34 protein-coding genes and 3 pseudogenes (1 of these 37 cut by a window edge) are annotated in these 57,671 nt (G+C 72.3%); 22 read left to right on the forward strand and 15 right to left on the reverse strand.

Going from position 1 to position 57,671, the window contains the following annotated elements; translation table 11 throughout:
* Positions 1-664: hypothetical protein (locus ACWDBE_RS11300; RefSeq protein WP_449807803.1), on the reverse strand; the 664-nt coding region annotated here is incomplete at its 3' end.
* A 177-nt stretch (positions 665-841) separates the two neighbouring features.
* On the opposite strand from ACWDBE_RS11300, the gene ACWDBE_RS11305 reads away from it, so the two are divergent.
* From ACWDBE_RS11305 to ACWDBE_RS11315, 3 genes are all read left to right on the forward strand, one after another.
* Positions 842-2,536, forward strand: a complete 1,695-nt coding sequence (locus ACWDBE_RS11305) for an immunity 49 family protein (RefSeq protein ID WP_449807804.1) — start codon at positions 842-844, stop codon at positions 2,534-2,536.
* 245 nt (positions 2,537-2,781) lie between these two features.
* Positions 2,782-4,269 carry a hypothetical protein gene (locus tag ACWDBE_RS11310; RefSeq protein WP_449807805.1) on the forward strand — a complete coding sequence of 496 codons (1,488 nt, stop codon included), beginning with the start codon at positions 2,782-2,784 and terminating at the stop codon, positions 4,267-4,269.
* A gap of 10 nt (positions 4,270-4,279) precedes the next feature.
* Positions 4,280-4,708 carry a hypothetical protein gene (locus ACWDBE_RS11315; RefSeq protein WP_449807806.1) on the forward strand — a complete coding sequence of 143 codons (429 nt, stop codon included), beginning with the start codon at positions 4,280-4,282 and terminating at the stop codon, positions 4,706-4,708.
* Between the two features lie 101 nt (positions 4,709-4,809).
* Here the strand turns inward: ACWDBE_RS11315 and ACWDBE_RS11320 are convergent, their stop codons facing one another.
* The 5 genes from ACWDBE_RS11320 to ACWDBE_RS11340 all read right to left on the reverse strand — a co-directional run bounded on the left by ACWDBE_RS11320 (position 4,810) and on the right by ACWDBE_RS11340 (position 9,656).
* Positions 4,810-5,637 carry an ABC transporter permease gene (locus ACWDBE_RS11320; protein WP_449791543.1) on the reverse strand — a complete coding sequence of 276 codons (828 nt, stop codon included), beginning with the start codon at positions 5,635-5,637 and terminating at the stop codon, positions 4,810-4,812.
* 15 nt (positions 5,638-5,652) lie between these two features.
* Positions 5,653-6,549, reverse strand: coding sequence for an ABC transporter permease (locus tag ACWDBE_RS11325; RefSeq protein WP_449791544.1), 897 nt, complete (start codon positions 6,547-6,549; stop codon positions 5,653-5,655).
* A 3-nt stretch (positions 6,550-6,552) separates the two neighbouring features.
* A complete protein-coding gene (locus tag ACWDBE_RS11330) occupies positions 6,553-7,758 on the reverse strand; it encodes an ABC transporter substrate-binding protein (RefSeq protein WP_449791545.1) in 1,206 nt (401 codons plus the stop codon).
* Positions 7,759-7,810: 52 nt separating this feature from the next.
* Complete coding sequence (locus ACWDBE_RS11335; protein ID WP_449807807.1) at positions 7,811-8,878, reverse strand: ABC transporter ATP-binding protein; 1,068 nt, start codon at positions 8,876-8,878, stop codon at positions 7,811-7,813.
* Between the two features lie 550 nt (positions 8,879-9,428).
* Positions 9,429-9,656 (reverse strand): hypothetical protein, encoded by a 228-nt coding sequence (locus tag ACWDBE_RS11340; RefSeq protein ID WP_449807808.1) that lies wholly within the window; start codon positions 9,654-9,656, stop codon positions 9,429-9,431.
* Between the two features lie 371 nt (positions 9,657-10,027).
* Here ACWDBE_RS11340 and ACWDBE_RS11345 point away from each other — a divergent pair, with 371 nt between their 5' ends.
* Positions 10,028-10,525: a DUF6232 family protein gene (locus ACWDBE_RS11345; RefSeq protein ID WP_449791547.1), complete on the forward strand. Its 498-nt coding sequence runs from the start codon at positions 10,028-10,030 to the stop codon at positions 10,523-10,525.
* Positions 10,522-10,854 carry a hypothetical protein gene (locus ACWDBE_RS11350; RefSeq protein ID WP_449807809.1) on the forward strand — a complete coding sequence of 111 codons (333 nt, stop codon included), beginning with the start codon at positions 10,522-10,524 and terminating at the stop codon, positions 10,852-10,854. Before ACWDBE_RS11345 ends, ACWDBE_RS11350 begins: the two co-directional genes overlap by 4 nt.
* Before the next feature lie 480 nt (positions 10,855-11,334).
* Here ACWDBE_RS11350 and ACWDBE_RS11355 read toward each other — a convergent pair whose 3' ends face one another.
* From ACWDBE_RS11355 to ACWDBE_RS11365, 3 genes are all read right to left on the reverse strand, one after another.
* Complete coding sequence (locus tag ACWDBE_RS11355; RefSeq protein ID WP_449791549.1) at positions 11,335-13,719, reverse strand: phosphoketolase family protein; 2,385 nt, start codon at positions 13,717-13,719, stop codon at positions 11,335-11,337.
* 622 nt (positions 13,720-14,341) lie between these two features.
* Entirely contained in the window at positions 14,342-16,153 is a 1,812-nt protein-coding gene (locus ACWDBE_RS11360) for an alkaline phosphatase family protein (RefSeq protein WP_449807810.1), read from the reverse strand.
* Between the two features lie 216 nt (positions 16,154-16,369).
* Entirely contained in the window at positions 16,370-18,343 is a 1,974-nt protein-coding gene (locus tag ACWDBE_RS11365) for an Ig domain-containing protein (protein ID WP_449807811.1), read from the reverse strand.
* 693 nt (positions 18,344-19,036) lie between these two features.
* Here ACWDBE_RS11365 and ACWDBE_RS11370 point away from each other — a divergent pair.
* From ACWDBE_RS11370 to ACWDBE_RS11390, 5 genes and pseudogenes are all read left to right on the forward strand, one after another.
* A complete protein-coding gene (locus ACWDBE_RS11370; RefSeq protein WP_449791707.1) occupies positions 19,037-19,240 on the forward strand; it encodes a hypothetical protein in 204 nt (67 codons plus the stop codon).
* A gap of 109 nt (positions 19,241-19,349) precedes the next feature.
* Positions 19,350-21,200, forward strand: a complete 1,851-nt coding sequence (locus ACWDBE_RS11375; protein ID WP_449807812.1) for an ABC transporter ATP-binding protein — start codon at positions 19,350-19,352, stop codon at positions 21,198-21,200.
* 416 nt (positions 21,201-21,616) lie between these two features.
* Positions 21,617-22,432 (forward strand): annotated as a pseudogene (locus tag ACWDBE_RS11380) (FAD binding domain-containing protein); the annotation flags it as partial.
* Between the two features lie 7 nt (positions 22,433-22,439).
* On the forward strand, positions 22,440-25,178 hold the full coding sequence (locus ACWDBE_RS11385) for a molybdopterin-dependent oxidoreductase (protein WP_449807813.1): 2,739 nt from the start codon (positions 22,440-22,442) through the stop codon (positions 25,176-25,178).
* Positions 25,175-26,143 carry an antibiotic biosynthesis monooxygenase gene (locus ACWDBE_RS11390; protein ID WP_449791703.1) on the forward strand — a complete coding sequence of 323 codons (969 nt, stop codon included), beginning with the start codon at positions 25,175-25,177 and terminating at the stop codon, positions 26,141-26,143. The genes ACWDBE_RS11385 and ACWDBE_RS11390 overlap by 4 nt, the downstream gene beginning before the upstream one ends.
* A gap of 229 nt (positions 26,144-26,372) precedes the next feature.
* Here the strand turns inward: ACWDBE_RS11390 and ACWDBE_RS11395 are convergent, their stop codons facing one another.
* The 5 genes from ACWDBE_RS11395 to ACWDBE_RS11415 all read right to left on the reverse strand — a co-directional run bounded on the left by ACWDBE_RS11395 (position 26,373) and on the right by ACWDBE_RS11415 (position 37,722).
* Positions 26,373-29,081, reverse strand: a complete 2,709-nt coding sequence (locus ACWDBE_RS11395; RefSeq protein WP_449807814.1) for a WD40 repeat domain-containing protein — start codon at positions 29,079-29,081, stop codon at positions 26,373-26,375.
* The gene (locus ACWDBE_RS11400; RefSeq protein ID WP_449807815.1) at positions 29,047-30,657 is read right to left on the reverse strand and encodes an AAA family ATPase; all 1,611 of its coding nucleotides are present in this window, start codon (positions 30,655-30,657) and stop codon (positions 29,047-29,049) included. Before ACWDBE_RS11400 ends, ACWDBE_RS11395 begins: the two co-directional genes overlap by 35 nt.
* A gap of 8 nt (positions 30,658-30,665) precedes the next feature.
* Positions 30,666-32,174, reverse strand: coding sequence for an esterase/lipase family protein (locus tag ACWDBE_RS11405; protein ID WP_449807816.1), 1,509 nt, complete (start codon positions 32,172-32,174; stop codon positions 30,666-30,668).
* Positions 32,175-32,324: 150 nt separating this feature from the next.
* The gene (locus tag ACWDBE_RS11410; RefSeq protein WP_449807817.1) at positions 32,325-34,742 is read right to left on the reverse strand and encodes a sodium-translocating pyrophosphatase; all 2,418 of its coding nucleotides are present in this window, start codon (positions 34,740-34,742) and stop codon (positions 32,325-32,327) included.
* Between the two features lie 190 nt (positions 34,743-34,932).
* On the reverse strand, positions 34,933-37,722 hold the full coding sequence (locus tag ACWDBE_RS11415; protein WP_449791699.1) for a SpoIIE family protein phosphatase: 2,790 nt from the start codon (positions 37,720-37,722) through the stop codon (positions 34,933-34,935).
* Between the two features lie 541 nt (positions 37,723-38,263).
* Between ACWDBE_RS11415 and ACWDBE_RS11420 the strand changes: the two are divergent.
* Together ACWDBE_RS11420 and ACWDBE_RS11425 are read left to right on the forward strand one after the other, a co-directional pair.
* Positions 38,264-38,759 (forward strand): annotated as a pseudogene (locus tag ACWDBE_RS11420) (maleylpyruvate isomerase N-terminal domain-containing protein); the annotation flags it as partial.
* Positions 38,741-38,878: pseudogene (locus ACWDBE_RS11425) on the forward strand (TetR family transcriptional regulator); the annotation flags it as partial. The pseudogenes ACWDBE_RS11420 and ACWDBE_RS11425, both read left to right, overlap by 19 nt.
* A gap of 16 nt (positions 38,879-38,894) precedes the next feature.
* On the opposite strand, the gene ACWDBE_RS11430 reads toward ACWDBE_RS11425, so the two are convergent.
* Positions 38,895-40,601, reverse strand: a complete 1,707-nt coding sequence (locus tag ACWDBE_RS11430) for an amidohydrolase (RefSeq protein ID WP_449807818.1) — start codon at positions 40,599-40,601, stop codon at positions 38,895-38,897.
* A 921-nt stretch (positions 40,602-41,522) separates the two neighbouring features.
* Between ACWDBE_RS11430 and ACWDBE_RS11435 the strand changes: the two genes are divergently transcribed.
* The 10 genes from ACWDBE_RS11435 to ACWDBE_RS11480 form a co-directional block, all read left to right on the forward strand.
* Complete coding sequence (locus ACWDBE_RS11435) at positions 41,523-43,256, forward strand: peptidoglycan-binding protein (RefSeq protein ID WP_449791697.1); 1,734 nt, start codon at positions 41,523-41,525, stop codon at positions 43,254-43,256.
* A 19-nt stretch (positions 43,257-43,275) separates the two neighbouring features.
* Positions 43,276-43,746, forward strand: a complete 471-nt coding sequence (locus ACWDBE_RS11440; protein WP_449807819.1) for a hypothetical protein — start codon at positions 43,276-43,278, stop codon at positions 43,744-43,746.
* Positions 43,747-43,972: 226 nt separating this feature from the next.
* On the forward strand, positions 43,973-45,820 hold the full coding sequence (locus ACWDBE_RS11445; protein WP_449791695.1) for a phage tail sheath family protein: 1,848 nt from the start codon (positions 43,973-43,975) through the stop codon (positions 45,818-45,820).
* 7 nt (positions 45,821-45,827) lie between these two features.
* Complete coding sequence (locus ACWDBE_RS11450) at positions 45,828-46,352, forward strand: phage tail protein (RefSeq protein ID WP_392870870.1); 525 nt, start codon at positions 45,828-45,830, stop codon at positions 46,350-46,352.
* A gap of 10 nt (positions 46,353-46,362) precedes the next feature.
* Entirely contained in the window at positions 46,363-47,187 is an 825-nt protein-coding gene (locus tag ACWDBE_RS11455; protein ID WP_449807820.1) for a hypothetical protein, read from the forward strand.
* The gene (locus ACWDBE_RS11460) at positions 47,180-47,911 is read left to right on the forward strand and encodes a hypothetical protein (RefSeq protein WP_449807821.1); all 732 of its coding nucleotides are present in this window, start codon (positions 47,180-47,182) and stop codon (positions 47,909-47,911) included. The genes ACWDBE_RS11455 and ACWDBE_RS11460 overlap by 8 nt, the downstream gene beginning before the upstream one ends.
* A gap of 34 nt (positions 47,912-47,945) precedes the next feature.
* Positions 47,946-49,214 (forward strand): DUF4255 domain-containing protein, encoded by a 1,269-nt coding sequence (locus ACWDBE_RS11465; RefSeq protein WP_449791692.1) that lies wholly within the window; start codon positions 47,946-47,948, stop codon positions 49,212-49,214.
* An 18-nt stretch (positions 49,215-49,232) separates the two neighbouring features.
* The gene (locus tag ACWDBE_RS11470) at positions 49,233-51,263 is read left to right on the forward strand and encodes an ATP-binding protein (RefSeq protein WP_449807822.1); all 2,031 of its coding nucleotides are present in this window, start codon (positions 49,233-49,235) and stop codon (positions 51,261-51,263) included.
* A complete protein-coding gene (locus ACWDBE_RS11475) occupies positions 51,254-51,676 on the forward strand; it encodes a hypothetical protein (protein WP_449807823.1) in 423 nt (140 codons plus the stop codon). Before ACWDBE_RS11470 ends, ACWDBE_RS11475 begins: the two co-directional genes overlap by 10 nt.
* Positions 51,673-57,671: the 5' portion of an eCIS core domain-containing protein gene (locus tag ACWDBE_RS11480; protein ID WP_449807824.1), read on the forward strand. Its footprint extends 364 nt past the window's final position; 5,999 of the gene's 6,363 nt are visible here — the first part of the coding sequence; its start codon is at positions 51,673-51,675; its stop codon lies beyond the right edge, outside the window. The genes ACWDBE_RS11475 and ACWDBE_RS11480 overlap by 4 nt, the downstream gene beginning before the upstream one ends.

The raw sequence follows: 57,671 nt of genomic DNA on the forward strand, positions 1-57,671 counted from the left end.
GGGTGGTCTGGGTGGTGACCTTCAGCAACGAGTACAGCGGGTAGCTCCCGCAGCCCGCTCCGTTCTGCATCGCCGTGATCACCCAGCCCGCCGGAACCGGCCAGTTGCCGCAGGCCTGGACGGAGGTCCGGTCGCCCAGCGGCACGAGGGTGTAGGTGCCGTAGGTGCCGCAGGCCGGGGAGACGGTCTGGATCGCCGTGATCACCCAGCCCGGCGGGATCGGGGACTGCCCGCAGTCCTGGAGGACGGTCTGGTCGGTGACCTTCAGCAGCGAGTACAGCGGGTAGCTCCCGCAGGTGCCGGCGCCGCTCTGCATCGCCGTGATCACCCAGCCGGCGGGTATCGGCCCGTTCGAGCAGGCCTGTACCGAGGTCAGGGCCGAGGCGTCGGCGATGGTGAAGAGCCCGTAGCCGCTGCAGCCGGACCACTGCTCGCTGACGATCACCCAGCCGGTGGGCACCGGGGTGTAGCCACAGATCGTCGTCGTCCCGCCGGCCTGCGGCGCGGTCCGCACGGCCTTCACCGTCCCGGCCGTCCGCGCGACCTGCGCACCGGCCGTCTGCGCGGCCGCCTGCGCGACCGGCGCACCGGCCAGGGTCAGACCTCCCAGCAGCAGCGCGGCCACCGCCAGTCGGCGGGACAGAAACCGTCTCAGTCCGGGCATGCGCATCCTTGATCCTCCCGATCGTTCCCGCACGTTGGCGCCTGAGAGCTTGTCAGGCCCACGCCCCCGTGACCAGACCTGCGGGAACGGGGACGGTCTGCCGCGGGACCCGGCGGACCGTGATGTCCGACCCGCTGCCTACTCTGGGTCCAAGTCGACGATCAAGGGGGCAGGACCGTGCGGATCGAACGTCACCAGGTGGACGGGGAGCGGGTGGCGCAGGCCGGCGAGGACTTCGTGAACCGGATCGGCAGGCAGGTCCACTCCTACTCCCGCGCCGGCCTGATGACCACGACGGAGTGGCAGCTGATCGCCGACTCCTTCCTCGACTACCTCGGAGCGCTCTCCACCACCCGGCCCGGCCTGGACTCCGCCGAGGCCAGGGCCGTCCTCGCGGACGCCGCAGAGGCCGCCGCCGGCGCCGTCTCCTTCGCCGCCTACTACCCGCACGACCGCTTCAGCGTCTTCCTCGACTACCCGAACTTCGGGATGGGGTACGACCCGGAGTACGGGCAGGAGCGCGACCCCCGCCACCGGGTCACCGCCCGGGAGTGGCTCGACGCCTTCTGCCTGGCGATCGTCGCCGACAAGGTCTCCGTCCACGGCGAGGCCTTCAGCTGGGCACGGCAGTTGATGCCGGACGAGCCGGTCACCCCCGACCTCGAGCTCGTCGACGGCTTCGTCGCGCACTTCTTCGAGGAGGCCGGCCTCCCCGCCGCGTCCACCGAACCACAGCCCGGTCTGCGCGCGCTGCGCGCCCTGACCGACGGGGACCGCGACGCCTTCGACGCCGCCCTCCTCACGCTCGTCCAGAACGGCCCGCACGGCACCGGGCCCGCGAGCCTCCTGCCGCTCGTCCCGATCGCCCTCGCCGCCCTCGCGTACCGCACCCACGGCTGGACCCCGGCGGTCGACACCGACTACCTCCCCCACGCCCTGGTCACCGGCTTCGAGACCCCCGGCCCGCGCGTCCGCGCCCTGGGCCGCGACCCGCGCCCCGACGCCGTGGCCCGGCTCGCCGCCGGGCCCGTCGTCCTCGACCGGCCGTTCCCGGCCCGGCCGCTCAGCCCGGACGGCGCGGCGCGGTTCGAGCGACGCACCCTGGAGGCCATCACGCCGAAGGAGGGCGAGCCGCTGGACGCGTGGGAGCTCACGGGTGCCCTGCGCTACCAGAGCCGCCTCCTGTCGGCGCGCGCCTCGGAGTCCGCCGACGCCACCGATGCCCTGCTCGCCAACCTGCGGCTCGGCTCCCAGCTGGGGGCCGCCGTGTTCCGGGTCGCCCTCGCCGAACCGGGCACCGAGGCCGAGGTGACGATCGAAGGGCGGATGCTGCGCTTCCCCGCCCGCCGGGACAGGGACTTCGGGCCGACCTTCTGGGAGACGGCCCTGTCCTTCATCCTGATCACCGGCAGCTCCGAGGACCTCGAACCCCTCGTGCTGGCCGGTCCGGCGATCGCCGCCGAGGACAGCTACCCGTTCGCCTCGTACCGCACCGCCCTGCACGACCACCTGCGCGGAGCCGACCCGCTCCCGGCCACCGAACGGGCCCTGGAGGAGCTGGAACGAACCCGGGGCCACGGCTTCCTCCCGCCTCCGGTCGTCCTCTTCTCACAGCTGGTCCGGGGCGACGAGACCAGCTTCAACCTCGCCCTGCTGGACGCCCTGGAAGCCCACCGCGACCACCACTCCGTCGCCGACCGTGCCACCCACACGGGTGCCGCGCTCAGCCTCGACGTCCTCGGCCTCGCCTGCCACGCCCGCCGCAGCCGCGGCTGGGCCGTCCACGTCCGGTCGCCCTACCTCCCGCCGCGCCTGCTCCGGGCGGCCGGGCGCGCCGGAGGGGATGTTCGGGAGCCGAAGGCCGCACTCTGACCGCCCGACGGTCCGACAGGTGTCGACCGCACCCGGCCGTCGGCCGCGAGGAACGCCGTCGGCCGTGAGGAACGGGAGAGCGGGGTGGTCGGCCGGGCGGTTCCGGCTGGTGGCCCCGGAGCGCCGGTCACGCCCCTGGCAGCCCGGCCGCACGGCCGCACGGCCGCACGGCCGCACGGCCGCACGGCTGTCAGGGGTGAGCGCTATGTTCACGAACGTCGATCAGACCTGGTGGAGGGGGCATCGTGACGGATCCCGAGAGCGGGACGATCAGCTGGGAGGAGATGCGCGCACTCATCGCCGCACGGGTTCCGCAGGGGGTGATCGAACGGCTCTCCCCCGTGCCCGCCGCCGAGCTGGGCCATCTGCGCGCTCCGCTGCGCAGGCTCCGCGCCGAGCTCTCGCGCGAGCTCTCCTCGGGCGACACGACCCGGTACTCCGCCGCCTACGATCAGCTCGCCGCGCTCCAGTTCGCCGGGATCCACTCCTCCGCCACTGCCGCCCAGGCCCTCGACTGGCTGACGGCCCGCCCGCTCCTCGACATCACCTGGCCCCTGCCCGGCGGCGGTTCCACCAACCCGGACCACCACGTCCTGCTGACGGCCCTGCTCTCACCGCACCGGGACCAGGCGTTCCACCGTGAACTCGCGGTCCGGCTCGCCGAGTGGCTGCCCGCGCGGGGCCGCCACGACCGGTGGCTGATCGCCCACGGCCTCGCCGTCTGGTCGGGCGCCGAAGTCCCCGTCACCGACGGCTATGTGATCGGCTGGTTGCGCGAGGGTGACTCGATCCACTACCCGTACCACCGCGAGATCGGCGAGTGGTTCGCCATGCGGGGCCTGCGCGAGCCGGTGCCGCACCACGACACCCTGCTCTCCTGGCTGCGTGCCCAGCCCAGGCTGGCCGAGTTCGTCCGCCGTCTGTTCGAAGTCCCGGACGTGGGAACCGTGTTCACCGATCCCCACGCCGCCCGCTTCGGGCCGGACAACGAGTGGCCCAAGGTGCTCACCGCCCTGGCGGGCGAGGGCGTGCTCGACCGCGCCGAGCTGATCGACCTCTGCCTCGGAAAGCTCCTGCGCGGCGACCGGCCCGGCAACCTGCGAGGTTTCCTCCGGCTGTACGCCGCGCTGGCGCTCGACCCCGAGGAGGTCCTCGCCCGGGCCGGCGATCACGTCCGGCTGGCCGCCGACGGCGCACCGACCGCCGCCAAGGCCGCCCAGGCGGCGCTGGTGCCCGTGGACGACCGGCTCTCCGCCGAGGTGTTCACCGAGTTGACGGCCGCCGTCCTGGCCCGCCCGGAGAAGACCCTCGCCACCACCCAGCTGAGCCGCGCCGCCGCCGCCCTGCGCCGCGACCCCGCCGCGGCGGACGGCCTGCTGCCCGCCGTCGGCGTGGCCTTCGCCCACCCGGCTCATGCCGTTCAGGAGCGCGCCCTGCATCTCGTCGCCCAACACCTGCCCGGCGTCGCCCCGGCCACCGCCGAGGCCGTGCGCAGCGCCGCCGCCGCCCTCGGCCCGGCCCTCCGGCCCGAGTCCCACCGTCTGCTGGCCGTCCAGGCCCCGGGGGTGGCGAGAGCCGCCGAACCGCACGCCGCCGAACCGTTGGTGGGCCAGGTCGCGCTGCCCGCCGCACCCGCCGGCCCGCTCGACCTCGCCGAGCGGCTGGCGGGCCTGATGGCCGACCGGGTGCCGGACCCGGGCCTGGCTGCCCCGGCTCGCCGAGGTCGCGGGTGAGCCCGCGGCGGTGTACCACCTGGCGCTCGGGTACGGGCTGACGGCCGCCCGTGCGGAGAACCGCACCGTGGCGCTGGACGCCCTGCTGGTCCTGAACGCGCGCGGGCGGTTGCGTCCCGAGGTGCTCGGTGGGTGGATCGCGGCGCTGTGGCGGCTGACGGCGGCCAAGCCGAACCGGTTCCTGCCCGTCCTGGCCGACGCCGCGCGCAGCGGTGCGGGCCGGCCGGTCTGGGAGGTGCTCGCTGCCCTGATCTCCGTGCTCGCCGCCGAGGAACCGGGCGTGCGCGGACTGGCGGACGCCCTCGCGCTGGCCGCCGAATGCGCGGCGGCGGACGGCATCCGGACCGCTCTGCCCGCCCTCGACGCCCTCACGGTCTCGACCGCACCCCGCCGCGTGCGGGCGGAGGCCTCCCGGCTGGCCCGAACACTCGCCTCGTGACGCGCCGCCCGTGGCCCCGGGCGGAAGGTCGGCGGGTGGGCGCCGGGGAGCGTGTGCGGCCCCGTGGTGACGCGGTGCCCTGCTCGGTGTGTCGCCGGCGGTCACGGGGACTGCGGGGAAGGCGCAGCGGTGGGTCCGTCGGCGGACAGCCGCTGGGCCAGGTGGATCGGGACGACGGAGATCAGCACCAGGACGGCGGCCACGACGTTGACGACCGGGGCCTGGTTGGGCCGGGCCAGGTTCGCGGAGATCCAGACAGGCAGGGTCTGGAGGCTTGGTCCGGCGGTGAACGTGGTCACCACGATCTCGTCGAAGGAGAGCGCGAAGGCCAGGAGTCCGCCCGCCAGGAGTGCGGGCCGCAGGGCCGGGAAGGTGACGTGACGGAAGGTCTGGAAGGGGTGCGCACCCAGGTCGGCCGAGGCCTCCTCGGCCGAGGGCGAGGTCCGGCGCAGCCTGGCGACGACGTTGTTGAAGACGACGACGATGCAGAAGGTGGCGTGCCCGATGACGACGGTGAGCATGCCGAACCCGATGCCGGCCGGACCGAGCACCGTACGGAAGGCGGCGTTGAGGGCGATGCCGGTGACGATGCCGGGCAGCGCGATCGGGAGGATCACGAGGAAGGAGACCGCTCGCCGGCCGAAGAACCGGTACCGCTGGACGGCGAGGGCGGTCATGGTTCCCAGGACCAGTGCCACCAGGGTGGCCCCGGCTCCCGCCTGCAGTGAGGCGACGAGTGCGTCTCGGACGCCGTCGGACTGCCAGGCGCGCACCCACCACTCGGTGGTGATTCCGGTCGGGGGCCAGGCGAAGGAGCGGTCTCGGTTGAGCGAGTTGAGGAGGACCAGCAGCAGCGGCAGGTAGATGACGGCGAGGCCGCCGATCATGGCCGCGCGCAGCACGATCCGGGTGCGGCGGGAGAGGTTCACGGCCGTCCGGTTCCCTCACAGCGAGTCCAGGGCGCCCGAGCGGCGCACGGCGAGCAGGTAGCCGACGATGACCGCCACCGGTAAGAAGGACAGGGCGGCGGCCAGCGGCAGGTTGAGCGTGACGTTGTCGGCGATCGTCGTGCCCAGCATCTGGGTCCTGCCGCCGACGATCCGCACGGCGATGTAGTCCCCCAGGCTCAGGGAGAAGGTGAGGGCGGATCCGGCGAGCACCGAGGGCTTGACCAGTGGGAGGACCACCGAGCGGAAGGTCCTCCCGGCGGAGGCGCCGAGGTCGGCCGAGGCGTCGAGGAGGCCGGGAGGCAGGTTCTCCAGGCCGGCGAGGATCGGAAGGATCATGTAGGGCAGCCACAGGTAGGCGAGGACGACGACGATCGCCGCCGTGCCGTATCCCGGGCTGGTCAGACCGAAGGGGCTGCCGAGCCAGTCGAGGATGCCGCCCCGGCTGAAGACGACCCGCCAGGCGTACGCCTTGACCAGGTAGCCGGCCCAGAGCGGGGTCAGCACGGCCACCACCAGGAGCCTGCGGGTGCGCGGCCGGACGACCAGGGCCATGGCGAAGGCCATGGGGAACGCCACCGCGGTGTCGATCACCGTGACCGCGGCGGCGATGGCGAGCGTGCGCAGTGCGATGGTGCGGTAGACCGGGTCGGTGAGGACGGTGGTGAAGTTGGTGGTGTCCCAGACCCGGACGACGTTGTAGGTGAAGCCGTCGACCGTCCAGAAGGCCGAGAGGAGCAGGACGGCCATCGAGCCGAGGTAGGCGAGCACCAGCCAGGCCATCGGCGCCGCCAGCAGCAGTGTCAGGCGCAGCCCGGCGTGCCGGTGCAGGACGGAGGCCGTCCGCCGCAGGCCGCTCCGCCGCGGTGGCGGGGCGGTCACGTCGTTCGCCACCGGTCAGCCCTTGATCTCGGTCCAGGCGGCGGTCCAGGCCGCGTAGTCGGTGCAGGACGCCCCGCGGCCGTCCAGGCAGTTCTTGACGGGTGTGGTCCAGGAGTGGACGTTCTTCCAGTACGCGTCGTCGGTGGCGTGGAAGACGGTGCAGAAGGCCTTGTCGGACGTGTGGTCGCAGGCCTTGGCATTGGCGGGGGCCTCACCGAACCATTCGGCGACCTGGGCGTTGGCCTTCGGCGAGACGATCCAGTCCATCCACCGGTAGGCGCAGTTGGGGTGTGCGGCCTTCGCCGACACCATCCACGTGTCGGACCAGCCGGTCGCGCCTTCCTTGGGGAGCACCGCCCGGACGGGTGCCTGGTCGGCCTGTGCCATGTTGGCGATCACCTGCCAGGTGGTTCCGATCACCGTGTCGCCGGTCTTGAAGGAGTTCTCGGCCTTCTGGTAGTCGCTCCAGTACTCGCCGACCGACTTGTGCTGGGCCTTCAACAGGTCGACGGCGGCCTTGAGTTGGGCGTCGTCCAGGGCGTAGGGGTTCTTGATGCCCAGGTCCGGTTCGGTCGCCATGAGGTACAGCGCCGCGTCGGCGATGGAGATCGGGGAGTCGTAGGCGGTGACGTGCCCGGCGTGGGCCGGGGCGTCCTCGAAGACCGCGCGCCACGAGTCCGGTGCCGGTGAGACCTTGTCGGTCCGGTACATCAGCAGGTTGGCGCCGCGGCCGTGCGGGATGCCGTACATCCGGCCGTTCACGGAGTTCCACGGCTGGTTCTTCAGGCCCTCGAAGACGTCCGCGTAGTTGGGCACCAGGCTGGTGTTGACGGGCGCGACGTCGCCGGCCGCGATCAGCCGGAGCGTCGCGTCGCCGGACGCCGAGACGGTGTCGTACTGGCCGGTCTTCATCAGGGAGACCATCTCGTCCGAGGTACCGGCGATCTTCGTGTGGACCTTGCAGCCGGTCTGCTGCTCGAAGGGGTGGACCCAGTCGACGTCGTGGTCGTCCGAACCGTCTTCGGCGTAACCGGCCCAGGCGATCAGGTTCACCTGGCCCTCGCCGGCGCCGAGGGATCGCAGCGCGGGCAGTTCGGGTGGGTTCGGGCCCTGGGCGGAGGTCGTTCCGGTGGTGCCGGCGCATCCTGCGATCAGGAGGAGAGCGGCTGCGACCGCGGTCACCGTGTGGGCGAAGGCGCGTTTCGGGGCGGGGAGGGGCATGCGCGAGGTCCGATCTTCGGGGGGGGAGGGTGGGGAAGCGGTTCTCGGCGGGCTACTCGCCGACGCGGACCAGGTGCTTGCGCTGCCAGGCCACTACGACGTCGGTGCCGCTGTGACGCAGGACGTCGGCCGCGCCGTCCTCGGCGTTCTGCCGTACGGCGGTCAGCCGGCCGCCGGCCTCCAGGTCGATCAGGAATCTGGTGTGGCCGCCCGCGTAGACGACCTCGGCCACGCGCCCGCTCGTCGACAGCTCGTCGGGGGCGGCGGGGTCGTCCGGGTGCGTCAGGCGGATCTTCTCCGGTCGGATGCTGAAGGGCCCGGACTCCCCCACGAGCTGTTCGGCCACCGGGCCGTCCAGGAGGTTGGAGCTGCCGACGAAGCCGGCGACGAAGGCCGTGGCGGGACGCTCGTACACCTCGGCCGGCGACCCGACCTGCTCGATCCTTCCCGCGTTGACCACCGCGAGGCGGTCGCTCATCGTCAGGGCCTCCTCCTGGTCGTGGGTGACGAGGAGGAAGGTGATCCCGACCTCGCGCTGGAGTTGTTTGAGTTCCAGTTGCACGTCGTGCCGGAGCTGCAGGTCGAGGGCGCCGAGCGGTTCGTCGAGCAGCAGCACCTTCGGGCGGTTGACCAGCGCTCTGGCCAACGCCACCCGCTGGCGCTGCCCGCCGGAGAGCTGGGAGGGCCGGCGCGGCTCGAAGCCTTCGAGCCGGACCCTGGCGAGCGCGGCACGCACCCGCCGGGCCCGCTCGGCCCTGGGCACCCGGCGGACCATCAAGCCGTAGCCCACGTTCTGCGCGACGGTCATGTGCGGGAAGAGCGCGTAGTCCTGGAACACGGTGTTGACGTCCCGGTCGAACGGCGGCAGGCGGGTGACATCGGTTCCACCCAGCAGGATCCGGCCGGAGGTGGGGGCCTCGAAGCCCGCGATCATGCGCAGCACCGTGGTCTTCCCGGACCCCGACGGGCCGAGGACTGCGAAGAACTCGCCCTCGCCGACCTCCAGGTCCACGCCGTCGACCGCACGGACGCCGCCGTCGAAGGTCTTCGTCAGCCTTTCGAGCCGGACCGCCGCAGGGGCGGCGGGCGCCGGTCGCGGCGGTCGGTCGTCGTTCGTCATGTCGTGCGGCCCTCTGCTCGGCGTCGCCTGCCCTGTCCGGAGAGCGGGCCGTGCGGCCCGGGCCTCGGAAACCCGGGAGCGTTCACTCGGTCCGGCCACGAACGCCCGCGGGTCGTACGGCGATCGGGACCGGTCTCCTTCGAGAACTCCGACACGCGCGTAGCACCGGACTCGTGCAGCCCACGGAAGCACCGAAGTTCCAGCCGACGATGCGGGTCCAAGACCACTTCTGCCGCCCTCCGCCCACGAACCGGACATCAGCAGAGTGCCGGGTACCAGCCCTCGACATCTCGGGAACCGGGCACATGTCACCCGTACGTGGCTGGGCGCCGACGACTACCGGGTCCTCCGGAACCGCGCCTCGGCGCGGGGGAGCACTGCCGTGCGCAGGGATCCGGAGACCGACCACGGGGCCGGTGAACACGGGCACGGCGGGCTGTGCGCACCGCGACCGGACGCGGGCACGATCGAGGTCGACCGCGTACTTCCCGGCCTCTCCGGCAGTCCGTCCTTTTGAGTGGGCGGACAGCCGGTTTCCGCCGCCGGTGGTTCAGGGGGCGGGGAGGCGGGTGGTCGGGTTCGTGGGCGTGGGCGACGCGCAGGAGGGTTCGGCGAGCGGGCGGGCGAGGAGCTGGAGGCCGATCGGCAGGCCGGCGGGGGTGTTGAGGCGTGCACAGGCGTCGGAGACCGTCTCGACGGGGATCAGTCCGTAGTACGGAGACGCGCCGCTGCCGCCCATGTTGGTGAGGAAGTCCCGATAGGGCCGCGGAAGTTCCACGTCGCGCTCGGCCTCGAAGGCGTCCGCCTGCCCTGCGGTGAGGCGGGGCCGAGACGGAACTCGTGCCCCTCCTCCCCGAAGGAGTGGCTTCGGGTGGGCGCGTAGGGGATGCGTGCCAGGCAGGCCCGGCCGAACATCTGGCGCTTGAGCATCTTGAGCGCCGGAGCCGGTGGACCGGGCAGCGGGTGCAACACGTGCCCCCGTGACGGTCGATCCTCCTCTTTGCCACTGGATCTCGCTCGAGCTCGGCTTGTCGCCACGACGGTCACTCGAAAGTGACGGGCGGAAAGTGTGATTTCCGCCGCGTGTCCGCCATCGGCTTCGCTATGCTCCACACCTCATCGTCCGGGAGTGGGCAGGAGGGTCCCTTGGTGGCCCAAGTAACAATCAATGAAGGCGTGTTGTGGGTAGGTGGCGAGGCCTATCCGCTGCGCAACATCTCCCATGTCGGCCAGAGACGACTGACCGTCGACAAGGGTGCCGCGTGGAGGAAGTTCATCCTCCAGAGCATCGGCTGGTTCATTCTGGGCGGCATATTCGCCTCTTTCGCCGGCACCGTGGGAACGATCGTCTTCCTCGCCGTCGAGGCACTTCTGGTCTGGAGACTGGTCTCGGCCCTGCAGAAGCCCCCGGTGTACGGACTGGTCCTCAATACCTCCGGCACCCAGCGTGAGGCCGTCTGGTCCACGCGGCAGGAGGAGATCCAGCAGTTGATCTACGAGATCACCAAGGCGATCGGCAATCCCGACGTCGCACAGACAGTCATCAACGTGGCCCACGCGGTGCAGGGGGACGTCATCCACCAGTACGGCGACGGCAGCATCGGCAAGGCCCAGCACAGCGGCAGCGGGAACATCGGAGGATCATGAGCGGCGACCACATCCAGCAGTACGGCTCGGGCAGCATCGGCAAGGCCGAGCACACCGGTTCCGGTGACATCGTGGCCGGCGGCAAGACCGTCGGCGCGACCGCAGGAGGACCCGCAGTGGAGGCCCTCCTGCGGGAGATCGAGAAACTACGCCCGCACCTGGACGAGAACGACCGGGCCGAGGTGGACACGGCGGCCGGCTCGATCGCCGAGGAGACGTCTGCGGAGCGCCGGCGTGGCCTGGTGCAGCGCATCTCCGGAATCGCGGCGCTGGTCGGCGAGGTGGGCGTGCCGGTGATCGCGGCCGCGAAGGCGCTGCTGGCGGGCTGAGGCGGCTGATCGGCGGCTGTGCGAGTTGAAGCGATGGGCGTGTCCCGGGTACGCCTGGGCCACGCCTTGACCGTGCTCGGGGCAGGCACAGGCGTCATGGGCGCGGTGACCGGGTGAGCACTGCACGCCTCGGCGGGCGCGGCGGCAGCACGGGCCCGGCACCGCGGACGGGCGGCGGGGTGCCCCGAGTGAACCCCGTCGGTGCGGGTCTCCGGCTGCGGGTAGCGCACCGCCAGGATGTGGCGGACCTCGTGCAGCAGGTCGCCTGGGCCGGGTCGCCGTCCTGCCGACCGACTGGGGAGCAGATGAGGCATCAGTGGCAGCGCGTGCAGAACGCGCAGCGGGCAGCCGCGCAGCAGCGCCTCGCGGGCGGCCCGGTCGGCAGCGGTCAGGGGCCGGCTTCGGAGCCGTCGATTCCGGCGGCTCCGAACGGGTAGCTCCATGGTGCTGGTCTCTGACGTTCGGCCCCCTGGTTTTGGGTCAGCCCTGCCAGGTCCAGTCGGTGACCTCGGGCAGGTCGGTGCCGTGCTCGCGGATCCAGTCGTGGTGGCGGGTGCGCCGGTCGGCCATCTCCTGGCGCAGGGCGGCGGCGCGCACGGCCAGGCCGGGGGTACGGTCGATGACGTCCATGACGAGGCGGTAGCGGTCGAGGTCGTTGCGGACGACCATGTCGAACGGCGTGGTGGTGGTGCCGGACTCCTTGTAGCCGCGCACGTGCAGGCACGGGTGGACGGCCCGGCGGTAGGCGAGGCGGTGGATCAGCCACGGGTAGCCGTGGTACGCGAAGATCACCGGCCGGTCGCGGGTGAACAGGGCGTCGAACTCGGAGTCCGGCATCCCGTGCGGGTGCTCCTCGGCGGGCATCAGCCGGGCCAGGTCGACCACGTTGACCACCCGGACACGAAGGTCGGGCAGGTGCCGGCGGAGCAGGTCGGCGGCGGCCAGGACCTCCTGGGTGGGCACGTCACCGGCGCAGGCCAGGACGGCGTCGGGCTCGCGGGTGCTGTCGTCGGTGCCGGCCCATTCCCAGATCCCGGCACCGCGGGCGCAGTGGGCGCGGGCCTGGTCGAGGGTGAGCCAGTCGAAGCTGGGCTGCTTTCCGGCGACCACGACGTTGACGTAGTCGCGGCTGCGCAGCACGTGGTCGGCGGTGGCGAGCAGGGTGTTGGCGTCCGGCGGGAAGTAGACCCGCACGGCTTCGGGGCTCTTGTTGAGGACGTGGTCGACGAAGCCGGGGTCCTGGTGGGAGAAGCCGTTGTGGTCCTGGCGCCAGACGTGCGAGGTGAGCAGGTAGTTGAGCGAGGCGATGGGGGCGCGCCAGGGCAGGGCGCGGGTGGTGCGCAGCCACTTGATGTGCTGGTTGACCATGGAGTCGACGATGTGGACGAAGGCCTCGTAGCAGGAGAACAGGCCGTGTCGGCCGGTGAGGAGGTATCCCTCCAGCCAGCCCTGACAGGTGTGTTCGGAGAGGATCTCCATCACCCGGCCGTCGTGGGCGAGGTGTTCGTCGACGGGCAGGGTGTCGGCCTGCCAGGCCTTGCCCGTGGCGGTGTAGACGGCCTGGAGGCGGTTGGAGGCGGTCTCGTCCGGGCCGACCAGGCGGAAGTCACGGCGCTCGGCGGTGTCCGCCATCACTTGGGCCAGCAGGTCGCCCAGGACCCGGGTGGGCTCGTGCAGCGTCGCACCGGGCTTGTCCACGGGTACGGCGTACCGCTCCAGCGGCGGCATCGGCAGTTCACGCAGCAGCAGGCCTCCGTTGGCGTGCGGGTTCGCGCCGAGTCGGCGGCGGCCCGCGGGAACGCGGTCGAGTACCTGCGCGGTCGGCCGACCATGCTCGTCGAACAGTTCCTCCGGACGGTAGGAGCGCAGCCAGTCCTCCAGTTGGGCGAGGTGTGCGGGGTTGTCGCGGACCTGGTCGAGCGGCACCTGGTGGGCGCGCCAGGTGCCTTCCACCGGCACGCCGTCCACCTCGTTCGGCCCGGTCCAGCCCTTGGGGGTGCGCAGCACGATCACCGGCCAGGCCCGGCGCTCGGTGGCCCCGTCGGCACGCGCGGCACGCTGGATGGCGGCGATCCGGTCGAGGGCGGTGTCCATGGCGTCGGCCATGGCGCGGTGGACGGCCATGGGGTCCTCGCCGGTGACGTACAGCGGGTCGTGGCCGTAGCCGCGCAGCAGCGCGTCCAGCTCGGCCTCCGGCAGCCGGGCGAGCACCGTCGGGTTGGCGATCTTGTATCCGTTGAGGTGCAGGACCGGCAGCACGGCGCCGTCGTGGACCGGGTCGAGGAACTTGTTGCCGTGCCAGGAGGCCGCCAGCGGACCGGTCTCCGCCTCGCCGTCGCCGATCACACAGGCGACCAGCAGCCCGGGGTTGTCAAGGGCAGCACCGTAGGCGTGCGAGAGCGCGTAGCCGAGCTCGCCGCCCTCGTGGATGGATCCCGGCGTCTCCGGTGCGACATGGCTCGGCACTCCGCCGGGGAAGGAGAACTGCCGGAACAGCTTCGCCATGCCGTCGGCGTCGCGGGTGACGTCCGGGTAGGTGTCGGTGTAGCTGCCGTCCAGCCAGGAGCCGGCCAGGACGGCGGGGCCGCCGTGACCGGGCCCCCAGACACAGACCGCGTCGAGGTCCCGGGCCTTGATCACCCGGTTGAGGTGGGTGTGGACCAGGTTCAGGCCCGGCGAGGTGCCCCAGTGGCCGAGCAGCCGGGGTTTGATGTGTTCGGGGCGCAGCGGCTCGCGCAGCAACGGGTTCGCCATCAGGTAGATCTGGCCCGCCGCGAGGTAGTTGGCGGCCCGCCAGTGCGCGTCGAGCGCCCGGACCTCCTCGTCGGACGGTCCACCGGGAGCCGAACTGGGGGTGACGGACATGGCTGTGCTCTCCTCGGAGTCTGCCGGCTTCACCGACCGCCGCGGGCGGCCGGCATTCATCGTCGCCCCGCGGCCGGATCCTCCGCAGGGCCGAACAGGCCACATTCTGCGAGGGGGAACGGGCCGGTGGTCCCTGCCCGCCCCGGGCCTCACCCGAACGGCCCCGGCCCGCCACCCGCCACCGGGACGTAAGGCCCGGAAGGGGACTGCCGGCCCAGCGTGGAGGTCCCGCTTCCGCCGCGGGCCGGCGGCTCACTGGACGGAGATCGCCGGAGCAGGCGTGGTCCCGCAGGGAGAAGCGGTCCAGCGGCGTGATCAGGTCCTCGCGGGTGAACGGCGCGTAGGGCTTGGGGAAGTACTCGCGCGAGCCCTCGAAGAAGGGCGTGAACAGCTCGCCCTGCCGGGTGTACGCGGTGACCGGGTCGCTCTCGGCGCGTCTGCCGCGCAGACGCGGCAGGTGGTGGTCATCGCGGGCGCACTGCCGCGATGACCACCACCGGTGCGGTCACCCCGAGCCGGCGCGCTCACGGGATTGCTCCGCGTTGGTGGCGCCGGCGACGAGCAGCGACCCGCGCCGCCGTCCGGTGGGGCGGGGCCGGGCCGCCCCCGCCCCACCGGGCCGTCAGCCGACGGTCAGGCGGAAGGGGCCTGCCAGCACCGAGTAGCCGTCGTTGGCCAGGTAGTAGGCGTCGTACGAGCCGGCGCCGTTCAGCTTGGACGTGGAGAGGGTGACCGCACCGCTCTGGTTCGGCGTGTAGGACCAGGTCAGCGCGGACTGGGAGCCGGGGATCACGCCTGCGGGGTAGAGGCCGACCCAGTTCTTCGGGCCGGCCTGGGAGGCGTTCGGCACGGCGTAGCGGAGGGTGACGTTGCCGCCGTTCGCCACCGCGTTCAGGGTGCCGGTGAGCGTCGGCCCGGTCGCCGTGGACGGTGCGAAGGCGGCGTTGAGGGGCCTCGCGTAGGTGTCGTTGCCGGTCAGGCCCGGCAGGCCGAGGGCGGCTTCTATGGTGCGGCCGACGCTGTAGTGGTCGTAGTGCAGCGGGCTGCTGGTCCCGGCCGGAACGGTGCCCTGCGAGCCGACGACGACGGTGGCGACGTGGTTGTAGGCCTCGTTCTGGCTCTCGTCCCAGGTCAGGAGGAGCAGGGAGCGCTGCTGGGTCCAGGCCGGGGAGGAGAGCACGGGGGCGAGGGTCTGCTTCAGCCAGCCGTCCTGCACCTTCAGGCTGGTGGCGCTGCCGTTGCCGGAGGCCTCGCCGTCGTAGTAGTCGTCGGCGGCGATCCAGGAGAAGTTCGGGGTGGTGGCCGCGGACCGCAGGTCGGTGGTGAGCTGGGAGGTGTCGAAGAGGTGCGCCGCGCAGCGGGCCGGGTTGCCGCTGATGTCGGTGTAGTTGATGAACGGCGCGTCGTCGGGCATGTAGTAGCTGTCGTAGTTCTTGTTCGTGTTGCAGGGCGTGCCCATGCCCTGCTCGTAGGCCTTCCAGGTCTTGCCGGCCTCCTCGATCGTGTCGCCGAGGTTGCGCTGGGGGGAGTTGATGTCCGGCCAGTAGGTGGCGCCCTTGGCGTAGGTGTCTCCGCCGGCGATGGCGAGGTAGTTCTCGTCGCTCGGGTGGTAGACGGCGCGGGAGTCGGTGAGGGTGGCGCCCTGGGACATCAGGCTGTGGATGAACGGCGTGTCCGCCGGGTCGTTCATGATCTGGGAGTAGTCGGTGTTCTCCATCATGACGACGAACACGTGGTCGTAGCCCGGTGCGACGGACGGCGGCGGGGTCAGCGGCGCGGGCGCGGCGACCGAGGTGTCGAGGGTGAGCGAGAGGTTGTCCAGGTAGCCGGTCTCGTTCGAGGTGGAGAGGAACTGCACCTCGACCTGGATCGAGCGGGTCCCGGCCGGGACTGCTCCGGCGGTGCTGCGGGAGAGGAACCGGGTGCTCAGGCCGCGGTCGGTCGCGGAGACGGTCGGAAGCTTGGCGGTGGCGCCGAGCGGGCGGCCGTCGGCGTCCTGGAAGTGCAGGCTGACGGCGGCGTAGCCGCCGTAGGTGGTCCAACCGCCGAGCCAGCCGGATAGGTTGTAGTGCACGCCGCCGCCGTCGATCGCCGTGGCCGCCGAGGAGACGTCGACGGTCTGGGCCATCGCGCCGTCGCCGAAGTTGCCCGGGCCGAAGAAGGCCTTGCCGGGCGTACGGCCGTCGCTCGGCAGGCCGAAGGAGCCCGCGGAGTGGCACATGACGTCGATGCCGCCGGCCTCGACCGTCCAGCCGGGGACGGTGCTGGCGGCGCTCCAGTCGTTGGTGCAGTAGCCGCCGGCCTCCGCGTCGCCGTTGACGATCAGGTTGCCGCTGCCGGCCGCCGCCCGGGCGGTCGCGGGGGCGACGACGAGCGCGCCGACGAGGGGGAGGGTGGCGAGCAGTCCGCCGAGCGTGCTCCATCGCAGTCGCATTAGGGATACCTCGTCCCGTTGGTGAGGGTGGGTGTCATGGCTGTTCGCCATGAGCGGGACATAGGTACCGGTCAATGCTGTCCGGCGGAAGAACGCTGACCGAACTCGACCCGAAGAAGCCGCTCCCGGGCCCGTCCTCGTGGACGGGCCCGGGAGCGTGCCGGTCGGTGCGGAACGGATCGGGTGTCAGGTCGGGTCGGATCAGGTCAGGTCAGGTCAGGTCAACTTGACCGACGCGTCGTCGACCAGGAACGCGGTCTTCCCGCTCGTCGAGTGCGCGACCAGCTTGATGCCGACCGTCGAGCCGAACTCGGCCGCCACGTACGGCGTCAGGTCGAAGGACTGGAGTCGGTAGCCGTTGGTCGCGTCCAGGTTGGTCCACGTCTTCACGGTCGCCAGGTAGTTGCCGCTCCACTGGTCGTACAGCTCCAGCGAGAGCGTGTCCGCCGCCGGGCCTCCGGGTGCGGAGGAGCCCTCGGCGCTGCCGGTGATGTTCAGCCAGAAGGAGAAGTGCTCCCTGGTGTACCCGGGGGTGGTTTCCACCCACTGGGTGATGGAGTCGTCGTCGGCGGTGTTCTGGCCGAGCCACGCGTACGTCGAGCCGCTGTGCGCCTGGTGCGCGGTGGACGGCGTGATGATGTTGTACCCGGACGGGTTCCAGACGCCGTGGTCGGCGGTGTGGTTCTCGAAGCCGGGGTCGTTGAGCTGTTCGATCGGGGTGCAGCCGCTCTGCGGGCCGTGGAAGAAACCGGCCTTGAAGGTCTGGCTCTGGGTGTTGCCCTGGTCGTCGCGGCCGGTCACGGTGATGGTCTTCCAGCCGGTCGCGCGCGTCGTGCCGGTGATGCGGCCGGTCGCCGGGTCGATCCGTAGACCGGCGGGCAGGCCCTTGGCGCCGTACGTGATCGGGCGCCCGGCGCGGTCGGAGGCGAGCACGGGGATGTTGACCGGTTTACCGCTCTCGACGGTCTGCTCGCACGGCCGGGTGACGAGGAGCGGCGCGTTCCCGAAGACCGGGCCGTCGCCCGTGCACAGGTGGTCGTAGTTGGACCAGGTGGTCTGCACCGGGAAGACGCCGGTGGAGAGCGTCAGGTTGAACATCCCGCCGTTGGCGCCGACCGGGATCCAGGAGCACTTGTCGGCGTTCTCCTGGCCGGTGGCGTCGGTCCAGGCGCCCGAGGCGTTCTGGTCGGTGATCGTCTCGGCGTACTCGTGGCCGCCGATGATGCCGTAGCCGTCCAGGCGGCCGCGCGCGCCGGGGTTGATCCAGTTGGTGCCGCAGTTGGGCACGTCAGTCAGGTAGGGCATGAGGGTGTAGGCGAGGGTGCCGGCCGAGCTGCGCATGAAGGTGTGCCAGGCGCAGTAGCCGAGCTCCTTCCACTTGTCGGAGTCCAGTCCCTGGCCGGTGTTGACGACGTACTGGACGTCCCGGTTCTGGTTCGGATCGGTGTTGCCGAAGTGCTGGGCGGCTGCGACGACTTCGGCCGCGATCTCCGGCTCGGTGGCGGCCTTCGGCGCGGGCTTCGTGTTGTCCACCCAAACGCCGGCGAGGGTCTGGCCGGCCACCGGCATGCCGACGTGGTTGGCCTCGGGCGGGCAGTAGGACGAGCCGGGTGCGATGCCTTCGCAGTACTGGGTCATCACCTTGGACCAGGTGTCGGTCGTGCTGCCCAGGCCCTTGAAGAAGTCCTGCTGGTAGGGCGCGGCGCCGTCGGGGTCGCCGGACAGCGTGACGTTGCCGGTGGCCGGGTCGGTGCCCGGGGTGCCCCACTGACTGCCCCAGTAGATCAGGTAGACCTTCGGCTGGCCGGTGGTGACGCCGATGGAGTCCTGGCCTCCCCGGTAGGTCATCTGCAGGTCGTAGTTGTTGCGGGGGGACACGGCGGTGTCGTGGGCCTTCGCGGCCTGCCGTTGGGCGAAGGTGTCGGCGTTGGGCATCACGTGCGGCCGGACGGAGCCGACCTGCACCCAGGTGCCGTTGATCTGGCGCCAGCCCTCGGCCGCGGGGTGCGGGTCCTTGGGGGGCGTGGCCGAGGTCGGTGACTGGGCCGTCTCCGGCCGGTCCTGGGCGAGGGCGGTGCCGGTGCCTCCGGCTGCGGCGAGGCCGAGCGCGAGGGCGCCGAACAGGAGTTTTCCAAGGGTTCCGCGGGGGCTTCTGAAGGTTCCGCCGGGGCGTGAGCGTGCTGCGGGCACAGGTCGGTCCTGACTCTCTGTCGGAAGGCGGGGAAGGTGAAAGCCGCTCCTGCGCTGCCCGTTGACGACGCGCGACGCGGCATGTGAAATGACACATGTCACCGGTCACATGGGTCAAGACCCGGGAGTCGAGGTTCGCGCCCGTCCCTTTCGGGACCGGGAACTTGAACGTTCAAACCCCTGTCCGCCAGGTCGCCGTTCTCGCGCGCGCCACCACCGGCGACCTGGCGGGCGCCCCCGCCCTGCGGGAGGACACCGAGCCCGGCGACCCGTGGGAGTGCGCGGTCGCCGCCGTGCTCACCGTGCCGTGCCACCCAGGAGAAAGTCGGTGGAACCTTCGCGAAGTCCCTGATGGGTCTGGAGCGGTGGCCGTATCCGGTGGTGTGTGAGATGTGCGGATGATGTGCGGATGGGGGCCGGCTGACCGCCGCGGGACGCGAGTGCGGGATCCGCAGGAGCGCGGGCCGGGTCGGCTCGCGCCCAGGGACGTCGGATGCCGGCCTCCAGCAGCCGACGCAGCCGGCTCCGGCTCAGGGCCTCGACCTGGCGTCGAGTGACAACGCCACCTGGACACTGATCCGCCAATTTGGACATTATGGCCAAATCATTCCATATTTCCCCGACTCTGTGCTTGTGGATCCCCGGGTCGAGGATGACGCTGGAAGGAGAAGCACATCGAAAGAGGGTCTGATCATGTCATTCCTCGCAAGTATCCGTTCCTTCGTGCGCGACGATGGAGACTACGGCGGTCGCGGCGGTTACGGCTTCGACAACTTCGAGCGCGACGGTGGAGACTACGGCGGTCGCGGCGGTTACGGCTTCGACGACTTCGGGCGCGGCGGTGGTGACCACGGCGGCTACGGCGACTGGGGCGGCGGAGGCGACTGGGGCGACTAGTTGCCGTTAGCAGCGCACGAACTCCTATCTCAGAGCGGGCCGGGCAAACTGTGCCCGGCCTTGTCGCTGGGCCGGAGGCCGGGTTCGGGGCGAGCGGGAAGACCGTGAGATGACCAGGAAGCGCTACCTGCGGTCCGTGCTGCGACGGTTTCTCACGGTCGCCGAGACCGCCGACCCAGCCGTGGTCCCCACCGCGCCACCGGTTCCACTCCGCGAGGTGTTCCAGCGTTTCTGGCCGTACACCAGGGGCGGCCGCCGCTGGCTGGTGGTGCTGCTGGCGCTGGTCGCGGTGGCCCCGGCGATCGAGGCCGCGGAGATCTGGCTTTTCAAGATCGTGATCGACGACATGCTCATTCCGCACCGGCTGAGCCTGTTCTTCCCGATCGCCCTCGCGTACGCCGTGCTCGCCCTGCTCTCCGGAGTACTGGGATTCGCCGACCGGGTGACCTCCACCTGGGTCAGCGAGCGGTTTCTGCTCATCCTGCGGTCGGACGTCTTCCGGCACCTCCAGGGCCTGTCACTGGGGTTCTTCGAACGGCGGCGGCTCGGCGACGTGCTGTCCCGGGTGACCGGCGACATCGACGCGGTCGAGACCTTCCTGCTCTCCGGGCTCGTCGGCGCGGTCAGCCAGGTGATGCGGCTGGGCATCTACGTCGGCGTACTGCTGGTGCTGCGCTGGGAGCTGACGCTGACCGCACTGGTCGCCGCACCGCTGTTCTTCCTCACCGCCCGCCGCTTCGCGAAGCTGATCCGGGCGGCCTCGCGCGAGCGCCGCAGGCGCGCCGGCTCGATCAGCGCCGTCACCGAGGAGTCACTCGGCAATATCGCACTCGTCCAGGCGTACAACCGCCAGGACTGGGAGCACGCCAGGTTCCAGCGCGAGAGCGTCGGCCGGTACCACGCGGCGATGGCCTCCACCCGGATCGGAGCGCTCTACGGGCCGACGGTCGACTTCATCGAACTGCTTGGTGGCATGGTGGTGATGGGGCTCGGGGCCTGGGAGCTGGTGCACGGACGGCTCACCCTCGGCGGGCTGATGGTCTTCCTCGCCCTGCTGAGCAGGCTCTACGGCCCGATCCAGCGCATGTCCGGACTCGGCACCACCTTCTACGCGGCCTCCGCCGCGGCCGAGCGGATCATCGAACTGCTCGACCAGCGCCCGCAGGTGAGCGAGGCGGCCGCCCCCCGGGCGATCGGCCGCACCCAGGGCGAGATCGAGTTCGACGACGTCACCTTCCGCTATCCGGAGACGGAAGTCCCCGCACTGTCGGGCGTGTCGTTCAGGGTGGCCCCTGGGGAGATGCTGGCCCTGGTCGGCGCCAGCGGCGCGGGCAAGTCCACCGTCGCCAAGTTGCTGCTGCGCTTCTACGACCCGGACGGCGGCGCGGTCCGGCTGGACGGCCTCGACTTGCGCGAACTGGCCCTCACCGAGCTGCGCGAGAACGTCGCGGTGGTGCTCCAGGAGACCCTGGTCTTCCACGGCACCGTCCGGGAGAACATCGCCTACGGACGCCCGGAGGCGAGCGAGGCCGAGATCCGGGCGGCCGCCCGGGCTGCAGACGCCCACGGGTTCATCAGCCTGCTCCCGGACGGCTACGACACCGTGGTGGGCCAACGCGGCCGGCTTCTCTCCGGCGGCCAGCGCCAGCGTCTGGCCATCGCCCGCGCGATGATCCGGGACGCGCCCGTCCTCGTCCTGGACGAGCCGGCCACGGGCCTGGACGCCGAGTCGACCCGGCGGATCATGGGCCCGCTGCGCCTGCTGATGGCCGGCCGCACGACGGTCATCATCTCGCACAACCTGCTCACCGTCCGAGACGCCGACCAGATCGTCCTGCTCGAACAGGGCCGGCTCGCCGCCCACGGAACCCACGACGAACTCATCGCCCGCAGCCCCGCCTACGCCGCCCTCCACCGGCTGCACCACCCGCCGGACGCCCCCCTCAGGTCCGTCTCCTGAGCCCTCCGCGCCGCGGCCTGAAGGCGGCACGCCCCGGTGGCCAGCGCAGAGTCGGTACCGCGCCGCACGCCACCACGCCGACCGCCACGCCGGACAGGTCGCCGAGCCACCCCTCGCGACCTCGGCGAGCCGTGCCGGGACCGGCGGCCCGCGGCCGAGACCGATCGCGAAGCGGCACACCGCCGGGCCGGCCCCGAACCGACCGGCCCCACACCTGCCGTGACCACCGCACCGACCCCGACGGCTCGGTGTCATGCCGAGGTCCTGACTTGGCGGGCCCGGCTCGTCCGGCTATACGCTGGATGTGCGTCCCAGCGCCCGCCAAGGCTCCTCCTCGGGCGTTCGACCGCAGCGGCCCGAGGGCGACTCCGGGGGTGTCCGTCGCGCGGTGGTCGGCATGAGGGAGAACGGTTCCCATGGACCTCAACACCGTCACCGAAGTCGTCCGGCGCCCGCCCGGTCGGCCCGGCCTGGACTGGCGTGAAGGCGACGCCTGGCTCGCGGGTGGCACGTTCCTGTTCTCCGCCGAGCAGCCGGGCCTGCGCCGCCTGATCGACCTGACGTCCCTGGGCTGGGATCCGCTCGTTCCGAGCGACACCGGCCTGGAGATCGGCGCGACCTGCACCATCCGCGACCTGTACGCCTTCGAGCCGCCGCGGGAATGGACCGCGGGTGTCCTCTTCGCCGCGGGCTGCGAGGCGTTCCTGTCCTCGTTCAAGGTGTGGAACTCGGCGACCGTCGGCGGCAACATCTGCCTGTCGTTGCCTGCCGGCCCGATGATCACGCTGACGGTCGCCCTCGAGGCCTGGTACGAGCTGTGGGCTCCCGACGGGTCGACCCGCGTCGTCGATGCCCTCGACTTCGTGACCGGCAACAACCGGAACCTCCTCGTACCGGGCGAACTGCTGCGCCGCGTCAGGATTCCGGCGAGTGCCCTGCGGAAACGCACCGCGCACCGCCGCTTCGCGCTGACCCGGCTCGGCCGCTCGACGGTGTTCGTCATCGGTACCCGGACGCCCGGGACGAACGACCTGACGCTCACCGTCACCGCCGGCACCACGCGGCCGGTGCGGATCGCCTTCAACGGCGTTCCCGACGCGCGAACTCTTCAGCACAGCATCGATGTCATCCCCGCCGACCACTGGTTCGCCGATCCGAACGGGACTCCCGAACACCGTCGCCACCTGACCAAGCACTTCGCTGAGGAGATTCGTCACGAACTCATGGCCGGGGCCCGACATGACCTTCACGGTGAACGGCAGGAGCTTCGACGACGAACCGGAACCCGGCCAGTGCATGCGTACCTTCCTCCGTTCGCTCGGTCACTTCGGTGTCAAGAAGGGGTGCGACGCGGGCGATTGCGGCGCGTGCACGGTGTGGCTGGACGGCGATCCGGTGCACAGTTGCATCACCCCCGCGTTCCGCGCGGACGGTCACGAGGTGACGACGATCGAGGGTCTCGGATCACCGGGTGACCTGCATCCGATGCAGCGACAGTTCCGTGACGCCCCGGGATTCCAGTGCGGCTTCTGCACGGCCGGGATGATCATGACGTCGGCGGCGCTCACCGAGGCCCAGAAGGACGACCTGCCCCGGGCGTTGAAGGGCAACCTCTGTCGCTGCACCGGCTACCGGGCGATCGAGGACGCCGTGCGGGGCGTCACCGGTGTGGAGACGGCGGCCCCGGGGAAGGCGGTGGGGACCAGTGTCGGCGCGCCGGCGGCCGACGACGTGGTGACCGGCCGCGCCGAGTTCACCATGGACACCCGTCTCGAAGGCATGCTGCACCTCAAGGTGCTGCACTCACCGCACGCGCACGCCCGGATCGTCTCGATCGACAAGACCGCCGCACTCGCGGTCCCCGGCGTGCGCCGGGTCTACACCTGGGAGGACGTGCCGCGCAAGCGCTTCACCACGGCGATCCACACCGACCATCTCGTCGATCCGGACGACACCTTCATCCTCGACGACACGGTGCGCTTCGTCGGCCAGCGCGTCGTGGCCGTCCTGGCCGACACCGTCGGGGCGGCGGAGGAGGGCTGCCGGAGGGTCGTCGTCGACTACGACGTCATGCCGGCCGTGTTCGACCCCGAGGAGGCGATGGCCGAGGGGGCGCCGCAACTGCACGGCGCGCAGGACCCCTTCGTCCGGGATCCGGTCCACAACGTCCTGTTGGAGATCCATGCGCACATCGGTGACGTCGATGCCGGGTTCGCCGACGCCGACGTGATCCACGAGGGCACGTACTCCTCCCCGCGCGTGCAGCACGCGCACCTGGAGACCCACGGCTCGATCGCCTGGATGGAGGACGGTCGCCTGAACGTGCGTACCAGTTCGCAGTCGCCGTCGATCGCCAAGGCGAAGCTCGCCCATCTGTTCGCCCTGCGGCCGGACCGGCTGCGGGTGTTCTGCAAGCGGGTCGGCGGCGGCTTCGGCGGCAAACAGGAAGTGATCTCCGAGGACCTGGTCGCGCTCGCCACGCTGGACACCGGGCGGCCGGTCTGCTTCGAGTACACCCGCGAGGAGGAGTTCACCACGGCCTCGCCCCGGCATCCGATGACGCTGACGGTCAAGCTCGGCGCGAAGGCGGACGGGACGCTCACGGCGTTCCAGGTCCGCAACGTGTCGAACACCGGCGCCTACGGCAACCACGGCGGCGAGACGCTGTACGCGGGTGGCGCGGCCGTCATGATCTACCGCTGTCCGAACAAGAAGTACGACGCCTTCGCCGTCTACACCAACACCGTTCCGAGCGGGGCACTGCGCGGATACGGGATGACACAGCCGGCGTTCGCCGTGGAGTCGGCGATGGACGAACTGGCCCGCGCCCTGCACCTCGACCCGCTGGAACTGCGGCGCCGCAACATCGTCCGACCGGGCGATCCGCTCGTCGCGTTGCACGACGGACCCGACGACGTGACGTTCACCGAGGACGGCCTCGCCAAGTGCATCGACCTGGTGGACGCCGCGATGGCCCGAACGGCTCACGAGCCGTCACCGGGGCCCGACTGGCTCGTCGGGGCCGGAGTGGCGAGTTCCCTGCACGAGACCGCGCCCCCGACCGAGCACATCTCGGAGGCCTGGGTCACGCTCGGGGACGACCTGGTGTACGAGCTGGCCGTCGGGACGGTCGAGTTCGGCGAGGGCACCCCGACCGCCCATGTCCAGATCGCGGCCGACCAGTTGGGCACGACGCCGGAGCGGATCCGCCTGGTGCAGTCCGACACCGACCGCACGGGGTTCGACACCGGCGCCTTCGCGAGCGCGGGACTCTTCGTGGCGGGCAACGCCGTCCTCCGTGCGGCCGACGCGGTGCGGGACCGGATCCTGGAGTTCGCCGCCGCCCACACGGGCGTCCACGTCGTGATGTGCTCGATGGACGACGACGGCGTCGTCTGCGGCGAGCAGCGCGTGTCGTTGGCGGACCTCGTCGCCCTGGCCCGCGCGCGCGGAATCCGTTTCACCGCCGCCCGCAAGGCCTACGGCTCGCCGCGAAGCGTCACCTCCAACACGCAGGGGTTCCGGATCGCCGTCCACCGGGTGACGGGCGAGATCCGCATCCTCTACAGCGTGCAGGCCACCGACGCCGGCGAGGTCATCAATCCCGCACAGGTCCGGGGACAGGTGGACGGCGGCGTCGCCCAGGGCATCGGCTTCGCGCTGACCGAGAATCACCGGATCGACGCGAGCGGTGCCGTGGTCAACCCGAACCTCCGCAACTACCGCATCCCCACCTACGCCGACGTTCCCCGAACCGACGTGCTGCTGGTGGCCTCCTCGGACTCGGTCGGGCCGCTGCGCGCGAAGGGCATGGCGGAATGCTGTGTCAACCCGGTGGCCCCCGCCCTGGCGAACGCGCTCCACGACGCCACCGGCGTCCGCTACCGCGCGCTGCCGCTGACCCCGGAACGGATCTTCAGCCGGCTGAACGAAGCCAGTCCGGTGTCGACGGCGGCCGGTTCGAAAGGATCACCGTGAAGCCCCGGAACGGGGACGCTGCGGCGACGGCCATCATCGGTCTGAAGGTCCGACCGGGGCTGGAGCGCGAGTACGAGACGTGGCAGGAGGACGTCAACGCCGCCGCCGCCGACTACCCCGGCTACCTCGGCGCGGAGGTCTCCCCGCCGACGTCCCGGCAGCCCGACTGGATCGTCGTCTACCGGTTCGACTCGATAGCCCACCTGCAGGCATGGATCAACAGCGCGACCAGGCAGCGCCTGCTCGACGCCGGCAGCAGGTACTTCGACGGTCCGGGAACCCAGCAGGTCGTCAGAGGCGGCGTGCGGGCACCGGATCCGCTCGTGACCGTCGCGGTCACCCACCGTGTCCACCCCGACCACGTCGACGAGTTCCTCGACTGGCAGCGGCGGATGAGTCAGGAGGAGCGGACGTTCGAGGGCTTTCGCGGTACGGAGCTCTTCCGCCCGGTCGAGGGGCTCCAGGACGAGTGGACCACCCTGTACCGGTTCGACAGTGCCGAGCACCTCGACGCCTGGCTGACGTCAGGCGCGCGGCGGAAGCTTCTCGCCGAGGGCAGCAGGTTCAACGAGTTCAGACTCCGGACGATCGACAACTCCTTCGGCAGCTGGTTCGCCTTCGAGGAGAACGGCGAGGAGGTGCCGCCGCCGTCGGAAACCAAGACCGCCATCGCGGTGTGGGTCGGCCTGTACCCGACCGTCGTGCTGCTGACGCTCGCCCTTTCGCCGCTGAAGATGCCGCTCTGGATCGGACTGCTGGTGGGCAACCTGCTGTCGAGCTTCACCATGAGCTTCCTGACGATGCCCTTCTACGTGAACCGGCTGCTCAAGCGGTGGCTGCGGCCCCCGCCGGGCGAGCCTGCGGGGAGGAACAACCGCATCGGTCTCGGCATCGTCACCGGGGTGACCGCGTTCTGGGCCGCCGTCTTCTACCTCGTCACGACCCGGTTCTGGACCTTGCCCTGACCTTCAGGGGGCCTGGACCGAAGAGTCCGCGCCGCGTCGGGGCCCCGGCCGGGCCCCGCCCTGGTGCTGGGGCCGGGCGGGGCGGGGCTGCGGACAGCGCCGGCGGCGCCGACAGCACCGACCGCCTTCCCGGTCGCCGCGGACGAGAACCTGCCGGTCAGCCTCTGGCTCTCCGACGGGATCACCACCGCGCCCTACCACCCCTACCCGCTCACCACCTCCTACCCGATCACGGCCGGGCGACCTGTCCCGATACCTGATGAGGAGGCGGTGCGCTTGCGGTGTCGAGTTCGATGGCGAGCAGTCCCGACTCCGATCCCACGCACAGCATCGTGTCGTCGAACGCCGTGAGGGTAGTGACGGTGACCCCGAGTGGCAGGGTCCGCAGCAGTGCCCCGGTGGCCGGGTGCCAGAGGCGCGCGGTGCGGTCATCACCGGCCGTGGCGAGGACGGTGTTCCCGTCGGGGAGGCGTACGACTGCGATCCCGCGAACGGGCAGGGTGTGGCCGGTCAGTGGGTGACTCGCCGGGCGGCCGGTGTAGGGGTTCCACAGGCGTGTGGTGCCGTCGTGGCCGGCGGTGGCGAGGAGGGTGGGTCGATTGGGCCGGGGCACTGCTGTCATTGCGTGTATTGCTCCGGTGTGGCCGGTGAGGCAGTGGAGAAGGTTGCCACTGGATGCGTCCCACAGGCGTACGGTCCGGTCCGCGCCCGCGGTAGCGAGAAGGGTGCGTCCGTTTGGCATGCGTATGGCTGTCACCGTGTGCACCGCGCCCCCGTGGCCGGTGAGCAGCTGATCGAGTAGTCGGCCGGTTTCGGGGTGCCAGAGGCGCATGGTGCGGTCGTCGCCGACGGTGACCAATCGGGCGTGTCCGTCGTGGTCTCGCACCGTGGCGATGGCGCGCACGGGCCCGGTGTGTCCGCGGAGAGGATGGCCGGCGGCGCGGCCGGTGGCGGCATCCCAGAGGCGGATTGTCCTGTCGATGCCGGCGGTGGCTATCAGAGTGCGTCCGTCGACGAGCGGTACGGCGGCAAGGGCGAGTACCGCCTCGGTGTGATTGGTGGGCAGGTCGGCGCGGCCGTGGCCGCTTTGGGCTTCCCACAAACACACTGTGCGTTCGTCGTGGCTGACGGTTGCCAGGAGCGTGGCCTGACCGGGCACCGTCACGGCTGTCACCGCCTGCAGCGCTCTCGTGCGTGCGGTTTTGGATGCGCTGCTTGCGGAAGGCCCCGTGGTCGGTGCCCAGAGGCGCACTGTGTGATCCGCGCTGCCGGTGGCGAGGAGGACGCGTCCGTCGGCGAGCGGTGCTGCGGCTACGGCGTGTACCGGCGCGGCGTGGCCGGTGAGGGGCCGCCCGCCGGAACGGCCGTTGGTCGCGTTCCAGAGGCGCACGGTGTCGTCCGTGCTGCCGGTGGCGAGGAGGACGCGTCCGTCGGCGAGCGGTACGGCTGCTACTGCCCGTCGTCCATTGATGCCACTGCCCACCGGGGCGCCCGTGTTCGGATCCCACAGGCCCTTGGCGCGGCCGCTCCCGATGGTGGCGAGGAGTGTCCGTCCGTCGGCCAACCGCACCGCTGTCAGCGCGTGCACTTCGTTGGGATGCGCGGTGTACGCCTTTCCCACCTGGCGCCTGGTGGTCGGATCCCAGAGCCGCACCATCCGGTCGGCGCCTGCCGTTGCCAGGAGAGTACGGCCGTCTGCCAGCGGTACCGCCACCATGGCGCGCACGGCATTGGTGTGTGCGGCGAATGCCTCTCCCGCTTCCTGTCGGGTGGTCGGATCCCACAGCCGCACCATCCGATCCTCACCGACGGTAGCGAGCAGAGCCGGCCCGTTCGCCGGCCGGATAGCCGTCAGAGCGTGCACCACCCCGGCATGTTTGGTCGACACCTCTCCCACCAGCCGTCCCGGGACGGTGGGATCCCACAGACGCACCACCCGGTCGCGGCCGGTGGTCGCCAGAAGAGTGCGCCCGTCCGCCAGCGGTATCCCCACGAGCGCGTGGACCTCGTGGCGATGTGCGGCGAACGGCTCTCCCACCGGGCGCCCGGTGGCCAGATCCCACAGCCGCACCATCCGGTCGGCACCTGCGCTGGCCAGAAGCGTGCGCCCGTCTGCCAGTTGAAGCGCCACCAGCGCTCGCACGGTGCCGGTGTGCCCGCTGAGCGTGATGTGGAGGTGGGTGGCGGGAAGATGGGTCCAGCGAACGGCCCAAGGCGATCGAGGGGCACGGGGAGGAAGCTCGCCGGTGAGACGCGCCGTTGTCAGCGCCCTGACGGCGGAGCGGTCTTCGGGGAGAACCCGGGCCAGGAGGTGGTGCGCGCCGAGGGTCGCGGCGACGGGTGGCGGAAGGTCGGCGCGGCCGTACGCCGTGCGCAGCGCTTCAGCGGCGACGGCGCTGGGGTCCAGGTGGTCCAGGACTCGGATGTGACGCGCCAACGCCTCCCACGCAGTGGCCCCGCCGAGTGCCGCGTGGGTGGCCAGGTGCTGGACGAGGTAGGCGTTCGGCGCCGACGCGGACAGGTGGGCATCGGCCTGTGCGGCAAGGCGCTTGGTGATGAGGTCGTGGCGGTGGTCGTGGACCGAGGGCCGAGCGAAGTGCTCGGCGAACGTGCGGTGGGCGAGCCGGTAGACGCTTTGGCCCGATTCGGTGTCGAGCATCAGGTAGGGGGCGGCGCTCTTGGTCAGTGCCTCGATGTCGGCGTCGGATATGGGGATGCCGTCGGCTTCGTCGTGGAGGGCGGCGGCGACGGTGGCCCAGACCCCGTCATGCACAGGGAGTCCGCGCCCTTGGGCGAGGCCCAGGGCTTCGAGCAGTGGGCGGTTGGACGGGGTCAACGCGGCGAGTCGCTCGACGGCACGGCGGAAGAGCTGCCGGTGGTCGCTGTCGAGAAGGCTTTCCAGGTCATCCAGGCTGCGGGCCTGGATGATTTCGTGCACGGCGAGGCGAGCGTAGAGGAATTCCCGGTCGAGCGCGCCGATGGCGTGCGCCGCGCGGTCGATCTGCCCCCTGCTCCGCCTGAAGAACTCCGCGGCGTGCGGCGGCGGTCAGGCGTCGACGTACGTATCGGGTCATCGCGTCGCTGTCACGTCCTACGCGCACGACGGTGGCCGTGTCCTCCACGGCGCCCAGAGCGTCCAGGAGATACCGGTCGTCGGGCTGCGACAGGTCAGGGCCTTCACGCAGTGACCGGCGGGTCCCCACGATGACGCGGGTCATCGGCAGTGCGGCAAGCCGGCGCAGGATCCGGTCTGCTGTCGCCAGCGGTGAGTACGCTTCGTCGAGGGCGTCCACCAGCAGCGTGAACGGCTTGCCGCGTCCGCGCATGCCATTGATCAACCAGTCGCTCTGAACGTTCAGTTCCTCACTGGCAGGCGGGGCCTCGAGTCCGGCCGCTCGGGCGATCCGTACCACCAGGTCCTGAGGAGTGGCGCCGGCGAGGTGGACAACGGCGTGGAACGGGTCGCACGGCTGGGGCGAGGCGGCCGGGAGCGGTGTCAACTGGCCGGCCGCCTCAAGGACTCGCCGCAGTTCGGGCTGGGTGTGTACGAGAACGTGTCCGAGCAGTGCGGACTTGCCCGAGCCCGCTGCTCCGGTGATCACGAGCAGGCCCCTGCGCGCGGTGTCGAGCCAGGTGAGAATCTGGTGGCGTTCTTCTTGCCGACCCTCGAAGTACCAGGCTTGTTCGCCGAGTTCGGCACCGCTGGCTTTGGGGACGAAGTGGCGTCGTTCGTCATCGGAAAGCTTGTCCAGGACGGTTTCGATCTCGGCCAGCTGGTCCAGCGACGTCTGAGTGAGCACGGGCACTCTGCGGTGGAGCATGGCGCGGCCCGGAACGGTTCTCACCTCCACCGGACATCCGTCGAGGTTCCGGCGGAGCTCTGTGGCAAGGCGCCACAGGTCGATGCTGTCGTCGGCACGGAAGGTCACGGTGAGGATGGTGGACAGGACCTTGCGGAACGTACCCAGGTTCGCGGTACCTTGCCCGGACGTGGCCACCAGCAGGAAGTTGCGCGCGCCGGCGGGGTCCCGGTTCACGTCCGCACTCATGAGCTCGACGAATCGGGCGGATTTGCAGGCGTCGATGATGACGATCGCCCATCCGTCCTTACCCTGACGATGCGCCTCGCGGGCGGTCAGGTGGCTCACCAGCTGTTGCGGGGTGATGCCGCTCGTGGCGAGGGGGCGGGGGCTGAGCGCATGAGCGAGCAGTGCCCTTTGGTCCCCGTCGCTCTCCCCGTGCCCGGTCCAGTACAGGATGGTGTCCCCGGCGCTCTGCGGCTCGGACCACTCCCTCAGCCGTCCGTCGACCGCGTCCAAGCCCCGGTCGATCTCCTCGACTTCCCAGTCACGGGTCTCGGCGCCGAACGGTGCGAGCAGTTCAGCGATGCCGGCGACCTCGGTCTCGGTGTCGAGCGGGGGGTGATCGCGGTACCGGCCGATGGCGACCGGGAAGAATTGCAGCGGTCTTTCGGCGTTCCCGCCGATGGCGGCATTCAGGCTGCGGTGTTCCACGGTGCGCGTCAGCTGTCGTCCGGTTCGACCGCCAGGACGAGCTGGGTGACCGGGGCATTGCCTCCGCTCTCGATCCGCAGCCGGTACAGCCCCGGCGCGGGCAGGGTCACTCGAGCGCCGACCGTATCGTCCTGCCAGCCGAAACGGGGCGTGGCGATCCGCCGGTCGGTCTCGGCGTCGTGGACGCTACAGGTGACGCCCGCGTGCGTGTCCGTACCCGTGAGCCACACGTTCCAGCCGGCCCCGGCTTCCACGGTATCCGGCACATCGAGTCCGATCTGACGATCGCCCATGGGCGGACCGAGAGGCTCGTCCGGAGAGGTGATCACATTCCGCACGTGACGGATGACGTCACTGTCCCTGGACATCGGACCGTGCTGCAGCGGGAGATGGGTGACCGCGGGGCCGCCGAGGGAACCGGAGTCGCGGTACACGGTCCCGTCCCCCGCCAGGTCGACGCGTTGCGGCACACCAGCGGCGTCACGAACCAATCGACCGTCGGAGTGCGTCCGGAAAGTGACGTACTGTGCGTGGACCACCCCCTCCTTCAACCTCATGCTCTGCACGGTCGGCTGAGCCACGCCGACGACGGCCCGGTGACCGGGCAGTGAGCGTCCGTTGAGGCGCATCCACTGCTGGAACTCCTGTGACCGGGCGGCGAGCTCCCTGTCGCCGCCGAGTGCCTCGATATCGCTCGGGGTGAGACGGCGTACCTCCCGGCCGTCGTCGACGCACCGGAAGCCCGGGAGCAGGTCGTGTACACCGGGCAGCGTGCTTGCCAGTGCCTGCATGCGGCGCCGGAGAAGCGCGCCCGGCCCCCGCGCGGCGCGACCGCCTTCGCCGCGGTGACCGTTGAGTATCACGGCAGCTTTGACCGCGCCGTGGAAGGGAGTGCCGAGGGTGATGACCGCGCGGGTGTCCGGTTCGAGATCAGGGGTGTGAGTCAACGCGGCCCGGGTCACCAGGCCGCCCATGGAGTGCGCGACGAAGACCAGCTGGGCCGGGCGTTCGTCGGCCCGAAGCCGCCGGATCCGGTCGTGGGCCGGATGCGCACGCCACGCGCTGAGGTGGCGGCGGGCGGCCTCGGCGAGGAGCGCCGCGTTGACGCCGACCGGCAGTCTCCAGTCGTAGGCGAACGCCAGTACCGCCTTGGGATGTGCGACGACCTCACCCACACCGCGCACCAGATCGGTATACGGCTCGAAACCCCGCAGAAACGGTGCCCAACCAACCCTCTCCAGCAGCCCGGTAGCCCGCACCCGGCCGAACCGGCCGTCCTGTTCGTCGGGTGTGAGGTGCAGGGGGAGCATCCCATCGGGCCTTAGCCAGGTATCCGCCATCGACTTGACGCCCAAGCCCCAAATCCGCGCACCTGTCACCGTGTCCTGCAGCGTGCTGCCCATGATCCCGGGCACCACGATCACGGCATCCTGGCTCGTGTCGCGGCCGACGGGCGGAACCGCCGCCCACAGCTCGTCGGATGCGCTGCGGGAGCCGCGTGGCAACTGTCGCGTCATGCCCCAAGACAATAGCCAACTACGCAAAGGAAGTTAGCGAGTTGCGCCGGTTGCCCATCGCCACGTCCGGCTCCGGCAGCGCCGCGAACGCCTGGGCCGTGTACGTCGGCTCCGGTTCCAGCCCCGTACGCGTGCGTCGCGGGGGTCTCGTCACCGGACGGGCGCGGGCTCCTCCGGCGCGTGGGTGCCGGTGGGCGTTTCGTCGGTGCCGACGATGGTGCCCCGGCGCTTGGAGATCCACACGGCGAGGACGACGACCGCCAGGGCCAGCAGGCCGATGGCCAGCCGGAGGCCCAGGTTGGCGTGCGCCCCGAAGCTGAGGTTGACGATCGCGGGCGCCACCAGGAGGGAGACCAGGTTCATCACCTTGAGAAGCGGGTTGATGGCTGGTCCGGCGGTGTCCTTGAAGGGGTCTCCCACCGTGTCGCCGATGACGGTGGCCGCGTGCGCGGGACTGCCCTTGCCGCCGTGGTGACCGTCCTCGATCAGCTTCTTGGCGTTGTCCCAGGCGCCGCCCGAGGTCGCCAGGAAGACGGCCATCAGGGTGCCCGCGCCGATCGCTCCGGCCAGGAAGGAGCCCAGCGGACCGACGCCGAGGAGGAAGCCGAGGGCGATCGGGGTCAGCACGGCGAGCAGGCCCGGGGTGACCAGTTCGCGCAGCGCGTCCCGGGTGCAGATGTCCACCACACGGCCGTACTCGGGCCGCTCGGTGCCGTCCATGATGCCGGGCCGGGCCCGGAACTGGCGCCGGACCTCGAAGACGACCGCGCCGGCGGAGCGCGAGACGGCGTTGATCGCCAGGCCGGAGAAGAGGAAGACGACGGCTGCGCCGACCAGCAGACCGACCAGGTTGTCGGGCTGGTCGATGGCCAGGCTCAGGCTCGGTCCGTGGGCGGCCGGGCCGATCTGCGCCTCGGCGGTCGCGATGGTGTCGGTGTAGGAGCCGAACAGCGCGGTGGCGGCGAGCACCGCGGTGGCGATGGCGATGCCCTTGGTGGTCGCCTTGGTGGTGTTGCCGACGGCGTCCAGTTCGGTGAGCACCTGGGCGCCGGCGCCGGTGATGTCTCCGGACATCTCCGCGATGCCCTGGGCGTTGTCGGAGACCGGGCCGAAGGTGTCCATCGCGACGATCACACCGACGGTGGTCAGTAGTCCGGTCCCGGCCAGCGCGACCGCGAACAAGGACAGGATCAACGAGCCGCCGCCCAGCAGGAAGGCGCCGTAGACGGCGGCTCCGATGGCCACCGCGGAGTACACGGCCGATTCCAGGCCGAGCGCGACGCCGGAGAGCACCACGGTGGCCGGCCCGGTCAGCGAGGTCTTGCCCAGGTCCCGTACCGGGCGGCGGGTGGTCTCGGTGAAGTAGCCGGTCAGTTGCTGGATGACGGTGGCCAGCACGATCCCGATGGCCACCGCCACCAGGGCGAACACCCGCGGACTGCCCGCGTGCCGGGTGATCTCGGCAGGCACCCCGTGCAGTCCGGAGAAGCGGGCCGGCAGGAACGCGAACACCGCGCCGGCCACCAGGGCGAGGGACACCGCGGCGGAGACGAGGAAGCCGCGGTTGATGGCGGTCATCCCGCTGCGGTCCGTGCGCCGGGGGGAGACCGTCTCGATGCCCAGGACCGCCGTGAGCACCCCGATGGCGGGCACCACCAGGGGGAAGGTCAGCCCGTCGTCGCCGAAGGCGGACCTGCCCAGGATCAGCGCGGCGACCAGGGTCACGGCGTAGGACTCGAACAGGTCGGCCGCCATCCCCGCGCAGTCGCCCACGTTGTCACCCACGTTGTCGGCGATCGTCGCCGCGTTGCGGGGATCGTCCTCGGGGATCCCCTGCTCGACCTTGCCCACCAGGTCCGCACCCACGTCCGCGGCCTTGGTGAAGATCCCGCCGCCCACCCGCATGAACATCGCCAGCAACGCCGCACCGAAGCCGAAGCCCTCCAGCACCTTCGGCGCGTTCGCCTGGTAGATCAGCACCACCGTGGCCGCCCCCAGGAGACCCAGCCCCACCGTGAACATCCCCACCACTCCACCGGTACGGAAGGCGATCCGCATCGCCCGGTGCGACACCTCCCGCACGATCGATGCCGCCGTCGGTCCCTCCCAGGACTCGACGGCCGGGACGGGCGGCGTCCCCGCCCGGGCCGCCGCCGCCACCCGAACGTTGCTGCGCACCGCGAGCTGCATCCCGACGTACCCCGTCGTCGCCGAGAACGCCGCCCCGACCAGGAAGAACACCGAACGCCCGATCCGCTGCGCCCAGTCGTCCGCCGGCAACAGCAACAGCACGAAGGGCACCACACCGGCGAAGACGCCCAGGGTGCGGAACTGGCGCCTCAGGTAGGCGTCCGCGCCCTCCTGAACTGCCCCGGCGATCCGCCTCATCGTTTCGGTGCCCTCGTCCGCGGCCAGGACCTGGCGCGCAAGCGCCCAGGCCACCACCAGGGCTCCTGCCCCGATCACCGCGACGATCACCAGCAGCGTCCGGCCCGACCCGGTCAACTCGGGCCCGGCCGCAACGGATGCGCCCGCAACGGATGCGACCGCATGAAAGACCCCAGCCATGCCGTCCTCCTTGACGTCGTGCCTGGGCGCCAGGCGCGCGAATCAGCCGCCCGGGAACTTCAGACCGAGGCTAACCCCGGGGCCTGAAGGTCTCCACGGGGGTTAGGGCAATCGCGTACCCGGCGTGCGGCGGCGAATGACCCCCTTGCCCCAGTGACATCCGGAACCCCAGTGACATCCGGAACCCCGGTCACAGCAGCATCGCCTCGAACCGGAACTCGGGTGCGGTCAGTGGCAGCTCCGACCAGATGACCTTGCCGCGTGCCGTGTACCTGGTCCCCCATCGTTCGGCCAGCTGGGCCACCAGGAACAGGCCCCGGCCACCCTCGTCCGTGGTGTCCGCGTAGCGCAGGTGCGGGGCGGTACTGCTGCCGTCCGAGACCTCGCAGACCAGGCTGGTGTCGCGCAGCATGCGCACGCGGATGGGCTCGGTGCCGTAGCGGATGGCGTTGGTGACCAGTTCGCTGAGGATCAGCTCGGTGGTGAAGGTCAGTTCCTCCAGGTCCCAGGCGGCGAGCTGGTCGGTGCACGCGTTGCGGACGCGGGAGACGGCAGCGTAGTCGGCGGGTACGTCCCAGGTGGCCACCTGGTCGGGCGCGAGCAGTTGCGTGCGTGCGACGAGGAGTGCGATGTCGTCGCTCGGACTCGGCGGGGCCACCGCGTCGAACACGGCCCGGCAGATCTCCTCCGGGGACGCGTCCGCGTGGGCGTTCGCCAGGGAACGGCGCAGCGTGGCGAGTCCGGTCCCCAGGTCGCGGTCACGGCTGGTGACGAGTCCGTCGGTGTAGAGGACCAGAACGGCGCCGGGTGCCAGCTGGAGTTCGGTGGCTTCGAAGGGCAGGCCGCCCACGCCCAGTGGCGGCCCTGCGGGCAGGTCGACGAACTCCACGCCGCCGTCGGCGCGGACCAGTGCGGGCGGTGGGTGACCCGCCCGCGCCATGGTGCAGTGTCCGGAGACCGGGTCGTAGATCGCGTACAGGCAGGTGGCGCCCGTGACCGTCCGCTCGCCCTCACCCTCGTCCTGGCCCTCGACGTCGCCTTCTCCCGCCCCCTCCACGTCCGGGTCGAGCCGGGCGACCAGTTCGTCCAGGCGGGCGAGCAACTCGTCCGGGGGCAGGTCGAGGGCGGCGAAGTTGAGAACGGCTGTGCGCAGTCGGCCCATGGTCGCGGCGGCGTGCAGGCCGTGCCCGACGACGTCGCCGACGACCAGTGCCACGCGGAAACCGGGCAGCGGGATGACGTCGAACCAGTCCCCGCCGACCCTGTTCAGCGCCGGCAGGTAGCGGTAGGCCGTCTCCAGGGCGCTCTGCTCGGGCAGTCCCCGGGGCAGCAGACTGCGCTGCAGTGCCTCGGCCATCCGGCGCTCGCGGGTGTAACGGCGGGCGTTGTCGACGCAGATCACCGCGCGGGCGATCAGCTCCTCGGCGAAGGCGACATCCTCCGGCCCGAACGGCTCCGACCGCCCCGCACGCCAGAAGCTGACCGTGCCCAGGGGCTGGCCGCGTGCCTCCAGCGGCGCGGAGATCAGCGAGTGGACCCCGTACGCGAGGATCCGGTCGGCGGTCTGCGGGTCGCGTGCCCGCCACACGTGCGCCTGACGCAGGTCGGCAACCAGCGTGGCGCGCCCGCTCTCCATGGCAGTGGCCTCCGGCGTGCCGGGCAGCGGGCTGATCTGCGAACCCACCGGGTAGAACGGCCGGTCCTCGCGGATGCCGCCCGCGGCCACCCGGCGGATCCGCGGGCCTCCCGCGACGCCCGTGCCGGGGAGCGGCTCGTCACCGTGCAGCACCGCCTCGGCCAGCTCGACGGTGGCGAAGTCCGCGAACCTGGGAACCGTCACATCCGCCAGCTCCTGAGCGGTCCGCACGATGTCCAGGGTCGTGCCCACCCGCAGCCCGACGTCGTAGAGCAGCTGCAGCCGGCTCCGGGCCGCCTCGGCCTGCCCGGCCAGCGCCCGCAGCTCGGTGGTGTCCCGGATCGTCGCGACGCTGCCGGGCCCACCGCCGAACGGCGCCGTGGAGCGGTTGTTGACCGCGAGCAGTCGGTCCCCGGCCGGATGCACCTCATCGGTGGCGACCTGCCCGGACACCAGCAGCTCGGCCAGCCCCGGATCGAGCCCGAGCTCGGTGATCGGCCGCCCCTCCACCTCGGGCGGCAGCTTCAGCAGCCGCCGGGCCTCGTCGTTCGCCAGCAGCGCCCGCCCGTCCCCGCCGACGATCAGCACGCCCTCGCGCACAGCGTGCAGCACCGCGTCGTGGTGCTCGTACATCCGCGTCATCTCGGCCGGGCCCAGGCCGTGGGTCTGGCGGCGCAACCGCCGGCGCACCAGCACCGCCCCGCCCGTGCCCACGGCGAGCGCGGCGGCCGCACCGCCGAACAGCACCGGCAACTGGCTACTCACCGCACTGCTCACGTGCGCGACGGTGTAGCCGACCTGGACCAGGCCGGCGGCCGAGCCGTCCGGCCTGGTGACCGGCGCGCTGCTTTCCACGACCCGTCCGATGGGCGCGATGAAGCTGGTGGTGATCGGCCCGTTGAGGGCCTGCTCGTACGGGCCGATGAGGTGCTTCCCGATCAGCTCGGGCTGGGCGGTCTGCGCGTAGCGCTTCCCGTCGGGGCCGGCGACCGCGACGTAGTCGAAGCCGCCCTTGTTCGCGACGGCCAGGGCCAGCGGCTGCAGCACCGCGGTCGGGTCGGCGCTGTCCAGAGCGGCCGCCACCGTGGGGGCCTGCGCCATGGTGACGGCCGCGGCGCGCGTGCGGTGCACGGCGTCACTCGTGGCGTTGCCGCGGGCCTGCAGGACGAGCGCCGTCAACCCGGCACCTACCAGCAGCACCACGACGACCAACAGCCACAGGAACACCTGCCCGGCGACACTGTGCGTCCCCAGCTTCGAGCGTGACCGCCCCCCGGCGGACCGGTACTCCCCCGGTCCGCCAGGTTCCGTCCCCCCGTTGGCGTGGCTGTCCGCTCTGTGCATGCAGGCCGTCCCCGCGTATCCGGCTCCCTCCTCCACGCTGCCACCCAGCCCGGCGGTGCGCACGCCCGAAGCCGCCGGAGAGCCGAACGAACCGCCGGCGGGTTGGTGCCCCGGAGCCGTCCGCGGTGTTCCGCCAGGTCGTCCGGTAGCGGTGCTCCGGGCGGCCGGTGGTGCCGTACCCAAGCTCCAGGCCGACCGGTCCCCCGGTAGTTGAGTACCGGATCACCTGCGGCAACCAGGGCGATGGCACACTCCAGGCACCACGGTCGCGGAGGATTCACGTCCCGGTCCTCGATGGCCGCCTCCCCTGTGCGGCACTCGGCGCAGAGTGGCATGCCGTCGGCCCTCCTTGCTTGCCCAGGCCCAGGTCGAGCCGCACTGGGTGCAGCCCCACCTGCCGTCCGTGGTCTGGTGGGTGGCTCCCGACCCGCGGACCGGGCACGCCACGGCGGCGGAGCTCGACCCCGGCCGGTTCCCCTGGCGACATGAACTCCTGACCCGACCGGTCCTCACCCGCCGTCGTGACCTCCGCGTCCATCACATCGAGCGACAGCATGAACGGTCGACCGCCTTCCGCGCCGCGGTCGCCGCCGCGCCGGTCTCGACGCGCAGGTGCCGACCTGCCCCGGGTGGACGCTGTTCGATCTGGTGCAGCACCTGGGTGGGGAGACCGTTTCTGGGCCGCCGCCGTCGGCGCGGGACCTGCCGACCCTCCCCCGGCCGAGGCCCCCGCTGCGCGCGCCGCTCTGGAAGTGCCGCGGGAGCGTGAGGCCCTGCCGGCCTGGCCGGCCGCGTCGACGCAGCTTCTGCCGAGCGCCCTGCGCGAGGCGGGACCGGAGAGCGGTTGCTGGACGTGGTGGCCCGCGCCGCAGTCACCGCAGACGTCCGGCGGTGTCGCCCGGCACCGGGCCCAGGAGACCGCGGTGCACACGTACGACGCCCAGCTCAGCGGGGGCGCCCCGCAGCCGCTGCCGGTCGAGGTGGCACTCGACGGTGTGGAGGAGTTCCTGTTCACCGTCTGCGCAACGCCGAGTGCCCGACTGCCGCCGAGCGCCGTCCGCAGCTCATCGAGGCGGCCATCGACCTCATGTCCCGGAAGGGCTTCGCCGCCGGAAGCACGCGGGCGATCGCTGCCGAGCTGGGGGTGTCCCGGAGTGCGACGATCGCGTCCGTCAGTCGCGAAGGGCGTCGTGCACGATCCGCCCGTCCATGACGGTGAGGACGACGGGCATCGCCGGGATGTCACGCGGGTCGGCGCCGAGCAGGTCCCCGTCGAGCACGCACAGGTCGGCGACCTTGCCCGGCTCCAGGGAACCCTTCCAGTCGTCGGCGAAGTCCTGCCAGGCCGCGTCGACCGTGTAGGTGCGCAGCGCCTCGGCGAGGCCGATGCGCTGCTCCGGGCCGCTCACCCGGCGGGCGGCCTTGGACTCGCGCAGCATCATGGTGGCGAGGCCCTGGCGCCAGTCGGGGTGTGTGACGGGGGCGTCGGAACCGCTGGCGACCCGCACACCGGCGTCGATGGCGTCGCGGTAGGGCCACGCGTAGGCGGCCCGTTCGGCGCCGACGAACTCCTCCTCCATGTCGGCGACGGTCCACTTGATGGTGGGGTTCATGTTGACGCCGAAGCCGTGTGCGGCCAGTACCCGCATGCTGTGCGCGGTGAGGAAGTCGCCGTGGATGACGTAGTGGCGGGCGTCGGGCCGCGGGTACTCGGCCACGGCCGCGGCGAAGGCGTCCGCGACGGTGTCGATGGCCCGGTCGCCGGTGACGTGGACGCCCAACTGGTGCCCGGCGCTGTGGGCGAGCCGGATCATGGCCGCGATCCCGGCGGTGCGCTCGGTGTCGGTGTCGCCGCCGACGCACAGCGAACCGCAGCCGCCGCCGACGTACGGCTCGTGCATCCAGGCCGTCTTGTTGGGCACGACGCCGTCGGCGAAGACCTTGACCCCGTGGACCGCGAGGCGGCGCGGATCCGCGTCGCCGGGTCCGCCGCCGAGGTCCGCGAGGCCGCGGGCGAACTCCTCGGTGGTGCTCGCCATCCCGGTCGGCAGGAGCAGGACGCCGACGCGGGCGGTCAGTTCACCGTCGGCCAGCAGTTCGCGGTAGACGTCGAGGGTCTCCGCCCCGAGCGCGCCCCGCATGATGCCCTCGCCGCCCGGGCCGAGCCCCGGCTCGGTGTAGCTGGTCACGCCGAGCCGGGCGAGGGTGGCGAGGGTCGCCCTGATCGCGTCGGTCCGCTCCTGCCGGCTGAGCGGCGGCAGCGCGTTCTGGACGAAGTCCTGCGCCCCCTCGTGCAGCAGCCCGGTCGGCTCCCCCGCCTCGTCCACGACGATGGCTCCGCCGGGCGGCGCGACGGTGTGCCGGTCGATCCCGATGAGCTCCAGGGCCTTGGAGTTGACCCATGTCGCGTGTCCGGAGAAGGAGTACAGCACGACCGGGTGGTCCGGGCTGACGGCGTCGAGGTCGTGCCGCGAGGGCTGCCGCGACGGCTCCAGGAGGCACTCGTCGAGAAAGCCGGTGTCCCAACCGTGCCCGGTGATCCACTGCCCGGCCGGGGCCAGGCCGGCCGCCTCCCGTACCGCCTCGGCCACGTCCCCGAGCGAGGACACCGCGGGGTGGCCGAGGTCGAGGGAGAGCGGCGGCGTCGCCATACCGAAGGCGCACCCGTGCAGGTGGGAATCGTTGATGCCGGGCAGCAGGGTCGCCCCCCGCAGATCGACAACCCGGGTACGGGGCCCGACGAGCGGGGCGACGTCGTCCCGCCGACCGACGGCGCTGATGACCCCGCCGGTCACCGCCAGGGCCTCGGCGACGGAGAAGTCCGCATCGACCGTGACCACCCGTCCGTTGAGAAACACCAGATCCGCGTGCGTGCCCATGGAAAGCCCTTTCAGGAACCGGGCGCACCGCGGCCAACCCACGAACGCCCTCCCGAGGACTATCGCCGCGCACCCGACCACGGCACATCGGTCATCCCACCGATACGGCGGCCCGGGGGGGAGGGCGCGGGCGCTGGCGCTGGGCTCGCGGGGTGGGGTGGGGCGTCCGTCCGGGGCCGCCGGATGCCCACGCAACCTGGGGCGCACCGTCGGGCCCGTCGTGTCGACCCGGCGAGGCGGGTGACGGGAGCTGGGCTTGGGCGGCGTAGGGCAGGAACTATCCCCGCGCGTGCGGGGCCGACGGACTCGATGTCCTGGGACGCGACCGGATCGAGCGTGGAACTATCCCCGCGCGTGCGGGGCCGACTTCCGCATTGGGTCCATAGAGCCGTTCCCATCGGAACTATCCCCGCGCTCGCGGGGGCTGCTCCGGCCTCAAGGACGACCGGTGGGCAATCGGTGGGTCGGCCCCGCGCGCTCGCGGGGTTGCTCGTCGTGCGGCGTGCCCGCGGCGCAGCGGCGCCGCGCGGCTTGGCGGGAAGCCGCTGCCGCCGGTGCTGCGGGATTCCGCCGGCGAGGGGAGGTGCGGCTTCCGGGGCTGAACTGCGGGGCCCCGGTGGTCCGAGGGGCGCGCGGCCGACAGGATGGGGAAGCAGCTCGCATCCGGTTGAGGCCATTCCGGCGGATTCGGATGGCAGTCCTGTGGCGAACCAACACCGTTCCCTCACTCGTCGGTGGAATTGCCAGTGGCACCGCCGCGCGAGGGATTCTCCGGAAATTCAAGATCCTTGTAAAACAAGAGAGTTGACCTTTCTTCGGCTGTACTGTGGAGTGGAACATGACGCTCTGGCCGGTGTCGTGTGCCCCCGCGTGGGGCCGGTCGGCCGTGGCTGCCATCGGCGCGAAGGGGGAAGCTTCCTGATGGCATACGCGAAGGGTTATGACGTCTCCGACTTCCAGTCGGGTATTCCGGGGGATGCGGACTTCGTCTTCATCAAGGCCACCGAGGGCGGGCACACCGAGCAGTCGGGGTACGCCTCCAAGGTCGCGGACGCGCGGGGGCGGGGCCTGGTGGTCGGGCACTACCACTTCCTGCACGTGGAGAATCCGGTCGACGGCGAGGTGGAGCACTTCTGCCGGGTGGTGGGGTGGATCCCCGCGGGTGAGTTGCTGGTGCTGGACTTCGAGCCGTACGGGCAGTCGGTCGGCGACGGGGACGCGACGGCGGCGAAGAACCAGTGGTTGGCGGCGGTCAAGCAGCGCTACCCGGACCACCTGGTCGGGCTCTACACCAACCGGGACTACTGGTTCCGGACCGACGACAACGCGGGCGACTTCCTGTGGATCGCGGACTACGTGTCCGCGGGTTCGCCGCGCATCCAGGCGTCCTGGCGCTTCCACCAGTACACCGACGACCCGCTCGACACCAACGTGTTCAACGGCTCGCTGGACGAGCTGAAGGCGTGGGCCGGGGCCGGCCAGGCCCCGGCGCCCGAGCCGCCCACGCCGGCGCCGGACCCCGTGCCGCAGCAGTCCGACTGGCCGGGGCTGCAGCTGGTGAGCCGCGACCAGTGGGGCGCGCGGGCCTGGCGCGAGCCCAACGGTTCGATCCCGTACGCCGGTCCGCGCGCCGGGGTGAAGGTGCACTACCTGGGCACGGCGTACACCTTCGCCGCCCACGACTCCTGCCCGGCCTACGTCCGGCGCCTCCAGGCGTCGCACATGGACGACGACGGCTGGTCGGACATCGGCTACAGCTTCGTGGTCTGCGAGCACGGCGTCGTGTTCGAGGGCCGGGGCCTGAACCGGCGCAACAGTGCCAACGGGGACGTGCCGCTCAACGAGGCGCACTACGCGGTGTGCGGACTGGTCGGCTCCTCCGGGTCGACCGAGCCGACCCCGGAGCAGCTCAACGGGCTGCGGGACGCCATCGAGTACTGCCAGCGGCAGGGCCCGGCCGGTCCGGAGATCAAGGGGCACCGGGACGGCTACTCGACCGACTGCCCCGGCCCGGCGCTGTACGCCTGGGTGACGTCGGGTGCGCCGCGCCCGTCCGGGACGGTGGTCACCACGCCCCAGCGGCCGGCGCCGCAGCCGGACCCGACCCCGGCCCGGTACCAGAAGAGCGTCGGCGGGCTGGCGTACGGCTACGGCGCGCACGGTCCGCAGGTCACCCTCGTCGGCGAGGCGCTGTCGGCGGCGGGCTTCGGCTCGCACTACAGCCAGGGCCCCGGCCCGGACTGGACCGACGCCGACACCCTCAACTACGCCGACTACCAGCGCAGTCTGGGCTACTCCGGCGGGGACGCGGACGGCGTGCCCGGCGAGGCCTCGCTGCGCCGGCTGCTCGGCGGAGCGGTCCCGCTGGCCCAGGTGTCGAAGTCGAACGTGGTCGCGGCGGCCCGCCAGGACCCGGACGCGCCCCAGGGCGCCACCACCCACGCGGACGACGTGTACACGGTGGAGCGGGCCCTCGTCGCCGAGGGGCTGCTCGACCGGCAGTGGGCCGACGGCTCGTTCGGCACCAGGACCATCGACGCCTACTCCGCCCTCCAGCGCCGGTACGGGTACAGCGGGCAGCAGGCGGACGGCATCCCCGGCATCAACTCGCTGACCCGGCTCGGCCAGGCGCACGGCTTCACGGTCGCCGACTGACGTCGGTCGAGGAGGACCGATGTACCAACTCGCCCTGTCCCTGTGGCGCACGTGCGTGCCCTACGTCGTCGCCTTCCTCGTGGTGCAGGCCGCGCGGCTCGGCATCCACCTGGACAACGCCTCCGCCACCTCCGCCCTGGTCACCGGCTTCGGCACGGCCTACTACGCGGCGTTCCGGTTCCTGGAGCACCGGTTCGGCGCGTCCTGGGGCTGGTTCCTGGGGGCCGCGCGGCCGCCCTCCTACCAGACGACGGCCCCCGGATCGGGCCCAGGGGCGGCCCCCAAGCCGGACCCCGCGCCGGCTCCCGCGCCGACAACCGCGCCGGCGGCGGGCACTCCGCCGGTCGTGCCCGAGCCCACGCCCGCGTCGACACCCGCACCCGTGCAGGCACCCGCGCCGCCCGAACCGGCACCGCCCGCCCCGACACCCGCGCCGACGGATCCCCCGGCGGCCAGACCCGACTACCGGAACCTTCCCGAGGGCGGCTGACCCGCCGCACCGGGCATCGACAGGGGGCGCGAAGTCGCCAATTGTGCGCCCCCTGCCAATTGGTGCAGTAATACAATTTGCCTTTCCTGTTCGGGTCTTGACGCCCAGTCACCCGAATATGAGACTGAGCCTGCCACCAATGCATCGGGACCGTGCGGCGTGCCCGCAATCCGGTTCGAGTCACTTTCCCGGGTCCCTTGATGCACGAAGTGAACGGAGGGGGAATTTGCCGACGACACCGACCTACCCGGGCGTCTACATCGAAGAGCTTCCCAGCGGCGTCCGTACCATCACCGCGGTGAGCACCTCGGTGACCGCCTTCGTCGGGGCGACCCGGCGCGGCCCGCTCGACCAGCCCGTCACCGTCACCAGTTTCGCGGACTTCGAGCGCCGCTTCGGCGGGCTCGCGAGCCAGAGCCCGGTCAGCTACGCCGTCCAGCAGTTCTTCCTCAACGGGGGCTCGGTCGGCGTCGTCGTCCGGGTCGCGGCGGCCGGTACCGGCGCCGCCGCGGGCGTCACGCTCCAGTCGACCCAGACCTCCACCGCCACCCCCGCCCTGGAGGTCACGGCCGTCGAGCCGGGGCTCTGGGGAGCGGGGCTGCGGGTCGCCGTGGACTACCGGACGCCGACCCCGGCCGAGACCTTCAACCTCCAGGTCTTCGACACCTCGGGCGCCGTCCGGGAGTCCTTCACCGACCTGTCGGTCCGGGACACCAGCCCCCGGTTCGCCGAGACGGTGGTGAACGACGGTTCGACGGTCGTCCGGGTGAAGGTCCTGGCGGGGAGCCGGCCGGACCCGGTGGGCACCGTCTCCAAGCCGTTCGCGGCCGCCCTGCCGGACCTCACCCACGAGATCCAGGTCAAGATCGGCGACGTGTCCCGGACGGTCCGGATCCACGACCCGGCCGTGGACGGCGCCGCGCCGACCACCGTCCCCGAACTCGCCCTGCTGCTGGAACGCAAGCTGCGCGCGCTGCCCGACGCCCCGGGCAGCCGGGTCTTCGCGGGCACCCGGGTGACCGTGTTCGGCCGGCAGCTCCAGGTCGTCGCCGGCTCCACCGATCCGGCCGACGTGGTCCGCTTCCTCGGCGAGGCCGCCAACAACCTCGGCTTGGAGGGCTCGGTCAGCCCGCCGGTCCTGGCCCTCGCCGGCGGCCAGGACGGCGGAGCCCCCGGCCTGACCGACCTGATCGGCAGCGAGGCGGCCAAGACCGGCATCCAGGCCCTGCGCGACGTGCAGGACGTCAACCTGCTGGTGCTGCCGGAACTGGCCGGCTACACCGACGTCGACGACGCCGTCACGGTCGTCTCGGCCGCCCAGGCGCTCTGCGCGGAGAAGCGAATGTTCCTGATCGTCGACTCGCCGCAGGCGTGGACCACGCTGGACGCCGCCCGGACGGGCCTGTCCGCCTTCGACTCGGTGCGCAGCGACCACGCGGCGCTCTACTTCCCGCACCTGGAGCTGGTCGACCCGCTCACCGGCCGGCTGCGCAGCTTCCCGCCGTCGGGCACCATCGCCGGCGTGATGGCCCGCACCGACGGCCAGCGGGGCGTGTGGAAGGCGCCCGCGGGCACCGAGGCCGGCCTGCCCGGGGTGCGCGCGCTGACCGTCCCGCTGACGGACCGGGAGAACGGCCTGCTGAACCCGCTCGCGGTGAACTGCCTGCGGACGTTCCCGGTGGTGGGCCCGGTGGTGTGGGGTGCCCGGACGATGGCCGGCGCCGACGTGCTCGGCTCGCAGTGGAAGTACGTCCCGGTGCGACGCCTCGCGCTGATGCTGGAGGAGAGCCTCTACCGCGGTACCAAGTGGGTCGTGTTCGAGCCCAACGACGAGCGGCTGTGGGCGCAGATCCGGCTGAACGTGGGCGCGTTCCTGCACTCGCTGTTCCAGCAGGGCGCGTTCCAGGGCACGTCCGCGCGCTCGGCCTACTTCGTGAAGTGCGACAGGGACACCACCACGCAGGACGACGTCAATCGCGGTGTGGTGAACGTCGTGGTCGGATTCGCGCCCCTCAAGCCGGCGGAATTCGTGATCGTCAAGATCGAGCAGCTCGCCGGACAGTTCGAGGTTTAGGATCTCCATGGTCGAGTTCACCGTCAATCCGCACCGGTTCGACCCCTACAAGAACTTCAAGTTCCTGGTGGTCTGGGACGGCCGGGTCGTCGCCGGGGTCAGCAAGGTCAGCCCGCTCAAGCGCACCACCGAGGTGGTGAAGCACCGCAGCGGGGGCGATCCGAGCGCGCCGCGGAAGTCGCCGGGCCGCACCGACTTCGAGGCGGTCACCCTGGAGCGCGGCGTCACCCACGACCCGGAGTTCGACCGCTGGGCCAACAAGGTCTGGATGGTCGGCGCGGGCCGCGGGGCGGAGGTCTCGCTCCGGGACTTCCGCAAGGACCTGGTGATCCAGGTGCTCAACGAGGCCGGACAGGTGGCGGTCGCCCACAAGCTGTACCGCGCCTGGCCGAGTGAGTACCAGGTGCTCGGCGAACTGGACGCCAACGCCAACGCGGTGGCGATCCAGAGCCTCAAACTGGAGGTGGAGGGCTGGGAGCGGGACGACGAGACGCCCGAACCGGAAGAACCGTCGTTCCAGCAGCCGGCCTGAGCGGGGACCGATGGAACTCGCCGGACAGGCAGCCCTGTTGGCCACCTGGGAGGCCGGGCTGGCGGCGGGCCGCAGCGGGCGGGCCCTGCTGCTGCACACCGTCGCCCGCCCCGGGGCGGGGACGGCGGAGCTGCTGGCCGTACCGCTCGGCGAGCGGGACGCCGAACTGTTCGGCCTGCGTGTGGAGTTGTTCGGCGAGCAGCTGAACGTGCGGGCCGGCTGCCCGGGTTGTGCGGAGGAGATGGAGTTCGCCTTCGACGCCCGGCAGTTGGCCGGTTCGGCGGTGTCGGGCGGTACCGGGAAGTCGGGTGGCGCTGCGGAGTCGGGCGGTATCGCGAAGTCAGGTGGCGCCGCGGAGTCGGGCGACGGCGCCCGGCCGGGCCGAGCCGGGCCGCTGCGGGTGGAACTGGACGGCTGGCGGGTCGGCTTCCGGCTGCCCACCGCCGGTGACGTGGCAGCCGCCGAACAGGCCCCCGCGGGCCGGGGCAGGGCCGTCCTGCTGGAGCGGTGCGTGCTGACCGCCGAGCACGGCGGGGAGCCGGTGGCCGCCCGGCAACTCCCCGAACCGGTCCAACGGCGCATCGCCGAGACCGCCGCCGCGGCCGACCCGTGCGCGGACGTCCGGCTGAACCTCAGCTGCCCCGAGTGCGGCCGGCAGGTCCTCGCCGAGCTGGACATCGCCTCCTACCTCTGGGAGGAGCTGGACGACTGGGCCCGGGCGACCCTGCTCGACGTCCATCTCCTGGCCACCGCCTACGGCTGGAGCGAGGCGGAGATCCTGGCGCTCAGCCCGCTGCGGCGCCGCTACTACCTGGAGCTGTGTGCAGATGCCTGACCACTTCGACCGCCTGGTCGCGAAGGGCGCCCGGAACCGGGCCGGGTCCGGGTCCGACGCCGGGCCCGAGGCCGTGGTGCGCGTGCGGCCGCGCCTGCCCGGGCCCTTCGAACGGATCGACGGTCTCGGTCCGGCCCGGCCGGACGTCGACGGGGAGTCGGCCGCCCCGGACCGGCCGGACGTGCGGCCGGCTGCCGCGCCGCTCCCCCGGCCGACGGCGGTACCGCGTCCGGCCCCGATCGAGGGAGCGCCCCGAACGGCGGCCCACGACGACCGGCCGGCGGCCGCGCCCGTCCTTCCGCCGCCACGCACGCCGCTGCTGGTCGCGCCGCCGATCGCCCCCGCCGCCGCGCCGGCCGTCGAGCCGGTGGTGCGGGCCCGGGCCGCCCGCCCGGCGGCCCCGCCGGCCGGCACCGCGCCGCCCGGCACCGCACCGTCCCGGACGGCCGCCCCCCGGGCTGCCGGGGTACCGCCCGTACCGGTTCGGCCCGCCGTCGCACCGGCGTCCGGACGGCGGGCCGCCCTGGCGGCAGCCCTGGGCCACGCGCCCGGGAGCGGGGACCGCGGGCGGCAGCGGCCCGTCGAGCGGGTGGTGCGGGTCCAGATCGGGCGGGTCGAGGTCAGGGCCGCCGAGCGCACCCCGGTCGGGCCGCGCAGGCCGGCGGCGGCCCGCCCGGCCCCGGCCGTCGACCTGGACAGGTACCTCAACCGGGAGCCGTCATGACCGGGCGGGTGGGCGCGTCGAGGGAGCGGACACCATGAGCAACCACCTCGCGATCGCGACCGTGAGCGAGGCGCTGCGGCTGCTCATCACCCGCGCGCTCTCGCCCGACATCCCCTTCGCGGTCGAGGTCGGCGTCCGCAGGCCGCTCACCGAGCCGCCCGCCGACCCGACCGTCACCGTCTTCCTGTACCAGGTCACGCCCAACGCCGCGCTGCGCAACCGCGACGCGCCCACCCGCGCGACGGACGGCACCGTGCTCACCCGACCGACCGCCGCCCTCGACCTGCACTACCTGATCAGCTGCTACGGCGAGGAGACCCAGCTGGTCGGGCAGCGACTGCTCGGCTGCGTGGTCCGGGCGCTGACCGAACAGCCGGTGCTGTCACGGCAGTTGATCGACGAGGCGACTGCCCAGCCGTACCTGGTCGGGGCGGACCTGGCCGCCTCGCCGCAGCGCGTGCGCTTCACCCCCACCACGATGGACCTCGAGGAGCTGTCCAAGCTGTGGAGCACCCTGCTCCAGACGCCGTACGCGCTGTCCGTGGTCTACCAGGCCACCGCCGTCCTCGTGGAGGGCAGGACCGACCCGGTGGCCGGCAAGCCGGTGCTGCGCCGTACGGTGCGGGCCGTGCCGTCCCGCGGTCCGGTCGTCGATCGGGTGCTCTCCCGGCCGGCCGGGTCCGCGGGCGCCCCCGAGGACGGGCCGGTGACCAAGGACCGGGAGCTGGTGGTGGAGGGCTCCGGCCTGCGCGCGGACCTGGTCGTGGCCCGGCTCGGCGAGCGGCGGGTGGCGGTCGACCCCGGTGGCGTCCGGGACGACCGGCTGGTCGTCGCCGTACCGGAGGACCTGCCGCCCGGGGTGTACCAGGTGCAGGTGCTGCACGGACTGGCGCTGGACGGCCGGCCCGCCGCCGACCACCTCGCCGTGGAGTCCAACGCGCAGACCTTCGCCCGGCAACCGCGGATCGTCGCGCCGATCGGCACGGCGGGCCGCACGGACGGACCGGCCGGGGTGTCGGCCCGGCTGGACGTCCGACTGGACCTGCCGCTCCGGGACGACCAGCAGGTCCTGCTGCTGCTGGACGAGTTGCACCCGCCCGCCGGACGGCCGGGGGCCAGCCACCAGTTCCGCGCGCCCGCGCCGCCGCAGCCGCGCACCGACCCGTTCACGGTCCGGGTGCCGGTCGTCGGCGTCCGCCCGACGACGTACCTGGCCCGGGTCCAAGTGGACGGCGTGCCGAGCGAGTTGACGGTTTCCGGGGACGGGTCCTTCGCCGGGCCCGTCGTGGACCTGACGCACTGACCGCAGGACGGGGGAGAGATGAGCACGCGCCGGAGGCAGGGCCGCGACGGCCCGGCGGACGATGCGCACCTGCGGTCGCTGTCGGCCGCGGTCGCCGCCGTCCTCGAACGGCTCGACGCGCACGCGGCGGGCCGCACCGACCGGGCGGCGTCCGACGGATCCGGGCCCGCGGCGTCCGGTGAGCCCGCGGCGTCCGAAAAGCCCATGCCGTCCACCGCTGTCGGCCGCCGGGGTGGGCGCCGACCGACCGCCACCGCCCTGGACGCGCTCAGCGCCTCCTTCGGACTCACCCCGTTCGAGCGCGACGTCCTCGTGCTGGCCGCCGCCCCCGTGATCGACCCCACCGCCGCCGCCCGCTGCGCCGCGGCGGGCGGCGACCCCGGGCGCGCGTACCCGTCCTTCTCGCTCGCCCTCGCCGCCCTGGACCAGCCGCACTGGAGCGCGCTCACCCCGGTGGCCCCGCTGCGCCGCTTCCGGCTGGTCGAACTGGACGACGAGACGGCGCTCACCGCCTCCCGGCTGCGGATCGACGAGCGGGTGCTGCACTTCCTGGTCGGTGTGCCGTACCTCGACGTGCGGCTGCACGGGCTGCTCACCCGGGTCGGACCGCCCGGCGAACTGCCCGACCCGCACGAGCGGTGCGCGGCCGAGCTGGCACACGGGTGGACCGCGGCCGGGCTGTCCGGCCCGCCGCACACCGAACTGACCGGCGCCGACCGCCGTACCCGCTGGGAGATCGCGGCGGCGGCGGCCCACCGCGCCGGGCTCGGCCTCTACGCCGCACACCGCGAGGACCTGCCCACCGAGCCCGCCGAGCGCGAGCAACTCGCCCGGCTGTGGCAGCGGGAGGCGATCCTGATCCCGGCCGCGCTGCTGGTCGAGGGCGGGGAGCCGGGCGGGGAGCGCCGGCCGGCCCCGAACGGGACGGAGGCCTTCCTGGCGAGCCTGGGGGTGCCGCTGGTGGTGTCCGGCGACGAGCCGCCGCCGGCGGGGGTGTCGGACCGCGCCCGGCTGACGGTGCCCGCGCTCGGCCCCGAGGAGCAGCTGGCGATCTGGGGCGCGGCGCTGGACGGTGCACCGGGCGTCACCGAGGGCGAACTCCGGGCGCTGGCCGCGCAGTTCTCCCTGCCCGGCCATGTGATCCGTTCGGCCGCGGCGACGGCCCGGCGGGCGGCCGAGGACGGCCGGGGCGTCAGCCCACTGGCGTGGCAGGCCGGACTGGTGGAGGCCCGGATGTCCCTGGACGAGCTGGGCCGGCGGGTCGAGCCGCGCGCCGACTGGGAGGACCTGGTGCTGGAGGAGCGCCAGCGCGCGACGCTGCGCGAGATCGTCGCCCACGTCCGCCGTCGCGGCACGGTCTACCAGGAGTGGGGGTTCGAGTCCGTGCTGCGCCGGGGTCTCGGCGTCACCGCGCTGTTCGCCGGCGGGTCGGGCACCGGGAAGACGCTGGCGGCCGAGGTCGTCGCCGGACAGCTCGGCGTGGACCTGTTCGTCATCGACCTCTCCCAGGTCGTCAGCAAGTACATCGGCGAGACCGAGAAGAACCTCCGACGGGTCTTCGACGCGGCCGAACGCGGCGGCGCGCTGCTGCTGTTCGACGAGGCCGACGCGCTGTTCGGCAAGCGCAGCGAGATCAAGGACAGCCACGACCGCTACGCCAACCTCGAGGTCAGCTACCTGCTGATGAGGATGGAGGCCTACCGGGGCCTGGCCGTGCTCACCACCAACATGAAGAAGGCGCTGGACCCGGCGTTCATGCGGCGGATCAGGTTCGTGGTCGACTTCCCGTTCCCCGGGGTGCCGGAGCGCGCCGAGATCTGGCGGCGGGTCATCCCCGAGCAGACCCCCAGCGAGGGCATCGATCCGCAGCGGCTCGCCCAGCTCACGGTGGCCGGCGGCTCCATCCGCAACATCGCGCTGTCCGCCGCCTTCCAGGCCGCCGACGAGGGCTGCCCGATGCAGATGCGGCACCTGCTGGCCGCCGCGCGCACCGAGTACCTGAAGCTGGAGCGCTCACTGACGCCCTCGGAGGTCGGCGGATGGATCTGACCGAGGGGGCGGAGACGGGGCGGCAGGGCACCGGGCGTGAGGGCATCGGGCGTGAGGGCGCCGGGCGTGAGGGCATCGGGTGGAGCGACACCGGCCTGGGGAACACCGGGCGGATCGAGGTCGAGATCGGCGAACTGGTCCTCGACGGCTTCGCGCGGATCGACCACGACCGGCTGGCGGCGGCGTTCCGGAGCGAACTGACCCGCCTGGTCGAGGCGCGCGGCGTGCCGCTCGCGGTCGGCGGCGACCGCACGCTGGACGTGCTCTCCGGGCTGCCGCCGCTGCCGGCGGGCGTCTCACCGCAGCGGCTCGGCGAGGCCCTCGCCCGCGCCGTGCACAGCGGGCTGTCCGGGCCGTCAGGGCGATCCGGGCGATCCGGCGGTGCCCGGCCGCCGGGACGGGGGCGGACATGACGCGACCCACCGCCACCGCGAAGGACTCCGCGCCGGACACCAAGCAGGGCGCGGCCCGGCGCAGGACGCGGACGCCGAAGGCCCGTACGCCCGAGCCGAAGGAGATCGTCTCCGGCGCCGGCCAGCCGCTCGACCCGGGCGTGCGGCGGGAGTTGGAGGCGCGGCTCGGACACGACCTCAGCCGGGTCCGGGTGCACACCGACCGGGACTCCGCCGCGCTGACCGAGCTGATCGGCGCGGACGCCGTCGCCGTCGGCCCGGACCTCTTCTTCGGCGAGGGCAAGTACCGGCCGGCCGCCGAGGACGGCCGACGGCTGCTCACCCACGAGCTGCTGCACACCGTCCAGGCCCCGGACCCGCTCGGCGCGCTGCGGGCCGGCCGTGACCTGGGCGCGGTCAGCCTGCCGCTGGACGCGATCGAACGGGAGGCGGAGTACGGCGCACGCGCCGACCGGCCGACGGCGGCGACGCCGACTACCACGCCGGGTGCCACACCGGGCTGGCTCCGCTACGCGACCGTCGACGCCGACCGGTTCCGCACCGAGCGGCTCGACCCGGCCACCCTGGTCGAGCGGCTGGCGGCCGGCATCCTGCGCTCGCTGCGCGGCGACCCGACCGACTCCTCCGGCAGGGTACGCCTGCAACTCGCGCGCTTCGCACCCGAGTTGCAGGAATCCGTGCTCGCACGCCTGGCGGACCGGATGCCCTCCTCGGACTACACCCGGGTGCTGGAGCTGGTCGAGGCCGCCGAGCACCGCCCGGCCGACATCGACGGCGCCCAGACGCCCGAGCCGGTCACCGGCGCCGCCGAGCGGACCGGCGACGAACGGAGCGGCGACGAGCGGGCCGGCGACGGGAGGACCGACGAGCCCGGGCAGGCGCGGGACCGGCAGCCGGACCAGGAGGCGGACCGGCCGGACGGCCCGAAGGGACGGCGCAAGCACCCCAAGGGCCAGGACGGCAAGGGCCGGGACGACGAAGCGGGCACCGAGCGGGGCCCGAAGCAGCAGGAGGAACAGCAAGCACCGCCCGCGGACGGCAAGGACGAGCGGGCGCCGCAGAGTACACCGGAGAGTACGCCACAGAGTGCAGCACCGACGGGGCAGCCCGAGGCCGCCCCGGAGGCGTCCGCAGCGGCTCCCGGGACGGCATCGGAGGCACCCGCCGCGGCGGAGGAGGCGGGCCGGGCAGGGGACGCCCCCGTGACCGGGGCGCCCGAAGCCGGGCAGCCGGACGCCGCCGCCCAGCCCTCGGCCGGTACGACCCCGAAGGAGCCGGCCGCCCTCCCACCGCCGCAGCCCGCGCCCGTCAAACCCGAGCGCCTGGACGCGATCGCGCAGGCCCCGGACAGCCCGCTCACCCGGCACGGACTGCTCAAGGACGACCAAGCGCAGGGCGAACCCCGGGACGAGGAACGGCCGTTGGGCATGGAGCCCGGCGCGGAGGCCGAGGTCCACGACACCGCCGACGCGGACCGGGAGCAGCCGCCGCAGTCGGCCGCCGCCGAGCCGGAGCTGGGGCCCGCCGACTTCCTGCCCACGTCGGACCTCGACGTGTCCGCCGTCCCGACCGTCGACCGGATCCCGCAGTCGGCGGACGGCGCGACCGGCGCGAACGCCGAGGCGCCGGCGTTCCCCGAGCCGCCCGCGACCAAGGCCGAGGCGGTCCAGGAGGAGCGGGCGAGCCGACCGGAGAGCGACGAGGAGCCGGCGGCCTCACCCGAGCCTGCCCCCGCCGCGGACGCCGGGACGGCAGGGACTGCAGGGACGGCAGGGACGGCAGGGCCCGCCGGGCAGGCTGCGGAGGCCGTGGAGGCCGAAAACCGCGGCAGCCGTGACCTCCAGCCGGAACAGCCGGTCGAGCAGGAGGTGGGTCCCGATCCGGCCCAGGGCCACGCTGCCGCTCCTGCTGCGGCTCCGGCCCCGGAGCCGCAGGCGGAGCCGGACCCGCAGCAGGAGCCGCAGGAGCAGCAGCCGGAAGAGCCCGCCGCCGAGGCGCGGGACTCCGAGAAGCCGAGCGCCCGGGAGCGTACCGCCGCCCCCACCGGGGCGGGATCAATCGGCGCCGACGGCCCGGAGAGCGCGCCCGGGGCCGAGCCCGACACCGCGCCGTCCACCTCCGCGCCGTCCGACGCCGCCGCACCGTCCGACGCCGCCGCCGGTCCGGCGGCCGAGCAGTCCGACGCACCGGGCGGACTCAGCGCCCAGCCCGCCCCGGACGCCTCCCTGGAGTCCGGCGGCGGCTCCTGCGCGGGCCCCCAGCAGCCCACCACCGAGGCGGAGCCGGACGGTGGCGCCGGTGGTGCCGGAGGCGGCTGCGCGGCCGGGGCCGGGGGCGGCGCGGCCGGAGCCCCCGCCGAGCGGCAGGAGAAACCGGCCCCGCCCGACGTCTCCGGCCAGGACCCCCAGGGCGCACTCGCCACCGCCGCGAGCCTGCCGCCCGATCAGATGGCCGCCACGCTGGACGGCGTGGACGGTTCGGTGGACCGTACGGTCGGCGAGCAGCACGCCCGGCTGCAGGCGGCCCCGCCCGCCGTCCAGCGCCCGTCCGGGGCCCCGCAGACCCAGTCCGGGCCGCCCGAGGCCGCGCCGCCGGCCGAGGCGGTGACGGAGCGGCTGGAGCGGGTCGGTCCGGAGGGCGCGGACGGCGGGCAGCAGCAGGCCGAGCAGAAGAAGGTCGGGGGCCGCAACCCCGCCGACCGGGTCGCCGATCCCCACGTCGCCGACGACGCGAGCGGCCAGGTCTCGGCGCAGGAGGTGCAGCAGGTCCAGGGGGCCGTCGACGGGGTGCCCTCGACCGACCCGGCGCTGAACACCACCGTCGGCCCGGCCCCCAGGGTCGAACTGACCGGCGAGAGCGACCCGGCGCGCACCGACCGGCAGGCGGCGAAGCTCAAGGACAGCTCCGCCAGGATCCTCGGCGTCGGCCGGGAGGACGCCGCCAAGCCGATGGGCGAGGACCGGATCTACCCGGACGTGCCGAAGGAGACCCTCACCGCCTCCGTACCGGGCGGCGGCCGCGGGCGCGGGGGCGCCGGCGCCGGCGCCGGACGCGCGGCCGACACCAAGCCGGGCATCGGCATCGTCACCCAGCAGGAGCGCGGGCCGCAGATCCAGGCCGCCGTCGGTGAGGGCCAGGGCCGGCTGGGCTCCGAGCAGGCCAAGCAGAAGCAGGGCGAGGCCGACGCGCGTCGGCAGAACCAGGCCGAGATCGACCAGGCGGTGGCCGACGACGCCCAGGCCCAGGCCGGCGAGCGGGGCGACGCCGCGGAGAAGGTCAGGGCCGAGCGCGAGCAGTGGCGCACCGAGCAGGACCAGAAGGTCTCCGGCGCGGACCAGGACGCCGACGCCGAGCACAAGGACAAGACCGGGCGGATCGACGGGAAGCGGACCGAGGCCGACAAGGACGTCCAGGACCGTCAGCAGCAGGACAACCAGAAGATCCAGGACAAGCGGAAGGAGGCCGAGGAGAAGGCGCAGAAGGAGAAGGACCGCAAGAAGGAGGAGTCCGAGGGCTGGTGGGGCTGGGTCAAGTCCAAGGTCAAGGCGGCCTTCGACGCGCTGGTCGAGGCGGTCACCAAGGTCTTCGACTACTTCCGCGGCCTGATCAACGACATCATCGACGGCTTCCGCAAGTTCGCGAACTGGGCGATCGACCAGGCGCGGAAGTTCGTCGTCGACCTGATCGACAAGCTCGCGGACGCGCTGATCAAGATCTGCGACGTGCTGCTGGCGGCCTTCCCCGAGCTGCGGGACAAGTTCCGCAGGAAGATCGAGGAGTGGCGCGACAAGGCCGTCGCCAAGGTCAACGAGTGGGCCGACAAGCTGAAGAACGCCGTCAACAAGCTGCTCGACGCGCTGGCGGCCGGGCTGAACGCACTGCTGGACGCGCTGGAGGCGGGGCTGAAGGCCGCCATCGAGGCCGTCCGCAAAGCGGTGATGGACGCCATCGACTTCGTGCAGAAGGCGATCGCGGTGTTCGGCGAGTTCGCGGCGCTGATCGGCGACATCGCCCCCGACCCGGGCGGGTGGCTGAAGAAGCTCGGCACCGCGGCGATCGACGGCATCCAGCACTACCTGTGGGGCGCGATCAAGAGCGCGGTGAAGCAGTGGTTCAACGACAAGGTGGAGTCGGTCGTCGGCCTGACCTCCACCATCGTCAACGTCCTGGTCAAGGGCTGCATCTCGATGGCCCAGATCGGACGGATGGCCTGGCAGGCGATCGTGGCGGCGCTGCCCGGAATGATCGTCTCGATCGTCGTCGAGAAGCTGGTGTCGATGATCGTGCCGGCGGCCGGTGCGATCATGGCCGTCATCCAGGGCCTGGTCGCGGCGTGGAACACCATCAGCAGGATCATCGCCGCGATCGGGAAGTTCGTCGCCTTCCTCAAGGCCGTCAAGTCCGGATCGGCCGCCTGCCTGTTCGCCGACGCGGTCGCGGCGGGCGTGGTCGCACTGCTCGACTTCATCTCCAACTTCCTGCTCAGCAAGCTCAAGGGAGCCGGGAAGGCCGTCGGCACCAAACTCAAGGGGATCGCCCAGCGGATCCTGCAGGGCCTCGCCAGGGCCGGCCGGGGCGCCCGCAAGGCGGCCGGACGGGCCGTCGACAAGGCCAGGGCGAGCCTGCGCCGGGCCACCCGGTCGCTCCGCCGGCGCCCCTCCCCCAGCCGGACCGCCACCCGCCCCGCCCGCACCGGACCCGCCCGGCACACCATCGAACACGCGAAGCGGCCGGCACTCGCCCCTGGACGCCCGCGCCGCGAGGTCACCCGCCCGAAGCCCACCCCCCGCCGCCGCCCCACCTCCCCCGTCGGCCGCGCCCTCAACGCCTCCCGCCAGACCGTCAGGGCCGCCCTCAACCGCGTCCGCACCGCCGCCCGCGCCCTCGGCCGCAAGCTCCTCCACAGCAAGCTCGGCCGCGCCCTCACCAACGGCGCCCACCGCATCCGCGACGCCTACCGCAGGCAACGCGAGCGCCTCCGCGCCTGGCAGCAGAAGCGCCGGCAACAGCGCGCCGAGCGCCGCGCCCACGAGAACTCGCCCCAGGCGAAGCAGCAGCGGCTCGACCTGATCGTCGCCCGCCTGCAGCCGCGTCTGACGCGGCTCCTCGGCAAGGGGATCCGGAGGCAGGCCCTGGGAGCGGTACTGCGGGCGCTGCGTGCCTGGTACCGGCTGACCGGGCTCGAGCTGAGCGGTCTCCCGCGGTTCGTCATCCGCGCGCTGCTGAACCCGGAGAAGGTCACGGTCGCGGGAGTGGAGCTCGATCGCACCGAACTCCTGGAATTCATCCGCACGGTGGCGGACGAGGTCCGGGGTTCGTCACGACACGTGGAGAACACGGAGGGCATCGGGTACGACCAGCAGAACAAGCGGATATCCACCGGTGACAGGATCGATTCCGTGTCCATGGCGAACAGGTTCCGCAAGCTGGCCTTCCCGGACGGGAGCTACCAGACGGTCGAGGGCCCGAACGGCGCGACCGTGGGACTCAAACAGGGGTTCAACAGTCCACGCAACCAGGTGGTTTCGCCGCACGGAAGTGCCGCCGAACGGCTCCCTCACGACTATCCGAGCATGTTCAACGGCATGTCGGGGCCGGAACAGGAGAAGATCGCCCGTGCGATGCTCGCCGATCTGGGCGGGGGCCCCGCACCGGAGGGCGCGGACGCCATCCCGGACGGCAGGCGGACGTTCCTCCACACCCTCGGTGCCGTCGAGCACAACCGGTCGCCCAGCGACGTGGTCTACCGGGCGATGGCCTACAAGGTCGCCACCGAGGATTCCGGCAAGTTCGACAAGAAGCGGCGCGCCGCCGGAATGACCAACCTGGACGAAGCCGTCAACAAACTGCCGCTGGCACCGAAGGGGGCGCAGAGTGAGGCCCGCCAGCTCGATCTCGCCCTCAAGTTCAAGGAGTTGAAGTCCTCGACCAGCGACTCGGACGTGCTCGCCCGACGCATGCAGGCGCTCGCCGCGCAGGAGGGGCTCGGCCCGGC

This window comes from Kitasatospora sp. NPDC001132, from assembly GCF_053598415.1.

Bases quoted from the DNA above. Each gene is read 5' to 3' on its own strand.
- ACWDBE_RS11465 (WP_449791692.1), top strand. From the start codon at position 47,946: ATGAGCAACCACCTCGCGATCGCGACCGTGAGCGAGGCGCTGCGGCTG.
- ACWDBE_RS11355 (WP_449791549.1), bottom strand. From the start codon at position 13,719: ATGTCCGTCACCCCCAGTTCGGCTCCCGGTGGACCGTCCGACGAGGAG.
- ACWDBE_RS11360 (WP_449807810.1), bottom strand. From the start codon at position 16,153: ATGCGACTGCGATGGAGCACGCTCGGCGGACTGCTCGCCACCCTCCCC.
- ACWDBE_RS11385 (WP_449807813.1), top strand. From the start codon at position 22,440: ATGACCTTCACGGTGAACGGCAGGAGCTTCGACGACGAACCGGAACCC.
- ACWDBE_RS11350 (WP_449807809.1), top strand. From the start codon at position 10,522: ATGAGCGGCGACCACATCCAGCAGTACGGCTCGGGCAGCATCGGCAAG.
- ACWDBE_RS11455 (WP_449807820.1), top strand. From the start codon at position 46,363: ATGGAACTCGCCGGACAGGCAGCCCTGTTGGCCACCTGGGAGGCCGGG.
- ACWDBE_RS11440 (WP_449807819.1), top strand. From the start codon at position 43,276: ATGTACCAACTCGCCCTGTCCCTGTGGCGCACGTGCGTGCCCTACGTC.
- ACWDBE_RS11460 (WP_449807821.1), top strand. From the start codon at position 47,180: ATGCCTGACCACTTCGACCGCCTGGTCGCGAAGGGCGCCCGGAACCGG.
- ACWDBE_RS11415 (WP_449791699.1), bottom strand. From the start codon at position 37,722: ATGCACAGAGCGGACAGCCACGCCAACGGGGGGACGGAACCTGGCGGA.
- ACWDBE_RS11450 (WP_392870870.1), top strand. From the start codon at position 45,828: ATGGTCGAGTTCACCGTCAATCCGCACCGGTTCGACCCCTACAAGAAC.
- ACWDBE_RS11430 (WP_449807818.1), bottom strand. From the start codon at position 40,601: ATGGGCACGCACGCGGATCTGGTGTTTCTCAACGGACGGGTGGTCACG.
- ACWDBE_RS11410 (WP_449807817.1), bottom strand. From the start codon at position 34,742: ATGGCTGGGGTCTTTCATGCGGTCGCATCCGTTGCGGGCGCATCCGTT.
- ACWDBE_RS11330 (WP_449791545.1), bottom strand. From the start codon at position 7,758: ATGCCCCTCCCCGCCCCGAAACGCGCCTTCGCCCACACGGTGACCGCG.
- ACWDBE_RS11470 (WP_449807822.1), top strand. From the start codon at position 49,233: ATGAGCACGCGCCGGAGGCAGGGCCGCGACGGCCCGGCGGACGATGCG.
- ACWDBE_RS11375 (WP_449807812.1), top strand. From the start codon at position 19,350: ATGACCAGGAAGCGCTACCTGCGGTCCGTGCTGCGACGGTTTCTCACG.
- ACWDBE_RS11405 (WP_449807816.1), bottom strand. From the start codon at position 32,174: ATGACGCGACAGTTGCCACGCGGCTCCCGCAGCGCATCCGACGAGCTG.
- ACWDBE_RS11370 (WP_449791707.1), top strand. From the start codon at position 19,037: ATGTCATTCCTCGCAAGTATCCGTTCCTTCGTGCGCGACGATGGAGAC.
- ACWDBE_RS11475 (WP_449807823.1), top strand. From the start codon at position 51,254: ATGGATCTGACCGAGGGGGCGGAGACGGGGCGGCAGGGCACCGGGCGT.
- ACWDBE_RS11435 (WP_449791697.1), top strand. From the start codon at position 41,523: ATGGCATACGCGAAGGGTTATGACGTCTCCGACTTCCAGTCGGGTATT.
- ACWDBE_RS11335 (WP_449807807.1), bottom strand. From the start codon at position 8,878: ATGACGAACGACGACCGACCGCCGCGACCGGCGCCCGCCGCCCCTGCG.